The following is a 54,531-nucleotide window of genomic DNA, read 5'->3' on the forward strand; positions in this document are numbered from 1 at the left end:
TGAAATGAAGGAAGAAGCGACCCAGATGATTCTGCAAGGGACTCAGCTGGAGATCGAGTACGCACGTGACACCATGCCTCGCGGCGTGTTGGGCATGAATGCGGCGATGATGGAGGACTATCTGAAGTTCATCGCGAATCGTCGTTTGTCGCAGATTGGGTTGAAGGAAGAGTATCCGGGGACCACGAATCCGTTCCCTTGGATGAGCGAGATCATGGACTTGAAGAAAGAGAAGAATTTCTTTGAGACTCGTGTGATTGAGTATCAGACTGGTGGGGCGTTGAGCTGGGATTGAACCTCCATAAAAGCAAAAAAGCTCACAGCAACAAAGTAAAAGCCGCTCTCAGAAGCGGCTTTTACTTTCTGATATAACTAAACACTACCCCCTATCCCAGTCAAAGGTCTCCGCAAACGCGACCAACTCCTCCTCATCCATAAACTCGCTAAACAACCGAGAGCCGGACTTCATAACCCATTTGTAATCAACATTTCGCACAAACTTCCTCCAATCCGTTATGAGCATCCACTCTCTCACTAATCCATATATCGTTGTGGAGTGCTTTCTGCGTCTGGAAACGTCCGCATATTTCTCGGGAATTATTTCATTCAAATCAGCAAGCCGCAAAACACCAAACTGACTCAACTCCTCAATCAAGTCGACATATCCATTATCAGACTTAGACATTTCTTTCAGAGCAAATCCATTTTTATCACACCAATCCTGAATAAATTCTGTAAAGCTAATTGTACTAATTTCTACATCCAGCGCCCCCGCCTCTACCTCTCTACCTACCTCTGAAACATAACTATCTATTTGCCCTGAAAGTTCATTAAATCCCTTATCAGCAACCTCAAGCAATCCCGCGTATAAATTTAACTTGCGCTCCAACTCAAGCGGCAACTTACCCGAGAGTTTATAATTTCGATCATGCGCCAATTCCGCCCATGCGTGCTGCAATACGGTTCTCACTTGAAACTCAAAAGGGAGTCCTTGCAAGCCTTGAAATTCTGGCAACGAAGACCTCGCCTCACCTAAATCACAAACAAAATGAACGGATCGATATCCTATTTTATTAGTAGAGAGCAGGTGATCCTTATTCAGAGACTTAGATAAATCAACGTTAAATGATCTAGTAATCAAATCAGAAACCCGGCTGACATCTGACTCAAAATAGACGACAATCCTGACACCTGATATATCGGTCAGTTCAAATTCAGGATTCGCGTATCCTTTGCGCTGAATTTTATCGATTGCACCCTGTTTTTCCTTGACTCGACCAGTCACCGCTAAGTAATCAATACGATTAGTTCTAATCAGATTCTCAATAATTGACACAACCGCCGGCATCAATCTTTTGTGACTATCTAGAGCTCTATCAAGCCAGATACTTTGCTCAGCCATTTCAATTATCCCAACCCTACGCCTGTGCGTTATGGCAAAATAATGACACATATCCATTGGCAAGTATAGATATCACCAAAAACTTCAGATCCGAGACGTAAATCTCGAAAAATACAGCTCACACTAGAACTCTCCAATCAATAAAGACATAGAACACACCCAACAAAAAATATACCGCCACTCCTCTTAAAATAACCTTCAAAGATAATTTCTCACATCAAAAAATCTACACATCAAAAAGCGAAAAGGCTTTTGCCCCACCTAAAACTTAACATTCAAAAACATCTTATTGATGCCCCCTCCTAAAACCATAAAAAGGAAAAATCCGATATCGGTGTAGGACATTTCGTAGACAGCACGATATCCGTTCAGTATCGTCAGAAAATTTCTAACCTCGGCAATTGTATGGATACCAAAAAAGCACAAGAAACGGGTGACTGGACCGATGGTGAGTTGCGGGTAGCAGTGAAGGCATATCTGAAAATGCTAACGGCAGAACAGAACGGTACGAAACTCAACAAAGCTTTGCAAAATCGTCTGCTACGTCAAGGCCCGCTGGCTGAAAGGAGTAAAGGTTCAATTGAGTTCCGAATGCAGAACATTTCTACTACCCTTATAAACATGGGGCTAACCCCGATTAAAGGGTACAAACCGGCCAAAAATGTAGGGGCGAGAGTGGAGCAGCGCATACGAAAAGCTCTTGCCTCCAATCGTATCATTGAGTCTGACGATTTTGCCTTAACAGCAGATGAGACAACTCTCATACGTCGCGCTAGTAAAATTCAGCGGCATAATTATGACGAAGCCCCGCCTACTGGGACGCTAAAACCTCAAAAAACCAAGACCACCAACACTGCATTCCTTCGAGATCCAATGGTTAGAGCATGGGTACTCAATGAGGCAAAAGGCATTTGCGAAGGCTGCGGTTCAAACGCGCCTTTCGAGGTCGATGGTTTGCCATTTCTTGAAGTACATCACGTCAAGCACCTCGCCCAGAAGGGTTCGGATCGCACGACCAATGCTGTAGCCTTGTGCCCCAATTGCCATCAGCGTTGTCACCGGTCGAGTGACCGGGATGCTTTCACCGAGTCGCTTTACGCCAAGATCGGAAGATTGGCACGGGAGTAAACTCATGCTGTCACACCTGATGAACGCTCAAAAAATACCAGATAGGACCGAGGCCAACCCGTGAACCCAGACATGCTCGAAGCCGGCCCTGTAGACGCCAAAGTACTCTCCGTCTTTGACTTCGACGGCACCCTGACCCATCACGACAGTTTCGTGCCCTTCCTCAAATTCGCCTTCGGCCCCGGCGAGTTTTATGGCCGGATAGTCAAACTCGCCGTGCCTGGGCTGCGCTTTTTGCTGCGGCAGATCAGCCGGGATGAGTTGAAGGCGCAATTGATCCGCACCTTTATGACGGGGGTGGAGAAGGCGTGGGTGCAGCAGAAGGCCGAGGAGTATTGCCAGCGCAATTGGGCGCGGTTGATGCGCCCGGCAGGTGTGCTTTCGGTGGAGCAGGAGTTGGGCTCGGGGGCGGTGGTGACGCTGTGTTCGGCGTCACCGGCGTTGGTGTTGCAGCCGTTTGCCAATCGGCTGGGGATCAAGTTGATTGGCACTGAGCTTGAGGTGGTCGACGGGGTGTTGACGGGCAAACTCACGGGGAATAATTGCCGCTGTGAGAATAAGGTGCTGCGGCTTGAGGCGGTGTATGGGGATTTGGGCGAGTATCGGCTGCGGGCCTGGGGCGATACGCGTGGGGATCGGGAGTTGTTGGCGGCGGCGCAGGATGCGCATTTTCGGCATTTTCATTCGAAGAAGAAGCAGGGCAAGTTGCAGCGGTGATGCGGGTGGGTGGGGTTGGCGGGTGGACCGAGGTGATCCCATCGCTGCCTCGCTGGGGCTCGAGAGCTCCCACATTTTGATCGGTTAGCATGGGTGGCAAGAGATCAGCTCATACCCAATCTTCTACCCGCAAGCCTGGCACGCGATCGAACTCGCGTCGATTATTCGTGACCAAAATCAGACCCTGCGAACGGGCATGCCCGGCGATCATCTGGTCATAGGGACCTATCGGAGTACCCGCTCTAGCCAGCTCTGCGCGAAGCTGACCTGTATGTATCGCGGCGTCCTGGTCGTACTTTAGTACCTCCAGGCGCGCAGCAAACCCTTCTACGTCGGCTAGGTTTCGCTCCGGGTTAGCCGACTTTTCGGCACCGTAAATCAGCTCCATCAGGGTCACTGTACTAATACCCAATTGGCCATGGTGCCTTTTGAAGGTCTCGCGCACCTGTTGGGGTTTGTTTTTAATGGTGAAGATGCAAATGTTGGTATCCAGCATGAACTTGAGCATTAAAAAGATTCCCGCTCTTGCTCAGCTGGTTGCTCGCGGTCGGTCATGAAGTCAGGCGTGACGCCCTCGCCATCAAACCAGCTGTCCCATGACTCACCCGCGGGAGTAATAATTCTGGCTCTTCCGATAGAGATGACATCTACGCGCTTTACATCGTCCGGCATGGCAGCAGCTTTTGGCAAACGTACCGCTTGGCTGCGGTTGCTTTGGAATACAGAACCTTGGTCCATGATGGCCTACCTCCAGTGATCGTTGAATAACGCAACGCTACACCACAGCATGGATATGTCAATGGGATATACATTTCGTTACTAATCTAACTGCTGGCCATTCCCTGCAGCGAAAACACCAATGAGCATTTGAATTTGATAAAAAATCCTCTCTTCGCGCCAAAAACGTTAATGCCTTACTGAAAGGTGATGCAACTAGATGGGTTCGGCGGGTAGACCGAGTCGATCCCATCGCAGCCTCGCTGGGGCTCGACAGCTCCCACATTTGGGCTGCGTAAGCTTGTTGAGCGGTGTTCGGCGGGGTTTATGTCGCGGCTTTGAGGTCTACGCCCAGGGCTGTTGCGAAGGCTTTTACCATTGGGCTTCTTGGCGCGTTGTGGCGCAGGATCAGGTTGAACGCGGTGCTCAGGTGAACCTGTTCCGGGCACAGTGCGCGCAGGCGCCCTTCCCTTACCAGGGGCGCGGCGTAGTGTTCCGGCAGGAAGCCCAGGAAACGGCCGGTGAGGATCAGGATGGCGACGGCTTCAACCTGTGAGGCCGAGGCGGACTGGCTGTCGTAGCTGACGAAGTTGGCCTTGTCGCGGTGGATCGCATAGCGGTGGTTGACCACTTCGTATTGGCGCAGTACGTCTGGCGTGATGTCGCTCGCGTTGAACAGTGGGTGTCCTGCGGCGCAGTAGGCGTGGGCTTTTTCTTCGTACAACGGGAAGTAGTCGAATTCTTCGCGGCGTTGGTACACCGGGACGATGCCGACGATCAAGCGCCCTTCCACTACGCCGCGTTCAACTTCGTCCAGTTGCGAGGCATGCAGGCGCAATCTAATTTTCGGTGATTCGCTGTGTAACTTACCCAAGGCGGTAATTAGCGGCGAATTAACGTCGGAGACGGTGTTATCAATAACGCCCACACTTAGGTCGCCGATCAGTTCATTTTGCGCCGAACTAAGCTTGTCTCTGAAACTGTCCACCGAGGTAAATAACTCGATGGACGCCTGATACACCAACTTGCCTTCTTCGGTCAGGCCGAACCCTTCCCGGCCCCGTGTACACAGGCGCATGCCGATGCGGATTTCGAGGTCGGAGATCTGTTTGCTGATGGCCGCCAGGCCCACGTTCAGCTCGTTTTGCGCGGCGCTGAAGCCGCCGGCTTCGACCACGGCCATGAACACGCGCAGCAATTTGAAGTCCAGCCCGCTCAGTTGCAGCGGCGGCCGAGTGCCGGGTTTTGGCGGCATGTTTCCAGAAGTGGAAAGTGGGGTTTCCATAATACGCGTTGACCTCAAATGCCATATTCAACAGGCTTCAACCCAATCCTTGAACATAGCCAGGCGGCGATAATGGCCGTAAACATCCGCCCTTGGCAACCTTGAATATAGCGGGTTGAACAGCACACAGAGGCTGATTTAACACCCGTAAAAACCTGATACTACGATCAGGTCTTTTTAGTTTTTTACTGCCTCCGACTCTTCTAAAAACAAGCGTGAGGAATACCGATGTCCCAGCCCACCGACCGCCTTTGGGGCGCTCGTTTCAAGACCGGCCCGTCTGCTGCTTTGGCCGCGTTGTCGCGTTGCCCCGAGCGCTATTTTCGCCTGACGCCCTACGACCTGGCCGGCTCCCGTGCCCATGCCCGTGAATTGCAGCGCGCCGGTTTGCTGGATGAGTCGGAGACCTTGCGCACCCTCGAGGCCCTGGACCGTATCGGTGAGGACTTCGCCGCCGGCCACCTGCATCCAACCCTGGATGACGAGGACGTACACACCTTCATCGAACGCGTATTGACCGAGCGCCTGGGCGCCCTGGGCGGCAAGCTGCGCGCCGGACGTTCGCGTAACGATCAAACCGCCAATGACCTGCGCCTTTTCCTGCGTGACCATGCGCGCGCAATCACCACTGAGGTGTTGGGTTTGCAGCAAGCGTTGGTGGAGCAGGCCGAGCAGCATGTGGAGAGCATTTGCCCAGGCTTCACGCACTTGCAGCAGGCGCAACCGATTGTGTTTGCCCACCATTTGCTGGCCCACGCGCAGTCGATGCTGCGCGATGTGCAACGCCTGGTGGATTGGGATGCGCGCACGGCGTTGTCACCGTTGGGTGCTGCGGCCATGGCAGGCTCGGCGATTGCGCGTCAGCCAGAGCATTCGGCCAAGGAAATGGGCTACACCGGGCCGTGCGAAAACTCGATCGACGCTGTCGCCAGCCGTGACCATGTGGCGGAGTTTCTGTTTGTGGCGGGCATGCTCGGGGTGAATATTTCGCGGCTGTCGGAGGAATTTTGCCTGTGGTCGTCGCGCCAGTTTCGCTGGGTGGTGCTGGACGATGCCTACGCCACCGGCAGCTCGATCATGCCGCAGAAAAAGAACCCGGACATTGCCGAACTGGCGCGGGGCAAGGCTGGGCGTTTGATTGGCAACCTGACCGGGTTGATGTCGACGCTCAAGTCGTTGCCGCTGTCGTACAACCGCGATTTGAGTGAAGACAAGCACAGCGTGTTGGACAGCGTGGACACCTTGCTGTTGGTGTTGCCGGCGATGGCCGGGATGGTCGCGACCATGAAAGTGCAGGTGGAGGAACTGCGCAGGCAAGCGCCGATGGGCTTCACCTTGGCGACTGAGGTGGCGGATTGGCTGGCCACGCGCGGTGTGCCGTTTAAAGAGGCGCATGAGATTACCGGCGCCTTGGTGCAAGCCTGTGAGAAGCATGAGATTGAGTTGTGGGAAGCCTCGCCGGCGATGCTGGCCGAGGTGGATGCTCGTTTGTTGCCTGAGGTGCGGGACTGCCTGACATTGGAAGCGGCGATTGCGGCGCGCAGTGGTTGGGGCGGGACGGCGCCGGAGCGGGTTCGGGAGCAGATTGGGCGGTTGAAGGTGGCGTTGGCTGAGCAGCAGAAGTGGGCTGAGAGCTACACCGGGTTTCGTATCTGACGATCGTTCCTACGCTCTGCGTGGGAATGCATCCTGTGACGCTCCGCGTCGCCAAGTCACGCACGAACAGCGGGACGCGGAGCGTCCGAGGCGGCATTCCCACGCGGAGCGTGGGAACGATCAGGTAACACGTATTTTTTTGGAGAGTCACCATGAACCAAACCCCGGCGGAGCGCTTGGAAGCTGAGCGCAAGTTGTCCGAGAACCAGTTCGATATCACGCAGTACGAGCACGTGCCGCGTCGTTATTACGGGCGGATGTTTTTTGCCACGTTGATCGTGATCGCCCTGGCCGCGTTGCTGCGTGCCTTTGCCAATGGCCAGATCGAATGGTCCTACATCGGGCAGTTCCTCACATCTGAGGCCATTTTGTGGGGCCTGGTGAACACCATCGTCATGTCGATTCTGGCGATGGCACTGGGCGTGGTCATCGGCGTGATCACGGCGATCATGCGCATGTCCGCCAACCCGATCCTGCGCTACGTGGCCATCACTTACACCTGGCTGTTCCGTGGCACGCCGCTGATTTTGCAGCTGTTGCTGTGGTTCAACCTGGCGCTGATTTTCCCGGTGATCGCGATTCCCGGCCTGTTCAGCATCGACACCGTCGACTTGATGACGCCGTTCGTGGCCGCCCTGCTCGGCTTGAGCATCAACCAGGGCGCCTACACCGCCGAGGTGGTGCGCGCCGGCCTGCTGTCGGTGGACACCGGCCAGTACGAAGCCGCCAAGTCCATCGGCATGCCGAGCCTTCAGGCGTTGCGTAGGGTGATTCTGCCGCAGGCCATGCGAGTGATCATTCCGCCGGTAGGCAACGAGTTCATCAGCATGGTGAAAATGACCAGCCTGGCCAGCGTGATCCAGTACTCGGAGCTGTTGCACAACGCGCAAAACATCTACTACGCCAACGCCCGGGTCATGGAGCTGCTGATTGTGGCCGGCATCTGGTACCTGGCGGTGGTGACTGTTCTTTCATTTGGTCAAAGCCGCCTGGAGCGTCGTTTTGCCCGCGGCGCCGGCAAGCGTTCGTAAGTCTGGGTTGAGGAGATTTGCCCCATGAGAAGCATCGTCAAGGCCGTCAACCTGAACAAGTATTACGACGAGTATCACGCGCTGCGCGACATCAATATCGAGGTCGAGCAAGGCGAAGTGATGTGCATCATCGGCCCGTCCGGCTCGGGTAAAAGCACGCTGTTGCGGTGTGTGAATCAGCTGGAAAAAATCGACAAGGGCGGCCTGTGGGTCGACGGCGAACTGGTGGGTTACCGCGTCGTCGGCAACAAGCTGCACGAGATGAATGAATCGCAGATCGCGCGCCAGCGCCTGGCCACCGGCATGGTGTTTCAGCGCTTCAATTTGTTCCCGCACATGACCGTGTTGCAAAACATCATCGAAGGCCCGGTGCAGGTGCTCAAGCGCTCGCCCAAGGAGGCCATCGAAGACGCGTTGGAGTTGCTGGCCCGCGTCGGCCTGGCGGACAAGCGCAATGCTTACCCGGTGGAATTGTCTGGCGGCCAGCAACAGCGTGTGGCGATTGCCCGCGCGCTGGCGATGCGCCCCAAGTTGATGTTGTTTGACGAGCCCACGTCAGCCCTCGACCCGGAGCTTGTAGGCGAAGTGCTGTCGGTGATGCGTGATTTGGCCACCACCGGCATGACCATGATCGTGGTCACCCATGAGTTGGGCTTCGCCCGCGAAGTGTCCAACCGCATGGTGTTTATGGATGCCGGCCAGATTGTGGAAGCCGGCAGCCCGGAAGAAATTCTAATAAGCCCACAAAACCCGCGTACCCAAAGCTTTATTTCTGCCGTTCGCACTTAACTAAAAAACTAACGAGAACGCCCCCATGAAAAAATTGTTTATCCCAACGTTGCTCGCAGGCCTGATGGCCTCCTCGTGTGTATTCGCGGCATTGCCGGCGGCAATCAAGGACAAGGGTGAGATCAGCGCGGCCATAGTGCCGAACTACCCGCCGATGGATTTCAAGGACACCGCCACCAACAAACTCACCGGCCTGGACTTCGACCTCGGCAACGCCCTGGCCGAGCGCCTGGGCGTGAAGATCAAGTGGCAGGAAACCGGCTTCGAACAGATGCTCAGCGGCCTGACCACCAAGCGCGTCGACATCGTGTTGTCGGGCATGAGCGACACCGCCGAGCGCCAGAAGGCCGTGACCTTCATCGACTACTTCACCAGCGGCCCGCAGTTTTACACCCTGGCCAAGCGTGAAGACCTCAAGGAATTGACTGACCTGTGCGGTAAAAAAGTCGGCACCAGCCGCCGGACTACCTGGCCGTCGGAAATTGCCGCATGGAGCAAGGAAAACTGCGAAGCGGCGGGTAAGCCGGCGATCGTGGTAATCGGCACTGAAGGCTCGGCAGATGCCCGCGCGCAGTTGCAGCAGAACCGTCTGGATGCGGCGATGCAGGGCAGCGAGACGATTCCTTATTTGATGTCGTTGGATAAGGGCAAGTACAAGCCGGTGGGCCTGGCGATTTCCAAGCAGTTCACGGGTCTGGGGATTGAGAAGAGCAACACCGAATTGGTCACGGCGATCAGTGAAGCGCTGCAGGGCATGATTGATGATGGGACGTACGGCAAGATCCTGAAGAAGTGGGATCTGGAGCAAGGTGCGGTGGAAAAGATCAGCATCAACGCCGGCCAATAAACACAACAAAAAACTGTGGGAGCTGGCTTGCCTGCGATAGCGGTAGGTCGGCTTGCACCGACATTGCCTGCTACACCGCCATCGCGGGCAAGCCCGGCTCCCACAGTTGATCTGTGTTCACAGTTGGATTGTGTTGTTTTGAAGCAATAACAAGGACGCTCGCCCTCACCGTGGCCACCTACTCCCTGGTAATCCGCCGCCTGATGATCTGCTCGGTGACCATCGTGGTCAGCCGCGCCATGACCAGCCCGCTGCTCGCCTTGCTCTTGAGTACCCGCCTGGGCCTCAATCAACAAGACATCGGCCTGCTGATGGGCATCGCCGTGTTTATCGCCACACTGCTCGGCCTTTATGGCGGCTACATCATCGACCGCCTGGAAAAGCGCAAGCTGCTGATCCTGGCCATGCTGTCCAGCTCCATCGGTTTTTTGTTGCTGACTTTTGCCAGCAACCTCTGGCTCACCACCCTGACGCTGGTGATCACTGAAGCCGCCTCGGCACTGTTCCTGATCGGTTCCAAAGCCATCATCAGCGAAAACCTGCCGGTGGGTGATCGCGCCAAAGTATTTTCCCTGCGCTACACCCTGACCAACGTCGGCTACGCGACTGGCCCGATGGTCGGCGTGGTGATCGCCGGCCATATGCAACTGGCGCCCTTCCTGATCGCCAGCGCCATTGCGTTTGGCAGCCTGTTCCTGATGATCGGCATCCCGCCGACGCAACGCGATGACAGCAATAAACCCCTGAGCTTCCTCAGCACCCTGCGCACGTTGCGCAGCGACCGCACACTGATCCTCTTCACCAGCGGCAGCCTGTTGAGCACCATTGTCCACGGGCGCTACACCCTTTATCTGTCGCAGTTTTTGCTGGTGGCCTACAAGCCCGCCGAGGCGTTGAAGATTCTGTCGGCGGTGCTGGCCTGTAACGCCATCACCGTGATTTTGATGCAGTATCAGATCGGTCGCTTTCTCAAGCGCGAACAGCTGCGCTACTGGATCGTGCTGGGCACCTTACTGTTTATGGCCGGGCTGATCGGTTTCAGCCTGGCCCACAACCTGATCACCTGGTGCCTGGCGATGTTCGTCTTCACCTTGGGCGAGATGATTATCTACCCGTCGGAGTTCCTGTTTATCGACACCATCGCCCCCGACGCGCTGCGCGGCAGTTACTACGGCGCGCAAAACCTGGCGGCATTTGGCGGGGCGATGAGCCCGGTGATTTGCGGGTACTTGTTGATCAATGCGGCCCCAGTCAGCATGTTCTATGCCCTCGGCGCATTGACCGCGGTAGGCGGTACCTTGTGTTTCCTAAGCGGACGGCGTGTGACCAGTACAACTCACATCTAAATGTGGAAGTGGGCCCGCTCCCACATTTTTTGATCTCCGCAATGGCGAAGTTTTGCGTAATATCCAGCCATACATCTCACGGACCCGAGCCCCATGAAATTCGACACGGCCTACAGCCTGAGTCTCGATGACAAGCTGTCGATCTACGACGTACGAGACCTGAATTTCGACGAAACCAGCCCTTTCGACTCCGACAAGGACAGTTTCCTGTGCCCCAACGACGAATGCCGCGCGGCGTTCGATGCGGGCAATGCGCTGAGTACCTTCAACGCCAAAAACGTCAACTATCAGCGCACGCCGCACTTCAAGAACAAGGCCGGCACCCGGCATATCGACGGCTGCCGCTATGCCAGCACGCACAAGACTTCGACCGGTGAAGGTGACGACGAGCGCGAGGAAAATTTCCCATCGGAATTCGTACTGACGCGACGTCAGTACGAACGCAAGGCACCGGTGCCCGGCACCGAAGGTTCTGCCCCGCAGGAGCCTGCGAAAGCACCGTCACATCGCGTCGCCGTGTCCCACAGCGCCAGTGATACCACGCCAGACAAAACCAGCGTGTTCGCTCATCCGGTGGAATGCTACGTGTCCAACATCGATGACAAGGACAAGCTCAAGCGCATGCCCTTGAAGATCGGCGATCACACGGCGACTTACTGGACGTTTTTCAAGAAGATCGAATACCTGCAGGACAACAAGGGCCTGATCTACTGGGGCAAAATCAAGGCGATCAAGGACTACACCGCCAGCGTTCGCATCGACTTCGAGAAGAAGGTATGGCTCGACAAAAAGCCCTACTCGGTCAACGTCTACCTGAGCAAAAAACTCATCGAGAACTACCGCAAGCGCACGGCTTTCCTGGAGCAGATCAGGGCGGCGGCAAGCAGCGAAAAGGCGCTGTATTGCTTCTTCTATGGGGTAACGCCGGAGTTGAAACAGGTGCCGAGCAAGAAGAACCCCGACCAGACCTTCGGGGTTTTCAGCGCGAATATCGAGAACCTGGATCACCTGATTATTCGGGAAGCGCCGGGAGTGGAATAGTCGATGGCTGAATTGCCATCAAAAAAATCCAGTTGATGAGCGGTAGAAACAACTGTACAAAAACACAGTATAGTTTGCCCTCCCCCGTCGAATCCTGGAGAAACCCCATGTCCTCTCTGGCAATGAGCTCTTTCGTAGAACAGCAGATCGTCCTGCATCAATTCACCACCAAGCACAGTGTGCAGGCCCGCGCGATGCTCGGCTGGAGCCGCGAAGAACTGGCCCGACAAGCCGGGTTGGCGGTGGAAGCGGTACAGCGCTTTGAAAGCCAGGCCGATGTGGATGATGAAACCCGCTTGGCGTTGGCTTTTCGGCTGGAAGCTGAAGGGCTGGTGTTTTTCCCGGGGTTCGCGCCGGGTTGGGGGATGAGTGTGCGCAGGTTTGACAGCGCCCCATCCGAGCCCGCCTCACAAGGCATCATTTCGCGGCTGATGGGCTCAACAGCGGCATCAATTGATTCACCAACGCCTCAACCGAATGGTGCGTAGCGTCCAACCGAATCACCGGGCAGGTCAGCGGTTTCAACCAGCTTTCATGCCGACGCAGACTGCGAAGGCTATGGTTGCCGCCATCGTAACGAGCCGCCCAGGCGAGAAACGCGATGCTGTTTTCATGGCGGCTGCCGCCCTCCAGAACCCGGTCGCCATAGCGTTGCACTTCCCGAAGCTGCAGGCGGTGAAGACGAACGTGAGGGTCCACACGCAGGAACACCACGTGGGTGAACTGCGGGATCATGGCGTCACCCCATCCGCACAGAGAACCGGAGAGTACCCAGCCTTCGAGGCCGGCACTCTGCTCCTGTAATAAACGGGTACGTTCGTCTCGCAGCCGGGCGACGGTAAAGGGCTCAGGGGTTTGCTGCCAGTAGAAGTCGTCGGAGTCGAAATAAGCCACGTTGAGCCGTTCGGCCAGGGCTTTGCCCAAGGTGGTGGTGCCTGCACCCGCCGCACCGAGGATGTGAATTTTGTAGCTCATGGCGTCCCCCGTGCATTGAGTGTCATCTGTTCACGCATCAGGCTTGCAATTGCAGCGCGCGGCGCATCATTTGTGGCGGTTGGCCGAAGGCACGCAGGAAGGCGCGGCGCATACGCTCGGGGTCACCAAAGCCGGTTTCTCGGGCGATGATGTCGATGGCGTGGTCGCCGGATTCAAGCATCAGCCGCGCCGCTTCAATGCGCAGGCGTTCGATGGCCTTGGCTGGGGTTTGCCCGGTCTCGCTGCGAAACAGTCGGCTGAACTGGCGCGGGCTGAGGTGGGCGACCTCGGCCAACTGCTCGACCGACAGTTCCTCCTGCAAGTGCTGGCGAGCGTAGGCCAGGGCGGTTTGCACACGGTCGGACTTGGGGTCGATCTCCAGCAACGCAGAAAACTGCGACTGGCCGCCTGCACGCCGATGGTAGATCACCAATTTGCGCGCCACCTCGCGGGCCACCTCCACACCCAGGTCGTTTTCGACCAGGGCCAGTGCCAGGTCGAGGCACGCGGTCATGCCGGCGGAGGTCCAGAGTGGGCCGTCGACCGTGAAGATGCGGTCTTCTTCCAACCTTACATTCGGGTAGGCCTGGCGAAAGGCGCGGGCGTGATACCAGTGCGTGGTTGCCTTACGCCCTTCCAGCAACCCGGCCGCTGCCAGGTGGAAAGAACCCGTGCAAGCGGATGTAACACGGCGCGATTTCAGCATGGCTTGCTGCAAGTAAGCGAGCATGCCCGGACTGGCTTCCAGCACATCGTTGTCTCCCGCCACTAACAGCGTGTCGTAGGGGCGCAGGCCAAAGGGCACGGTATCAATGGCAAACCCCATGGAGCTGTTGACGAGGCCACCCTTCTCGGACACCAGGTCTACCCGATAGAAGGGCTGCGGCATTTCCAGGTTGGCAAATTCGAACACCGTGCTCGTGCTCAAATTGAGCATCTGAAACTCTGGAAACAGCAAAATACCGACAGACACCATGGCCAAACCTCATGTCTCTAAAGGAGGGATATACGACATTGCAGACATCACGGTACACCCATAATCTGGGTTCCAACAAGGCCGAACTTTCCTCGGCCATCCTGGAGCAACTGCAATGACTCAAACCAAAGGCTATGCCCTGATCACCGGCGCCTCTTCGGGTATTGGCGCCCTTTATGCCGACCGTCTGGCTCGCCAGGGTTTCGACCTGATTCTGGTGGCGCGTAACCAGCAGCGTCTGGACCAACTGGCGACGCACCTCAAAGCCGACACCCAACGGGATGTCCAAGTGGTCGCCGCCGACCTCAACCTGCCGGCCGACCTGGCACGTATCGAACAGATCCTGCACGAAGACAAGCGCATCAGCCTGCTGGTGAACAATGCCGGCGTCGGCGCCACCGCGTCCTTACTGGACTCCGACGCAGACAAGATGGAGGCGATGATCCTGCTCAACGTGCTGGCCCTGACCCGCCTGGCCAAAGCCGCCGCGACCAGTTTTGTCGCCCAGGGTCGCGGCACCCTGATCAATATCGGCTCCATCGTAGCGGTCGCGCCAAAATTGCTGAACGGTGTGTACGGTGGCACCAAGGCATTTGTGCAGGCGTTCAGCGAGTCGCTCGAACATGAACTGAGCGACAAGGGTGTGCGCGTTCAAGTGGTACTGCCTGGGGCTACCGCCACTGAGTTCTGGGATGTCGCAGGGCTGCCGGTGAATAATCTGCCCGAGACGATGGTGATGAGCGCCGCGAATCTGGTAGATGCCGCCCTGGCTGGGCTCGCTCAAGGTGAGAAGGTCACCATCCCATCGCTGCCCGACAGCCTGGATTGGGAGGCCTACGAAGCAGCGCGCCTGGCCCTGGGCCCTAACCTGTCACATCGCAGCCCGGCGGCACGTTACGGCGTGTAGTCAGCCAAACGGTTTCGTTGCCGCCTGGGCCGCCTGCTCATACCCATAGGCGATGGCCAACAACGTGGGCTCTGACCAACGGGTGCCAAAAAAGTAGGCACCGGTTGGCAGTCCGTCGTCATCGGTTCCGGAAGGCAAGGTGATCCCTGGGTAACCGGCGACAGCGGTACCAAAGTAACTGTTGGTCGCGAAATCCGAGACCATGGCATCCAGGTTATGCGTGCTGATCGGGGTATCCACCGTGTTGCGAAAATCTTCGATAAGCGCGTCCCAGAGCGTCTTGCGCTGCTCAGGGGTCAGGGTTGAGGCGCTGACTTGCTTGAGCACGGGCTGGTGCTCGACCTCAGTGCCATCGCGGCCTTCGTTGAACGAGATCAATTCGGTCAATGACTTGACCGGCAGTCCGGGGCGATTGGCCAAATAGGCATTCAGCTCCTCCTTCACATCCGATAGCAGCAGTTCGTCGTAGCGTGACGCGTCAGCCAGGCGCAAATTGACCCGCACCATAATGGCGCCCTGCTCGCGAAGCACTTCCAGCGTCTTACGAAACTGCGGGCTGTTTTCCACCGGCAGATTTTCACCGTTCAAGGTAAACATCGTGGGGTAACCGATGGGCTTGCCCTTCAAAGCCTGTGGAACCAACAGACTGGTGCTCGCGGGACAGGTTTCCCATCGGCTACTGGTTGGCTTGCGGCCAGTGACTGCGCACTCTGTCGGATGATCGAATACATGCCATAAGCGATGGCAACCCTATGGACTCTCCTGAGTTCCGAGAACATGAAGGATCAACGTTGATCCGTTCGCCATTCCAGGAACCCAGCCCACTGCACACGTTAAGACCGTAACCACTTAAAGAGCAGGAGTATTCAGCGCGCCTCGTAATCGCCCTTGGCCGCCCGACACGCCAGCGCTGATCTGTCGATAGGCCAGGAGCAACGTGGGCAACGCGTCGCGAGAACACCGTGCGCCATAAAACCAGAGCTTCGCCCCGTCCGCCAACGGTTCGCAATGTGAGGGGTACCCACTGACACATGCGTTATGAAAGGCTGCACTCCGGCCGTCAGACACTAAGGCATCAAGACGATGCTCGATCACAAGTTCATCGATTTCATTGCGCTGCAGAGTGAATTGAAGGGAGGGATCCGCACGTCGCGCGTCCACTGGCACCAATTGCGCACCGGCCTGGCGCAGGATGTGGAAAGCTCGAAGCAGGGCTGCGCTGTATTCGACGAGTTCGTAATGCCCCCCGCGCACATACCGCTCAGCGAACCCGATGCGCCAGCCGTACAACACCTTGGTCGCCGTGAAGGTGGTGTTATTCATCACCAGGGGGACTTCCACCATCACAGGCTCTGCGGGATCGATACCGCTCAAGGCGACGAGGGATAATGCAGGATCTCGCAGGGGCATGATCGGCGGGGCGATGGCGTTATAGCCGGGAATGAGCGTGCGCCCCGAAGGCTGTTCGGCGCCGAAGACGATAGCGCCTGGGCTCGCTTTATCGGTTTGCAGCTGCGCCGGAGCCGGCCGCATGCCGGCCGCTTCGCCAGCGCCCGGCATGGAGAGCACGGGGCCACAGGGCAGACCCAATCGCCAATGTTCCCAACAATTTTTCTCCATCAGAAACTGCCCCCGACAATTACGTTGCCGGGATCATCGCACTCTCATCTGCTGTTTGTCGCAGGGCTGAAACACCCTGAAAACTCATTTCTCCACGGCCTCTCGTGTCAGCCCGCAGCGTGCTCTTTGGCACCTTGAGTTTCCACCTCCAGCCACCACGCATGCCCACGCTCAGGCTGGTTCAAGCTGAACGCCTGGCCCATCGCCGGCGTGGTAATCGACACGTTGCGCTCCCAGGCCAACGCCATGATGCGGTCGAACGGTTCATGCCAGGCGTGGAAGGCCAAGTCGAAAGTGCCGTTGTGAATCGGCAGCAACCAACGGCCCTTGAGGTCGATGTGTGCTTGCAGGGTTTGCTCCGGTTGCATGTGCACATGGGGCCAATCGACGTTGTAAGCACCTGTTTCCATCAGCGTCAGATCAAACGGGCCGTAGTGTTCGCCGATACGTTTGAAGCCGTCGAAATAACCGGTGTCGCCGCTGAAAAAAATCCGCCGTGCGCCGTCGATCATCACCCAGGAACACCATAGCGTCTGGTTGCCATCAAACAGGCCACGCCCGGAAAAGTGCTGGGCCGGCGTGGCGACAAAACGAATGCCGTCCACCTCGGTGCCTTCCCACCAATCCATTTGCCGAACCTTGCTGGCATCAACGCCCCATTTGATCAGGGTGTCGCCCACGCCCAGCGGCGCGAGAAAGTAACGGGTTTTGTCGGCCAGTTGGACCACGGCCTTATGGTCAAGATGGTCGTAATGATTGTGCGAAAGTATCACCGCCTCCAGCGGCGGCAGGTCTTCCAGGCTGATCGGCGGCTGGTGGAAGCGCTTGGGCCCAGCCCAGCTGAACGGTGAGGCGCGCTCGGCAAATACAGGGTCGGTGACCCAGAATTTGCCGCGCATTTTCAGCAGTACGGTGGAATGCCCCAAGCGAAAAACGCTGTGATCGGGAGCCGCCAACAGTTGCTCGCGCGTCAGCGGTTGCACCGGGATCTTGCCCACGGGGCGCGTGCTGCGAGGCTTGTTAAAAAGCATGTTCCAGAAAATACGCAACGTCTTGCCGAAGCCACCGTGTTGCACCGGTGCATCGTTGCTGAAATGCCCTTGCTCCTGCTCGGCAGTCTTGGGCGCCGCTGGCGCTGGGTCGAGTCGGCTTGAAATCGTGGCCATTGCTGAGTGACTCCTACATTCCGCTCTATAATTACACTGCACAGTGTAGTTTCTAGATTGCAACAAAACCTGGAGCAAGTAAACTACCGAGTGTAATTTCCCTTTAGAGCCGAACGCACTCCATGACTGCTCCCCAACGCCTCACCGACCGCAAACGCGAAGCCATCGTGGCAGCCGCCATCGCCGAGTTTCGCGCGAACGGGTTCGAGGTCACCAGCATGGATAAAATCGCCGCCACGGCGGGCGTTTCCAAACGCACGGTGTACAACCACTTCCCCAGCAAGGAAGAGTTGTTTGCCGAGATTCTCCACCAACTGTGGGCCAGTAGCGTCGCCCAGTTGGACGTAAGCTACGCCAGTGACCGCCCGTTGCGCGAGCAGTTGCGTGGCTTGCTGCAGGCGAAAATGCAGATGATGTCGGACGCCAACTTCCTCGACCTGGCCCGCGTCGCGATTGCCGCCACCATTCACTCGCCGGAACGCGCACAAGACATGGTCAACCGCCTGAGCAAGCGCGAAGAGGGGTTCACCCAATGGGTGCGCGCCGCCCAGGAAGATGGACGCCTGAGCTGCACTGACCCGGCATTTGCTGCCCACCAGATTCAGAGCCTGCTCAAGGCGTTTGCCTTCTGGCCGCAGATCACCCTGGGCCAACCGACGCTTGATGACGCCAGCCAGGCCAGCGTTATCGAGTCGGCCATCGACCTGTTCCTGGCCGGCTACGAAGTCAGCGCTCCCCACCTTCAGTAAAAATCAGTTGTGTGAACGACATTCCGGGTCGTTTTTAGCTTATTCGCACGCTGTGCCGTGCAAATGGCTTGGAAGGACACTGATTATTCCCACGCGAATAACTGACAATATTCACAACTATTATCCGATCAACGGTTCTAGCCGCTGACGCACGCTGTCGTATCTGCAAAAAAGAGCTGACCCGGAACATTATGGAAAACAGACGAGGCAAAGGGCTTTCATTTGCCAGGCGTATTTACAAGCCAAGGATCATCGGCCTGGGTATCGGTTGTATCAGTGTCGTCGGCGCCCTTTACCCTCTGGCGATGCCAGGTTGGGTCTGGGCGTTGCTGTTATTCAATGGCTATGCCTGGGCGCATGTGGCGTACCAGCTTTCCACGCGCTCACAGTTTCCCTACCAGGCTGAACAGCGCAACCTGCTCTATGACTCGTTGCTCGGCGGGTTCTGGGCCGCCGCAACGCAGTTCACGCCTCTCACGGCCGTGACCATCCTGTCGATGATGACCATGAATAACGTCGCGGCCGGTGGCAAGCGCCTGTTCCTGCGTGGGCTGCTGGCACAGGCCGCGGGTATCGGGATCGCATGGGTATTGTTCGGGATCAAATTCAACCCCAACGTCAGCCTGGCCCAGGTTTATACCTGCCTGCCGATGCTGACGCTCTATCCGATGGCCATCGGCATGGTCTGCTACCAGCTGGCAATCAAACTCTCGGAACACAAACGTGCCCTCAGCGCCCTGAGCCGCACCGACAGCTTGACCGGCCTGCTCAACCACGGTTCCTGGAAAGACTTGCTGCACCTGAAATTCCACAAATGCCAACAGCAGCAAAGCCACGCGACCATCGCACTGATAGATATCGACCACTTCAAGCAAATCAACGACACCCACGGCCATATTGTCGGGGATGCGGTGTTGCGGCAACTGAGCCTTGAATTGCGGCGGATTTTGCGCGAAAACGACTTGGCCGGCCGTTACGGCGGCGATGAGTTCTGTGTGATTCTTCCGCAAATGCCCCTGGAAGACGCCGCACAGGTCATGGAACAGATGCGCGAAACCTTCAGCAACTATCGCAACCCACAGATCCCTGAGCTGCGCGTAAGCCTGAGCATCGGCCTGGCCGACTTCCAGGCGTCCTTCAGCGATGCCGCGATGTGGCTCAACGCTGCGGATCGCGCGCTGTACGCGGCCAAGGACACCGGTCGCAACCGTGTCAATGTCAGCGACTACGTAGTCGCCCACTCCGCCTGAGTCGTCCGACGACATCCCGTCTGAATCTTCTACCGCAGCCCTGCAGCGATAGCATAATGCCGCCATTGGTCGAATACTCATCAAGAACGCTGCCGTGGTAGAGAACTTCTTGGCAGGCCGATCACTCTGAATCCGTTGTTCAACCCCCCTCTGTCGGCACAAGGAAGCTGACAATGAGCAAGTCAACCGTAAGGCCCGGAGCCCTACGGGGGCAGGCGCATATTCATGGATACCTCAGACGCGTGCTTCCCCGAGCCTTCGAACATGCTATTCAACGCCCATAAAAAAACCATCAGTACCCTGCAACACACCAACGCCCAGCAAGCCAGCATGCTCGATGCCATCGAGCGCTCCATGGCGGTGATCGAATTCGACCTGCAAGGCACCGTGCTGCGGGCCAATGAGAACTTCCTCAAGACCATGAGTTATCGCGCCGAACAGGTCGTGGGCCAGCCCCACCGAATGTTCTGCACACCCGCGTTCGCCCGCAGCGCCGAGTACAACCAGTTGTGGACGCAATTGCGCAACGGCCAATTCCAATCGGGCACCTTTGAACGCGTTGCGGGTGACGGCCAGTCAGTGTGGCTGGAGGCCAGCTACAACCCGGTGCGCGACGACACCGGCCAGGTCATCAAAGTGGTGAAGTATGCGATGGACGTCACCCCACGCCTGCAGGCCGAAAGCGAAGCCAACGCCAAACTGGGCGCCATCGACCGCGCCATGGCAGTGATTGAGTTCAACCTCGACGGCACCATCATCACCGCCAACTCGAATTTCCTGCAGCGCATGGGCTACAGCCTGGCGCAGATCCAGGGCAAGCATCACCGCTTGTTCTGCAAACCGGAGCTGGCCAACAGTGCGACCTACAGCGAGTTCTGGAAACGCTTGAACCAGGGCGAGCTGTTCAATGGCCAGTTCGAGCGTATCGATAAAAACGGCCAGACCGTCTGGCTCGAAGCCAACTACAACCCGGTGTACGACGCCAGCGGGCGCCTGTGCAAAGTGGTGAAGTTCGCCTCCGACGTCACCGCCAGAGTGCAACAACATGCGGCCGACGCCGCCAGTGCCGCCCAGGCCTACCACATCTCCCTGAACACACGGGACATCGCCGAAAAAGGCGCCGATGTGATCCAGCAAACCGCCACCGGCATGCGCGAAATTGCCGCCGACATTGACGGCTCGTCGCAGTTGATCGCCAAGCTCGGCGAGCGTTCGCAGCAGATCACCGCCATCGTCAACACCATTCGCGGCATCGCCGACCAGACCAACCTGTTGGCCCTCAACGCCGCCATCGAAGCCGCGCGTGCTGGCGAGCAAGGCCGTGGCTTTGCGGTGGTTGCCGATGAGGTGCGGCAACTGGCGGCCCGTACCAGCGGCTCGACGGCGGAAATTTCCAGCATGATCGCGATGATCCAGGAGGAAACCCGCCAAGCCATCGACAGCATGGAAGGCACGCGCGACCGCGCCGCCCTGGGTGTGGAGTTGGCCAACCAGGCCGGCACGGTGATCCTGCAGATTCGCGAAGGCACCGGCGAGGCCGTGCAGGCCGTGAGCGCGTTTGCCAATGAGCGGGGCAACAACTGACCTGATCTTCATGTGTCTGGCCGAGGGCTCGGTCTATAGTGCTGACTAGTCTTTACGCTAAGGATTCGAGCCCGCCATGACCCCAGACAAGCCAGCCGCCGCCCCCGTCGATCACCTGCGTTTTCACCGAGGCCACGCGCACCTGGCGCCGACTTTCGGGAATGACACCTTTGCCCTCAAGGCCGAAGCGTTCGCGCGCTTTTTTGGCACGCCGACGTTTCTCGGTGCACAAACCGCAATCGTGGTGTTGTGGGTGGTGTTGAACATCACCGGCGTCACCCACTTCGACGTGTACCCGTTCATCCTGCTCAACCTGGCTTTCAGCCTGCAATCGGCGTATGCCGCGCCGTTGATCCTGCTGGCCCAGACCCGCCAGGCTGCCCGCGATAAAGCCCAGTCCGACGCCGATGCCCAGCACCGCGAAGCCCTGGCCATCGCCAACACCGAGCGCCAGGCCCAGGCCGAACAGACCACCAAACAGCTGCTGGAACTGCTGGAGCAGAACACCCGCCTGACGGAAATGACCAAGCAGCTGACCGAGCGTATCGAGACCCTGACCTGCGAAATGCATGAGCAGTTCATGCGTAAACCTTGAAGGCGCAGCGGTTGCCTTGAGAAAGCCTGTCGTGGCAAGCGGGGCCTGTCGTGGCGAGCGGGCTTGCCCCGCGTTGGGCTGCGAAGCAGCCCCATTACAGTCACTGCATTTTTCCAGTCAAACCGCAGTGCCTGGAGCAGGGGCCGCTTCGCGCCCCAACGCGGGGCAAGCCCGCTCGCCACAGCAAGCCCGCCGGTCACAAAAGGCGCCGTTCATGGCAATCGCACATGCCGCCCCAGCTCATCAAATAGCGTCACCACCGAACGCAGCGCCCGGCAATCCGGGCGCGTCAGCAGCCACAATGCCGTGTCACGCCCAGCCAATGCCGGCCCCAGCGGTTGCAAGCCATCGCCCAAGAGAAAATCCGGCAGCGCCGCCACGCCCATCCCCGCGCGCACCAGCTCGGTGACCGACAACATGCTGTTGCAGCGATAACTGGGACGCACGCCCGGCAAGTGCTCGCGGCGCCAGGCCACGGTGGGGTGATCGGGCAGGAAGTCATCCGGCGCAATCCAGGGCAGGTCGGCCAGCGCGCGGCCTGCATGCTGACGGGCGAAACCGGCACTGGCACACACCTGATAGGCCACAGTGCCCAGGCAACGGCCGACCAGATGCTCCGGCGGCGTCTTGGTCAGGCGCAGGGCGATATCCGCATCGCGGCGACTGAGGTTGGCGAAATCATTCGAGGTGCTCAGTTCAAGGGTCAGCGCCGGGTATTCGGGCATGAACTGCGCCAGCGCCGGCAGCAGCAAGCCTTGCAGCACCGAGTCGGTACAGGTCAGGCGCACGGTACCGCTGATCACTTCACCACCCTGCTCCACGCCGATACGCGCCGCTTCCAGGGCCTGCTCCGCGCGCTCGGCCTGTTGCGCCAGGTTGCTGGCCAAGCTGGTGGGCAGGTAACCGGCGCGGCTTTTTTCAAACAGCGTCTGGCCCAGTGCCGCCTCCAGCCTGCGTACCGCGCGGAACACCGTGGACACATCCACCCGCAATAGCGCCGCCGCCCGCGCCAGGGTGCCGCCGCGCACTAGGGCGAGGATCAGCGACAGGTCCGGGTAGTCGATTTGATAGTGCGTGGCTGCATTGAGCATGTGGGCAAACGCCAATTTTGATTGCATGGGCGCCAATCTATAGTGTGGCTCAGGACACAACAAGCCATGGGACGTACACGATGAAAGCCACCGCCCTGCACCTCGCCCTGATCGGCGACTACAATCCCGACGTGACTGCGCACCAGGCCATCCCCGTCGCCCTGCAACAGGCGTCCGACGCCTTGGGCCTGACACTCCACGTGCAATGGCTGGACACCGACACGATCACAGCCAACACCGAACTGCACGCCTTCGACGGCTTCTGGTGCGTACCCGCCAGCCCCTACCGCGACATCGACGGCGCACTGCGGGCGATCCGTTTTGCCCGCGAACGCAAACGCCCGTTCCTCGGCACCTGCGGTGGTTTTCAACACGCCGTGCTGGAATATGCCCGCAACGTGCTGGGCTGGGCCGATGCAGAACACGGTGAACTGGCCCCACAGGCCAAACGCGCGGTCATCACGCCGCTGAGCTGCGCGCTGGTGGAGGCAACAGACACCGTGCGCCTGGTGCCCTACACGCGCATCGCCGAGGCCTACGGCCATCTGGAGCTGCACGAAGGTTATCGCTGCAGCTACGGCCTCAACCCCGAATTCGCCGAGGCACTGCTGGAAGGCGATTTGATTCCCAGCGGCCACGATTCGGCGGGCGACCTGCGCGCCATCGAGCTGCTGGACCACCCGTTTTTCGTCGCCACGCTGTTCCAGCCCGAACGCGCCGCACTCAAGGGCATCACGCCACCGTTGGCGCTGGCCCTGCTCAAGGCCTGCCGGCAGGTGTCGCAATGATCGCCAACACGCCCGCCCCGCCCTACTACGCGGTGATTTTCAGCTCATTGCGTACTGAAGGTGACCAAGGCTACGGCGCGGCCGCCACGCGCATGCTGGAACTGGCGCGTGAGCAACCGGGGTTTCTGGGCGTGGAGTCGGCACGCGAAGACGGCCTGGGGATCACCGTGTCGTATTGGCAGGACGAGGCGGCGATCCTGGCCTGGAAGAGGCAAGCCGAGCATCGCGAAGTGCGCGAGCAGGGGCGCGCCACGTGGTATTCGGCGTTTCAAACACGCGTATGCAAGGTGGAGCGGGCTTATAGTTTTGCGCAGTGAAATGCTTACCCCTGTGGGGGCTGGCTTGCCTGCGATGGCATCAACTCGGTTTTACTCAGAGACCGCGTCGCCTGAATCGCAGGCAAGCCAGCTCCCACATTTGGATCTCCACCTTGCAGAAACGTGTGTGAACTAGCTCACCAAACTGCGCAACGCACTGATCTGCGGGATCTCCACCCGGCGCATATACACGCGCAGCGGCTCGGTGATGTTGATGCGGTCGTCGATGTTCTGGTCCAGCAGCAGTTGAATGCGCTCTCGCGACAAGGTCATGGCGTGGTCGGCAGCCGGCAGCCAGACAAACTCGGCGGTGGGAATGATGCCGTCATCGGCGACGTCCATGCCGAAGGAATCTTCGCTGAAACGTACGATGTACTGGCCGGTCTTGCGGTTCAGGCCGACAAAACCGTGGAGTTGGTCGGCGGCCTGGCAGATAAGTTCGGACGTGATGCGCATGGTAAACCTCACTGAAAAGTCCCACTGGGACTGGAAAGATGGTTTACACGCGTGGCAGAAATTACGGCCCTCTAACGGGGCAGCTAGGCCAAGAATACTGCAACAGCGCACAAAAAAACCCGGAAAAATGCCGCGTGAGCACCTTAATGTCGGTTTGGTGATAGCGCCTTTCGCAATCAATTGTTAAAAAGGACACCTTCTCAAGTTACCTCCACGAAAGGACTTCGCATATGCCTGTCACGTTTACCAAGAGCGCCCTGCTGCTCGCGCTGATGCTCGGCCTTGGCCAGGCACAGGCTGCCGACCCGATCAGCCCGGCTGAATTGGCGACAAACGAAGGCATTCCGTACCCGGCCGTCATCGCCCACCGTGGCGCTTCCTACGACGCCCCCGAATCCACCGCCGCGTCCTACAAGCTGGCCCGCGACCTGGGTGCCGACTACCTGGAAATGGACCTGCAGCGCAGCAAGGACGGCGTGCTGTTCGCCCTGCACGACAACAACCTGCAGCGCACCACCGACGTGGCCACCAAGTTCCCTGAGCGTAAAGACGCCCCGGCCAACGAGTTCACCTGGGCCGAATTGCGCACCCTGGACGCCGGCAGCTGGTTCAACGCCGCCTACCCGGACCGCGCGCGCCCTGCGTTCGTCGGCCTGAAAATCCAGAGCCTGGATGAAATCATCAAGATCGCCGAAGGCAACCCGCAGCACAAACCCGGCCTGTACATCGAGACCAAAGAACCCAAGCAGTTCCCGGGCATCGAAGCCGACCTGAAAAACAAGCTGCTGGACAAGGGCTGGTTGAGCTCCGCCGGCTCCAAGCTGGGCAAGAGCAACACCGGCGTTGGCCAGGGCAAGGGCCGCGTGGTGCTGCAGACGTTTGAAAAAGACAGCTTGAAAGAGCTGCAAAAAGAAATGCCCAACACCCCGAAAATCCTGCTGCTGTGGGTTGGCCCAGGCAGCATCGAGCCGAAGTCTGCGCAAACTTTCGCCGAGTCGGGCGAACCGACCAAAGCCGCTTACTACGCCAAGCAAGAGCCGAAGGATGCTGCCGAGTTCGAAAAATGGGTCGACGAAGCCAAGAGCCTCGGCGCCATCGGCACTGGCCCATCGGCTGAGCTGACCAACCATGGCGACCAGAGCTACACCGACCTGGTGAAGCCTGAAATGAACAAGCTGACCCACGACAAAGGCCTGCTGGTGCACGTCTACACCGTCGATGAGCCAGTGGACTTCGAGAAAGTGATGAAGGCCGGCGTCGATGGCATCTTCACCAACCGCGCTGCGGAACTGCTGAAGTTCTACAAACGCTGGCCGTCGTCGAGTGTGCAGGATCTGCTGAAGGACAATGGCTACTAAGCGTCAGGCCGCTTAGGTGTCAGTGCGCCATTAAGGATGAGTTAAGTTGCGCCGGTTAATCTGGCGCCACTTAAACAGCTCACCCAGAAGGACACACACCATGAAAACCCTGACTGCTTTGTTCGCCGCCTCCGCCCTGACCCTGACTGCCGGTCTGGCCCAGGCGGATGTTCGTCCGGATCATATTGAAGGCCTGCTCAAATCCGGCGCGGTGATGCCTTTCGAGAAACTCAACGCCGCTGCCGTCGCCACTCACCCTGGCGCCAGCATCCGCGACACCGAGCTGGATCACAAAAACGGTGTACTGGTTTACGAAGTTGACGTGACCGACACCGCCGGCAAACGCTTTGAAGTCAAGCTCGACGCCAAAACCGGCGCCGTACTGGAAAACAAACAAGACACCTGATTCAACCGCCAAAAAAACCGCGCCACTTTTTAAAGTGGCGCGTTTTTTTTTGCTCGCTTGCCAGTCAAGCGTAGGAAAAGTATCCACGTAGTTAATGAAATTACACCCACAGCACCTAAGCTCGCTAGAATCCCCTCATTGGCTCGGGCACAACGCCCAGCACCTTCCGTATTGAGATCGCTGCATGGAGCAGAAAGCCGTCGACATCGCCACTATTGGCCGTATCAGTGCCGTACCCGCGATGCTCAAAGTCATCAGCGACATGACCGGCCTGCGCTTCGCCGCCGTGGCGCGGGTGACCGACGACACCTGGACCGCCTGCGCCGTGCTCGACCAGTTGGAGTTTGGCCTTGGCGTCGGTGGCGAGCTGGACCTGACCACCACGATCTGCCACGAAATTCGCGGTTCCCACGTGTCCGTGGTGATCGACAAAGCCAGCGAAGACCCGCTCTACCGCGACCACCACACCCCGCGCATGTACCACTTTGAGAGCTACATCTCGGTGCCGGTGTTCCGTACCGACGGGCGCTTCTTCGGCACCATCTGCGCACTCGACCCCAACCCCGCGCCGCTGCGCAGCAGCACGATCCAGTCGACCATGGAATCGTTCGCACGGGTGCTGTCGTTGCAGATTGAAGCCGAAGAGGCGCTGCAAAATACACAGGCCCAATTGCAGGAAGAACGCGGCACCGCCGAACTGCGCGAGCAATTCATCGCCGTGCTCGGCCATGACCTGCGCAACCCGCTGTTCGCCATCAACTTCGGCGCCGAGCGGTTGCTGCGCAAACACCCGAACCCTGCAACCGACACCCTTGTGCGCCACATCCTCACCAGCGGTCGGCGCGCCTCGCAACTGGTCGAAGATGTGCTGGATTTCGCCCGCGGCCGCATGGGCAGTGGCATCCCGCTGCACCTTAATGACTGCCAGGATTTGCAGGACGCTTTGCAGCATGTGGTGCTGGAAGTGCAAAGTGTGAACCCGCAACGCCTGATCCAGGCCGATATCGGCGATCTGCGCGGCGTCTACGGCGACCGCGATCGACTGGCGCAATTGCTCTCCAACCTGGTAGCCAATGCCATCCACCATGGCAGCCACGACGGCCCGGTGGAAGTCGCCGCGCGGGTTGAGGATGACCAGTTCACACTGACGGTGAAAAACCCCGGCCAGATCGATGAGCTCGCTCTGCCGCGACTATTTCAGCCCTACTCGCGACCGGTCAAAGACACGCCGCAAGCCGGTCTCGGCCTGGGTTTGTATATCGTCAAGCAGATTGCCGATGCCCACGGCGGCCAGCTTGAAGTGTCATCCTGCGCGCAAACAGGCACGCTGTTCACCTTCACCCTGAAAACCCGCTAGGTAAGTTTTCAAACCGTCACAAAATCGTCATCCCGCCTTGCAATGATTCGCCCACGCGAACCTGTGAAACGTCCTACAGGCGCTTTCTCTGCGAGCCTCCATGAACCACAGCATCGACCACGGCCACCAGGATCCCGATCTGTTTGGCCTGCTTTACGGTTTTCGTTTTCGACCCGGTGAAAAAGGCGAGCAGATTGACTCGGCCACCGCGCTGGCCGCCTTGCAGGCGCCGCAAGACCCGGAAGAATTTCTTTGGTTGCACCTGAACCTGGCCCACGCCGCGTGCGAGCGCTGGATGCAAACGCACTTGTCGCTGCCGGATGAGTTTTTCGAAGCCTTGCACGAAGGCTCGCGCTCCACCCGTATCGAACACGTCGACTCGGCCTTGCTGGCGGTGGTCAACGACGTGGTGTTCAACTTCAGCAGCATGGTCTCGTCGGACATTTCCACGTTGTGGGTGTGCGCCCGCAGCCGACTGCTGGTGAGTGCGCGCCTGCAACCGCTGCATTCGGTGGATAAATTGCGCTCATCGGTGAAAGCCGGTGAACGCTTTCGCTCGCCACTGGAATTGCTGGTGCATTTGCTGCGCGACCAGGGCGAAGTGCTGACGCAGATCGTGCGCAAGACCAGCATCAGTGTCGACCATATCGAAGACCAGTTGCTGTCCTCGCGCCTGTCCACCAACCGCGCCGAGCTGGGTGCCGCGCGCCGCGTGCTGGTGCGCCTGCAACGCTTGCTGGCGTTGGAGCCCGGCTCGTTGCTGCGCCTGCTCAATCGCCCGCCGCAGTGGCTGCAAAAGGAAGACGTGAAGGAGTTGCGCAAATCCACCGAGGAATTTGCGCTGATCATCAACGACCTGATGGCGCTGGGTGAGCGCATCAAGTTGTTGCAGGAAGAAATCGCCGCCAACCTCAACGAGCAAAGCAACCGCACGCTGTTCACCCTGACTGTGGTGACGGTGCTGGCGTTGCCGATCAATATCATTGCCGGTTTTTTCGGCATGAACGTGGGTGGCGTGCCGCTTTCCACCGACCCGGAGGGGTTCTGGATTCTGGTGGCGCTGGTGGCGACGTTTACCTTGATTGCCGGGCGCTGGGCGTTCCGTAAACGCAAAGATTACTGACGTGGAATGCAATCAAACTGTGGGAGCCAGCTCCCACATTGATCGCACTCTGACATCGGTTTTGCGGTGGTTTGTAGACCAGCGGCACAGCCAATTCCTTAAACACTGACTTACCGCAGCATCTCTGTAACATTCTGCAATGATCATCAACGACATCCTCCCCACACTGGATGCTCCGGCATGGCCACCCCTTCCCTGACTGCCTCCTCCACCGCGTCACACGCTGACCCCAAACCCCGCCTGGATAAAAAACCCGGCCTGGTGACGGTGATCATTTTCTTCGCCGTGCTCGCCATGGGTTTGCTGTTTACCGCCTACAGCCTGATGCACGACATGCACGAACTGGGCACGGTGGTGACCACCTGGACGCCGTTCCTGCTGCTCGGCGTGGCGCTGTTGATCGCCCTGGGTTTTGAGTTCGTCAACGGTTTCCACGACACCGCCAACGCGGTGGCGACGGTGATCTACACCAACTCGCTGCCGCCGCACTTTGCGGTGGTGTGGTCGGGCTTTTTCAACTTCCTCGGTGTGCTGCTGTCCAGCGGCGCAGTGGCGTTCGGCATCATTGCCCTGCTGCCGGTCGAGCTGATTTTGCAGGTAGGCTCATCGGCTGGTTTCGCGATGATCTTCGCCTTGCTGATCGCCGCGATCCTGTGGAACCTCGGCACTTGGTGGCTGGGCTTGCCGGCCTCGTCATCGCACACCCTGATCGGCTCGATCATCGGCGTCGGCGTGGCGAATGCCTTGATGCACGGGCGTGACGGCACCAGCGGTGTGGACTGGAGCCAGGCGATCAAGATCGGTTATGCCTTGCTGCTCTCGCCGCTGATCGGCTTCGCCTTCGCCGCCCTGCTGTTGCTGGCCCTGCGCGCCTTCGTAAAAAACCGCTCGCTGTACAAAGCGCCAAAGGGCGACACCCCGCCACCTTGGTGGATTCGCGGCATGCTGATCGCGACCTGCACCGGTGTGTCGTTTGCCCACGGTTCCAACGATGGCCAGAAAGGCATGGGCCTGATCATGTTGATCCTGGTCGGCACCTTGCCGATGGCCTATGCGCTGAACCGCACCATGCCCGCCGAGCAGTCCTTGCAGTTTGCGGCGGTGGCCGAGGTGACCCAAGTGGCGCTGGTAAAAAGCGCACCGCAAGTACTGCCGGGCGACCCACGGCCGATCCTTTCGACCTACGTGCGCACCAAGGAAGCCACCCCGGAGCTGGTGCCGGCCCTCGCCGCCCTCGCCGGCCAGATCGGTGACGAAGTAAAAGGCTACGGCTCCCTGGCCAAAGTCCCCGCTGAAGCGGTAGGCAACGTGCGTAACGACATGTACCTGAGCAGCGAAACCATTCGCCTGATGGACAAGGACAAGGTCGGCAACTTCGATGCCGACACCCAAGGCAAGCTGAAGCTGTTCAAAGAACAGATCGACAATTCCACGCGCTTTATTCCGCTGTGGGTGAAGATCGCCGTGGCCATCGCCCTCGGGCTGGGCACCATGGTCGGCTGGAAGCGCATCGTGGTGACGGTCGGCGAGAAGATCGGCAAGACCCACCTGACCTACGCCCAAGGTGCATCGGCTGAGATGGTCGCGATGCTGACCATCGGCGCAGCGGACATGTATGGGTTGCCGGTGTCGACGACCCATGTGCTCTCGTCCGGTGTGGCCGGGACCATGGTGGCCAATGGCGGTGGGTTGCAGATGAAGACCATCCGCAATTTGTTGATGGCGTGGGTGCTGACATTGCCGGCGGCGATTTTGCTTTCAGGCAGTTTGTACTGGCTGTTCACCAAACTGTTCTGACACAACACTGTTTGATCGTTCCCACAGGGGTTTTAGGGTGTGTCAGGAAGTAAAGAGGCCAGCCATGGCCTTCAGCCGCTTCTTGTACACCCGCCGCGCCTCCAACGCTTCCTCCAGCGTCACCGCCACAAACCCCGCCCTTTGATTCGGCTGCATCTGCCCAATCAAATCCAGGTCGGCACTGATCACCGTGCCGATCATCGCGTAGCCACCGCCCGATACCGCATCCCGGTGCAGCACAATCGGCTCCAACCCCGCCGGCACCTGAATCGAGCCAATCGGGTAGCAACTGTCGACGATATTCGACGGGTCCGACCCCGCGCCAAACGGCTGCTCGCGCGGCTGAAAGCTCAGGGCACTGCCGCCCTTGAAGCGATAGCCGATGCGATCCGCCTCGGAACCCACCGTCCACGGCTCGGCGAAAAAGCTGCTTTTTGCGCCCTCCGTCAGCCGGTCGTAATACAGCCCCGGCACCACGCGCAAGGTCACATCACCGCCGACCGAACGGCGCAGCGCCATCGGCAAACTGTTGCCCGCACGGCCCTGCCCACTGGCCTCGCCGATCGGCAGTTCATCGCCTTCCTGCAAACGCCGCCCTTGAAACCCACCCAGCGCGCCGAGGGTATAAGTCGAGCGGCTACCAAGCACCAGCGGCACATCAATGCCGCCCGCCACCGCCAGGTACGTACGCGCGCCCGCCTTGGGAAATTCAAAGCGCAGCACTTGCCCGGCGCGCACCTGGAAGGCGGTGTCCTGGTGCACCACTTCACCGTCCAGGCGCGGCGACATCAGCGCACCGCTGAGTGCCACCAGAGCGTCCTGTTGAAACAACAATTCGGGGCCGATCAGCGTGCACTCCAACCCCGCTGCGCCAAGCGGGTTGGCCACCAAATGGTTGGCCGCGCTCAATGCGTACTGGTCCAGCGCGCCCGAGGGCGGAATGCCCAAGTGGTAATAACCTTCACGGCCAAGGTCCTGCACGGAGGTGGCGAGGCCGGGTTTGAGCACCTTGATCATGCCAGCGCCTCCTGCAGGGTTTTCGGATAGCCGATGGGGTCGGCGAGAAAGGCGTCGAGGGAGAATTCCACCGGGCGGATACGCAGGTCAAAACGCCCGGCGTCCACCTCGGCCACCGCCAGGTCATAGGCGTCGCGGTCGATAGGCTTGAACTGCACAATGTCGCCAGGGCGAAAGAACACCATGTGCTCCTTGAGGTACGCCAACTGCTGCGCCGGGTCGTAGATCGGCGCCGGGGTCACGCCGAACATCTGGTAGCCACCGGCGCCGCGTACCGAGTAGATACAGCCAAAGCAGCCGCCATGGCCGAGGGTCAATTTCGGCGTGTCGGTGCGCGGGCGCAGGTACTTGGGCACCTGCAATTGCCGTTCGCGCTCGACCATCTGGAACATGAACGGCAGGCCCGCAACAAAGCCGACCATCGACACAAACCACGGCGCGCCACTGTGGGCGGCGATAAACGCGTCCACATCGGCCAGGCCGTTGATGCGCGCGGCGTATTCCAGGTCAGTGCCGCTGGGGTCTTGATGGCGGTCGCGAAAACGCATCAGGGTTTCATGGGTCCACGGGTCGTTGTAGAGCACCGGGATTTCGATGATGCGCGTGTGCAACGTGCGTTCGGCCACGGCCTGGGCTTCGGCGCTTTGCACCGCGTCGAGCAGCACATGCGGCGCAATGCGGTCGGGGTCGAAGCGAATCTGGAACGACGCATTGGCCAGGCACACATCCAGCACGCCTTCCAGCGCCAGGCGCTCCACGGCGCGGGTCACCGCCATGCCTTTGAAAAAAGCCTGCAGGGACATGCTGTCACTGACCTCGGCAAACAGGTGTTCATCACCGCCGAAGCTGTAGCGGATGGGGGACGTTTCAGCCATGTCTGTTCCTCTTGGAATCATTGTAGAAAGGCAGGCAAAAAGCAGTGGTTCGATCTTATTGGGGGGTTCTGACTTCAATGCCCGCCTGGTCCAGGGCTTCGCGGGTTGCCTCGACCAATTCCAGGGCGCCAGGCGTGTCGCTGTGCAGGCAAATGGAGTCGAATTCGATCAGCAGGTCTTCGCCCTCGACGGTGCGTACACGACCGGTCTGACAAGCACGCAAAACCCGCGCCGCAACTGTTGCAGGGTCCAACGCGCGCACATTGCGGGTAAACACGATGGAGCCGCTCAGATCGTACTCACGGTCGGCGTAAAACTCGCGCACTACCGGCTGCCCGAGCTCGCTGGCGACGCGCCAGATCACCGAGTTGGGCATGCAGTACAGCAACAGCGTCGGCTCAATGATTTGCAGGTTTTGCACCAGCAGCCGCGCGGCTTCTTCGTCGCGGGCCAAATGCATGTAGAGCGCGCCGTGGGGCTTGATATGTTGCAGGGTCACGCCTTGGGCGCGAGCGATTTCGCGCAGGGCGCCGAGCTGATAGAGCATGTCGTCCACCAGCTCCTGGGCCGGTGCGTTGATATGCCGACGACCAAACCCCACCAGGTCGCGAAAGCCCGGATGCGCGCCGATGGCCACGCCGAGTTGCTTGGCACGCGCGACGGTGCGGCGCATGGTGCTGGGGTCGCCGGCGTGGAAGCCAGTGGCGATGTTAGCCGAGCTGATGTACGCCATCAGTTCCGCGTCGACACCATCGCCGATGGTCCAGGGGCCAAAGCCTTCGCCCATGTCTGAGTTGAAATCCACTGCCTGCATCGGGGCTGCTCCGCCAAAAGGTGATGGCTGAAAGTAGGCTGGCGCTTGACCCCTTGGGAAGATCTATTATCAGATAGGGTATCTTCTGAAAAACAGATATCTTCTGAAAAACAGATACACACAGCTCGTACCCACGCTCTGCGTGGTTACGCCTCCTGTGACGCTCCGCGTCACGATTTTAAACGCGGACGCGGAGCGTCCCTGCCTGCATGCCCACGCGGAGCGTGGGAACGATCGGATGAGCCATGTCCCTGACCCTTCGCCAAATCCGCTACTTCGTCGCCACCGCCGAAATCGGCCAAATTTCCCAGGCGGCGATTCACCTGAACATTTCCCAGTCGGCGGTGACCACCGCGATCAAGGAACTGGAAGCCATGCTCGGCGTGCAGTTGTTCGTGCGTTCGGCCCAAGGCATGAACCTCACCGACGCCGGGCGGCATTTTCTCAACCGCGCCTATGTAATCGCGCGCAGCGTGGACGACGCGCTGAACAGCCCGCTGCCGGATTACCGCGCCAGCGGCGTGCTGCGGGTGGCGGCCAGTTACACGGTACTCGGTTACTTCCTGCCGCATCACCTGCAACGCATGGAACACTGGCACCCGGACGTGACCATCGAGGTCTTCGAACAGGAGCGCCAGGCCATCGAACACGGCCTGCTCGACGGTCAATTCGACATGGCCGTGGTGCTCACCGCCAACCTCACTCACGCGGATATCGTCTCCGAAATCCTGTTCAATTCGGAACGCCGGCTGTGGCTGCCCAGCCACCACCCGCTGTGCGAACGCGGTGCGGTAAGCCTGGCCGATGTGGCACAAGAGCCTTACATCCTGCTCACCGTCGACGAGGCCGAACACAGCGCCATGCGCTACTGGGAACAGGCCGGGCAAACGCCCAAGGTGCGGCTGCGCACCAGTTCGGTGGAAGCGGTGCGCAGCATGGTTGCCAATGGCAGCGGCGTGGCGATTCTGTCGGATTTGGTGCACCGGCCGTGGTCGCTGGAAGGCAAACGCATCGAGACGCTGACCGTGACCGACCCGGTCACGCCCATGAGTGTCGGCCTGGCCTGGCACCGCGAGCGTGCGTTCACTCCGGCGATGCAGGCGTTTCGGGATTACTTCCACGACGCCTTCCTGGCGCCGCAGCAGTTGTCGGCGCGGCGTTAGAGCTGGGCTTGCAGCGTGGCGGCCAGCCAATCCATAAACACCCGCACCCGTTGTGGCAGATGCCGTTGCCCGGCGTAGAGCAGCGACACGTCCAGCGCCGGTGCGGGGTAATCGGGCAGCACGGCCACCAGTTCACCGCTGTCGAGTAAATCGCGAATGCCCAAGGCCGGCACTTGCGTGATGCCGAAGCCGCCCAGGCACGCGGATTTATACGCGTCGGTGCTGTTGACCGTGACGCGCCCGGCCATCGGCACGCGGTGCACCTTGTTGCCCTGCTGGTATTCGAACCCCGCTGAGCGTGAGCCCAAGGGCCGCACGTAATGCACCAATTGGTGATGCGCAAGGTCGGCCAAGGTTTCGGGCACACCATAACGCTGAACATAACCGGCGCTGACACAGTTGAGCATCGGCAGGCTGCACAGCAGGCGCGCCACCACGGTCTGGTCGGGCTGCGCGCCCACGCGCAACACGCAGTCGAAACCTTCGGCGAGCAGGTCGACCTGACGGTCGGTGGTGCTGATTTCCAACTCGATCAACGGGTGCGCATGCAGGAAGTCGGGCAGGCGCGGCAGGATCAAATCCCGCGCCATGACGTTGGGCATATCCACGCGAATACGCCCGCTGAGCTGCGCTTCATCCTGGCGAAACAGGCCTTCAAGTTCCTCCATGTGCGCGAGCAAATCCTTGCTGCGCTCATACAGCACGCGCCCGTCCTGGGTGGCCTGCACCTTGCGCGTGGTGCGCTGCAACAAGCGCGCACCGAGCAGCTCTTCGAGCGCCTGCACATGCTCGGACACCGTCGAGCGCGGCAAGCCCAGGCTCTCGCCCGCCTGGGTAAAACTCGACAGTTCGGTGACCCGCACAAAAGTGCGCAACAGCTCAAGCTTATTCATGGGATTGTTCGCCTTATCCGGCCAGTGATTCCGATATCACCCTGTTTATCACGTTATCCACGGACAAATACACTCAGTCCCACGATCACCTCAGAGGACTGCACCATGACCCGTAAAATCGCACTCATCACCGGCGCCAGCCGCGGCCTGGGCAAAAGCGCCGCACTGCACCTGGCAGCACAAGGCGTCGACATCATTGGTACTTATCACAGCGCAGCGGCCGAGGCCCAGGCGGTGGTGGAACAGATTGAAGCCCTGGGTGGCCGCGCCGCCATGTTGCAACTGGATGTCAGCCAGAGCGGCACGTTCAATGATTTCGTCGGCGAAATCGCCACCGTACTCAAGGATGTTTTCGCACAGGATCACTTCAACTTTCTGATCAATAACGCCGGTATCGGAGCGCATGCCAGCTTCGCTGAAACCACTGAAGAGCAGTTCGACCGCTTGGTGGCGATCCACTTCAAGGCGCCGTTTTTCCTCACGCAAAAATTGCTGCCGCTGATCAGCGATGGCGGACGCATCATCAATATTTCCAGCGGCTTGGCGCGGTTCAGTCTGCCAGGGTATGCGGCGTATGCGTCGATGAAGGGTGCGGTGGAAGTGCTGTCGCGCTATCAGGCCAAGGAGCTTGGCCCACGCGGGATCACCGTGAACACCCTGGCACCGGGCGCAATTGCTACCGATTTCAGCGGCGGTGCGGTACGCGATAACCCGGCACTCAATGCGATGGTCGCCAACAACACCGCGCTGGGCCGCGCCGGTTTGCCGGACGATATTGGCGGGGCGATTTCGACCTTGCTGGCCGATGGCAGCAACTGGATCACCGGGCAGCGCATCGAAGCCTCGGGCGGCATGTTTCTGTAGGCATTCTGCGCTAGCATTAATGCCTTAAGATCACTGACAGGCAAGCACCGATGAGTTTTGATCCAGGTTTGGCCGGCGGCATGGGCGTATTGGCGGCCGTGGTCGACAGCGGCAGTTTTGCCCGCGCCGCCGACAGCCTGGACATGACGCCTTCCGGGGTCAGCCGGGCGATTTCACGGTTGGAAAAACGCCTGGGCATTCGCCTGTTCGACCGCACCACGCGCTCGGTGCAATTGACCGACGAAGGCCGCCGGTTCTACCAGCAAATCGCCCCGCTGCTGGCCGGTCTCGAAGAGGCCGCCAGCTCCGCCGCCGACAGCGCATTGACCGTGCGTGGGCGTTTGCGGGTGAATATCGACCCGTACTTCTCGCGCCTGGTATTGGGCCCGGTGCTCGGCGATTTCATGCGCCGCTACCCACAATTGCAGTTGGACCTGCACACCCGTGACCAACTCGGCGACTTGGTGGCCGACGGTTTTGACCTGGCGATTCGCTTCGGCATCCCGCAGTCCTCCTCGCTGATCGCGCGCAAGCTGATGGAAGTGCGCGTGCTCACCCTGGCCTCCCCCGCTTACCTGGAACAATACGGCCGCCCGGCGCTTCCGCAAGACCTGGAGACCGGGCATATGTGCCTGGACTTTCGCGACTCGCAGACCGGTCGCCCGTTTGCCTGGGAGTTCCACCGCAACGGCGAACAGGTGATCGTGCGCACCAATGGCCGCTTGGTGGTCAATGACGCCAGCACGTTATACAGCGTGTGTGAACACGGGCACGCCGTGGCGCAAATGCTCGATTTGGGCCTGGCGCCGGCACTCAAGGCCGGCAGCCTGGTGGACCTGTTTCCTGACTGGCCGGACGAGCGTTTTCCGTTGTACGCCTATTACCCTTCGCGGCATTTGCCCGCCGCCAAGGTGCGGGCGTTTCTGGATTTTGTCGCGTCGCTCAAACTTGGCTAGCCACGCGCTGCTGGACGATTTTCTCGCGCAATACGTCGTAGCCCCAGTGATACACATAGGTGTACGGCAGGAAGAACAGCAACACGCCGATGTCGAGAATAAACGCCTGCATCAGGCTGATATTCAGCCAGGCGGCGATCAACGGCACGCACACCAAAATCAAGCCACCTTCGAACATCAACGCGTGCAGCACACGGGTCCAACCGTTATTGGCGAGCTGCCAGCGTGCTTTCAGGCGGTCGAACAGGCCGTTGAAAATCACGTTCCAGGTCAGCGCCATCAGGCTGATCGCCAGGGTGACCATGCCCATTTCCAGGGCGGGTTTATCCATGATCCACGCCAGCAACGGGGTGCAGATCAACAGCGCCAAACCCTCAAAACCAATGGCTTGGCAAACACGTTCAGTAATCGACTTGGTAGGGTTCATAACCCGGCTCCGTGAGTGACGATGGTTGCCATCATTACCCTTTGACTCGATACTTCATAACTAATAACCATCGATAAAGGCGATAGTCATGGCCTCTAATGAAGTGCTGCAGGCGTTTGTCCAGGCGGCCACCCAGGGCTCGTTTTCTGCGGCGGCGCGCAAGTTGGGCAAGAGCCAGTCCACCGTCAGCGCGGCGGTGGCGAGTTTGGAGATTGACCTGGATGTGGTGCTGTTTGATCGCAGCAGCCGCAAGCCGACGCTCACGCCCGCCGGCCATGTGTTGCTGCAACGGGCCGAGCAGGTGCTGGAGGCCAGCAGCCGCCTGGAGCTGGCGGCGAGCCAGTTGGCAATGGGTTTGGAGCCGAAGTTGAGTATCGCCATGTCCGATACGTATCAGTCGGAGCGTTTCGAGCTCGCGCTTAAAGCGTTTGAACAACGCTACCCGGACCTGGAGCTGGAATGGCTGATCGCCGAGTGCGAAGACCTGATCGCCCTGGTGCAAAGCGGCCGCGCGCAGATTGCCTTGATCGAAGCCCAGGAGGTTTACCCGCCCGACCTGACCCGCGCGCCCGTGGCAGAGCGTACGGAAATCGCCGTGTTCGTGGCCCCCACTCACCCTTTGGCCAACGTGCAAAACCTTGACCCGCAGGCCTTGCAGCAACACCGCGAATTGCGTCTGGCCAGCATCATCAACCCCAACGAAACCCGCCCGAGCGGCCGTGTGTGGTCGGCGCCGAGTTTTCTGATGCTGATGGAAATGGCCCAACTCGGTTTCGGCTGGGCAGCGTTGCCGCGCTGGTTGGTGGAGCGCTTCGGGAATGCCGGGCTGGTGGAACTCAATGTGCGCAGTTGGCCGCGTTCGGTAGCGGTGGACGCGCTGTGGTCGCGCCAGCACCCGCCGGGGCCGGCGGGGAGTTGGATGTTGGGGCAGATGTTGGAGTGATAAACCCGCCCCTCCCTACAAGTTGGCAATAGAGATCCAACCTGTGGGAGCTGGCTTGCCTGCGATGGCGGTGGTTCAGCTTGCATCTTTGCTAACAGACATACCGCCATCGCAGGCAAGCCAGCTCCCACAGGGGTTAGGTTGTGTTGGTTGGCGTTGTGTCACGCCGCAGAGAGCTGCGGTGGGCGATTGTTCTGGAAATATTCATGCAAGGCACGCAGTGCAGGCAGCTCCAACGCCTGCGCGGCGAAGCACAACCCCACCCGGCGCGTCGGTGCCGGCAGGTGCCATTCGCGAATCACCACACCGGCCCGCTCGGCGGCCATCGACTGCGGCAACATCGCCACGCCCACACCCGCCGCGACCATGTGCAACGCCTGGGTCAATGAACCGGCGTGCCCGGCCACCGCTTGCGGCGAGCGGCCATACAGCGCCATCAAGCGCTGGTGGGAATCGTGCTGTGGGCAGGTGATCCAGTCTTCAATCGGCGCCCACGCCTGCTCTTTGCCGGCCTGCGCCATCGGGTGCGCCGTGGGCAACGCCATTACGTAGGACTCTTCCCAAAGCGGCAGGAACAACTCGTCCTCACAGCACATTTCTTCCACTGCCAGGCGCGCGTCGCCTTCGCAGCCTTCCTGCAAGGTCAGCAGCAAACCCGGCAGACCTTGGTGCGCCATGCGCAGGAAGGTTTCGATCTGGCTGTCGGCAATATCGCCTTCCACGCCCAGTTCCAGGGCAATACGATTTTCGCGTCCGCGAAATAAACCGCTCAAGGCGTCCGCTTCAGCGACCATGCGCCGCGCCTGCGGGTACAGCACGCGCGCCTCGGCGCTGACGTCCACGCCGCGCGGCTGACGCACAAACAGCGCCACGCCGAGTTCGTCTTCCAGCTGCTTGATGGTGACCGACAAGGTCGGCTGGCTGATAAACAGACGCTGGGCGGCGGCGGTGATGTTGCGCTCTTCGAACACCGCGAGAAACGCCTTGAGGTGACGCAAATCCATAGCTTTATCCGATGACAGACAGAGAAATAAGGCATTTTTCAGCCTCAGCGCGGGTAAATATACTGCGCCCACGCTTTAAGTTATCGGTTTTTCTTATTCCAGGAGTGCATTTATGAGCAAGCCACTGATCATCATCACCGGCGCCAGTTCCGGCATTGGCGAAGCCACCGCGCGCCTGTTGTCAGCCGCAGGGCATCCACTGCTGTTGCTGGCGCGGCGTATTGATCGCCTGAACGATCTGGCCCTGCCCAACACCTTGAGCCGGGGCGTGGACATCACCGACCGCGCGGCATTGGTCGCCGCCGTAAAGGAAGCCGAAGCCCAATTCGGCCCCGCCGATGCGCTGATCAACAATGCCGGCGTGATGTTGCTGGGCGCCGTCAGCGAGCAAGCCCCCGAGCAATGGGAGCAGATGCTCGACGTTAACGTCAAAGGCCTGCTAAACGGCATTCACGCGGTGGCCGGCAGCATGGTCGCGCGCAAGGGCGGCACGATCATCAACGTGAGTTCGGTGGCTGGGCGCAAGACCTTCCCGAATCATGTGGCGTATGTCGGCACCAAGTTCGCGGTGCATGGAATTTCGGAGAATCTGCGTGAGGAATTGTCGCCGAGCAATGTGCGGGTGATCACCATTGCGCCGGGCGCGGTGGAAACCGAGTTGCTCAGCCACACCACGGATGAGGCGATCAAGAGCGGTTACCAGGCCTGGAAACAGGACATGGGCGGTACGGTGTTGAGTGCCGATGATGTGGCTTCGGCGATTGCCTATGCGTATCAGCAGCCGCAGCATGTGTGCATTCGCGAGATTGTGTTGGCGGCGACGCGTCAGCAGCCATAAACAGAAAACTTACAAACAACACTGTTGAATGTGGGAGCTGGCTTGCCTGCGATGGCATCGACCGGGTCCCACTGATACACCGAGGTGTCTGCATCGCAGGCAAGCCAGCTCCCACAGTTTGATCTCACTGTTTGCAGGACTTGAGTTCGGCCAGGCGCCGCTCTAGGAAGTGTTTTTCTGGGGCTTGCTGGGTGAGCGACAGGGCTTTTTCGTAAGCTGCCTTGGCCTCATCCGTACGCCCCAACTGCCGACAAAACTCCCCGCGCGCCGAATGCGCCAAGTGGTAATCCAGCAATTCTCCTCGCGACACAATCCCCTCAACCAACTGCAAACCTGCCAACGGTCCATCGCGCATCGCCACGGCCACCGCGCGGTTCAGCTCGATCACCGGCGATGGCACCTGCCTGAGCAATACGTCATAGAGCCCGACAATCTGCAGCCAATCCGTCTCGCCTGCGCTGGGCGCTTCGGCGTGCACCGCCGCAATCGCGGCTTGCAGGCAATACGGCCCAAACCGCCGGGTTCTCAGTGCCTGCTCCACCAGCGCACAGCCTTCAGCGATCAAGGCGGCGTCCCACAACCTGCGGTCCTGTTCATCCAGCAGCACCAACTCGCCTTTGTCCGTACTCCGCGCCGCTCGGCGCGACTCGTGCAGCAGCATCAACGCCAGCAAGCCCGCGACTTCAGGTTCCGGCAGCAACTCCAGCAGCAGGCGGCCCAGGCGAATGGCTTCGCGGGTCAACTCCTCGCGGGTGAGGCCTGCGCCCATGGACGCCGAGTAGCCCTCGTTGAACACCAGGTAAACCACACGCAACACGCTGTCGAGCCGCTCGGGCAGTTCGTCCAGAGACGGCACCTGATAGGGAATTTTCGCTTCACGGATCTTGCCTTTGGCGCGCACGATGCGTTGAGCGATGGTGGTGGGCGTGGCCAGAAACGCGCGGGCGATTTCTTCGGTGGTGAGGTCGCAGATCTCACGCAAGGTCAGCGCCGCCTGGGCATCGGGCGCCAGCGCCGGGTGGCAGCAGGTGAAGATCAGGCGCAGGCGGTCGTCTTCCACGTCGTTCTCACTCCAGTCAGCCGCTTCCAGCGCGTCCGCCTGTTCCTGCAACAACGGGGTAAACCGGGCCTGGCGGCGCAGGCGGTCGATGGCTTTGAAACGGCCGGTCGACACCAACCAGGCACGTGGATTACTCGGCACGCCGTCCTGCTGCCAGCGCTCGACCGCGACGAAGAACGCCTCGTGCAAGGCTTCTTCGGCGAGGTCGAAATCGCCGAGCAGGCGGATCAGCGTGGCAAGTACGCGGCGTGATTCGCTGCGGTAAATGGCCTCGATCTGAGGCGTCAATCGGGCATGCCTTGGGTCACCAGCGTCACCAGGCGGTCCAGGCTTTGGCCCCAGCCATCATGAAAGCCCATGGCTTCGTGGGCCTGCTTGTCGGCTTCGCTCCAGTGCATGGCGCGGGCGGTGTAGAGGGTTTTGCCGTCGACGTCTTCGAAGGTCACTTCGGCGGTCATGAACGGCTTGCCCGACGGGATCCAGCCTGGCGCGTAGGCGTCGGTAAACACCAGCCGGCTCGGCGCCTGGATTTCCAGGAACACCCCTTGGGTCGGGTATTCAGCGCCGTCCGGCGCGCGCATCAAGGTGCGAAACAGGCCACCGACCCACAGGTTCATTTCGCACTCGGGCGTAGTCATGCCGTGTGGGCCCCACCATTGCTGCAGCAAGGCGGGCTCGGTCCAGGCGCGAAACACGCGGTTGCGCGGGGCGTCGATCAAGCGGCTGATGGACAGTTCAAATTCAGCGGGTTGGGCGGTCATGGGGTAAACCTCCTGAGTCTTTTGATTGTTGTTTTCAGAGATTCAATTCACGCACAGGGCGTACTTCCACACTGCCGACCCTGGCTGCCGGAATGCCACCGGCCACCTGGATCGCTTCGTTCAAGTCCTTGGCCTCGATCAGGTAAAACCCGGCGAGCTGCTCCTTGGTTTCGGCGAATGGCCCGTCGGTGATCGACAACTTGCCATTGCGCATGCGCACGGTGGTAGCGCTACTCACCGACTCCAGCGGCTCGGCGGCGAGCATGCGCCCGCTGGCCTGGATCGCCTCGGCGTAGGCGAAACATTCCGGGTCTGCCGGGCTGTCGGGCGAGGTGTGCAGCACCTGTTCGTTGCTGTAGATCAGGCAGAGGTATTTCATGTGCGTCTCCGTTTTCGGACTACTGACTATAGTTCGTGGCGGTCAGGGTTTCAGGTCGAACAGCGCCGTGCCGCTTTCCATATCGAAAGGCGCCGACCAGTGCTCATGCACCACGCGCCATTGGCCGTCGATCCGTTGATAACCGGCGGTCACCCGCATCCAGCACGCCTTCACTTCGCCATCCGGCCCGGCACCGCCGCAATGGGCCAGCCAATGGGCGAACGCGCTGTCTTGGGCCTCTACAATGTGCAGTTCATGAAACTCGAAGATGCCGGGGCCGGGGCAGTGCTTCATGCACGCGTCCCAATGGGCGCGGTAGGCGGCCTTGCCCTTGAATTGCAGCGCGGTAACGGCGTCGAACGAGACGATATCGTCGGCATAAAAGCTGACAATACCGTCGATATCACGGGCCATCACGGCCTGCTTCCATTGCTCGATCAAGGTGGTGATTGCAGTGCTCATGGCGATACTCCTGGGGGTTGGAAAATCACGAAGGACACCCTTAGTCGAATGACGCCTGGCTCAATCGACACCCCGCTGAAAAATAATTTCGCCACGCGCAAACCCGCTAGAATCCACGCCTCTTTGTAGGATTTCGGATGCGCCCCCGATGGAAACCCGCCTCGTCCCCTATGAGACGCTGAGCCTTGTGCAAAAACAGCAGCTCGACACCCTGCAAGTGCATCCCGAGCAACTGGCGTACTCCGGCGACATCTACTGCGCGCTGAACAGCCTGCTGGTCAACCCCAACCCCGGCGCGATCAAAGGCTTTGCCCTGCTCGCCGATGAGGTTCCCGTCGCTTTCCTCCTGCTTAAACGCCCGCCGTGCCTGCCTCACTGGGCCGATGAACACAGCGCCACGCTGCATGCGCTGCAAGTGGACCGCACCCAGCAAGGGCGTGGTTTCGGCAAAGCCTGCTTACACGCACTGCCGGCGGCCGCCTTGCTGGCCTGGCCGCAGATCCAGGGGCTGGAGTTGTCGGTGGACGCCGACAACGTGGCGGCGATGGGGCTGTATCTGGCGGCCGGGTGGGTCGACAGTGGGGAGGCATATCGGGGACGGGTTGGGTATGAGCGGAGGTTGAGTTGGGTGTTTGCCGAGTGAGTCTTGACACCAAGACAATGTCACGCAAGCATGACATCCCGAGATAATGTAACGGTTACGTGACATGGATGCTTCACTCATCACGCACAGACTTGCAAAACAGATTCGGGCGAAACGCCTCAGCAAAGGCTATAAACAATCAGATTTGGCGAGACTGGCGGGCGTTACTCGCCAAAAGCTTATTGAAATTGAGCAGGGAAGTATGTCTGTTTCAATGGGCGCCTATACACGTGTTATGGGGGCCCTGAGAACTGAAATGGATTTAATAGACGCACGCCTTCCAACACTCGATGAGCTCGCAGACATTTTCAAAGATTAGGCTCTGTTCTTTTCACAAAGGTGACGCCGATGCTGACAACCCTCGAACAACTCGAAACCCTCTACGGCCTCCCCCACGAGCGGGCGGTGCGCAAGGAAATTGCGTTTCTCAACGAGGATTACCAGGCCATGGTGCGCGCATCGCCGTTGGTGGTGGTGAGTTCATCCGGGGCGAATGGCATTGACGGTTCGCCGCGTGGCGATGTGCCGGGGTTTGTGCGGATTGTGGATGAGCGCACGTTGGCGATTCCCGATCGGCCGGGCAATAACCGTCTGGATACCTTGCGTAATCTGCTGCACGACCCGCGGATTGCGTTGCTGTTCATCATCCCGGGCATTGGCGAAACGTTGCGCGTGAATGGCCGGGCGCAGATTTCCATTGAGCCCGAGCTGTTGGAGAGTTTTGCGGTGAATGGCAAACCTGCGAAGTCAGTGATTCTGGTGCAGGTGGAGGCGGCGTATTTCCACTGTTCCAAGGCGTTTGTGCGCTCGGACTGCTGGAACCCCGAGAAACACCTGGACCGCTCGGCATTGCCGTCGGCCGGGGCGTTTCACAAGCGGCTCAATGACGGGCAATTTGACGCCGAAACGTATGACCGGGAGATGCCGGAGCGGGTCAGAAGTACGTTGTATTGATCCTCTGCCGGGGCCGGCGTACCGGCTCCGGCAGGGTCGCAGTCAGCCTCTTTCGCCAACCGGCAACCAGATTTCAACGGTGCCCGTGCCCTTGCGTACATCAAAATCGGCACTGTAACGCTCGAAGTCCGCCCCCATCACTTTATAGCCCGAGTGCGGCAGCCATTCGAACATGATGCGCTCGTACGTTTGCTCAAGTGCCTGCACCGGCCCGTCATGCCGGAACACGGCGTAGTTGAGCGGTGGAATTTCGACAAACTCGAAGTTGCTCGGCACGTCGCCTTTGCTTGGCACTTCAGCACCGGCCAGATAATCGAATTCGCCGTGCTTGGGGTTATGGCAAACCCCATACGTCACGCCACCGACACGCTTCTTGAGGTCCTTGATGCATGTATCGAACAACTCCCACAGTTTGGGAATATCCCCCACAGTGGCCTTCGAATAACGCCCTTGGACGCCTGCGATCACCAGGGCTTTACCGGCTTCCATGCGCGGTTCCAACGGTTGTTTTATCTGCTGATCCATCTGAACAGTCTCCTTCTTATGAGGGAACAAACCCGCATCGAGTATAGGGGCATATCCACGCCGCACTCCACGCAGAAATTTTTCCGGCGCCATCTGGACAACGGGCCATCATCGACCGTATTGTCTGCCCCGCAGGCCACCGCAGTGGCCGACGTCGCTCGGACGGTTCCGGGCGCTTACGTACTCTTGAGGCAACAATGGCAGACCAAGGTTCGCCGCGCCGCTTTGCGCGCATAGATCGACTCCCCCCTTACGTTTTTAATATCACTGCCGAGCTGAAGATGGCTGCGCGTCGGCGCGGCGAAGACATCATCGACTTGAGCATGGGTAACCCTGACGGCGCCACACCTCCACACATCGTGGAAAAAATGGTCACCGTCGCCCAGCGTGAAGACACCCACGGCTACTCCACGTCAAAAGGCATTCCGCGTCTGCGCCGGGCGATTTCGCGCTGGTACAAAGACCGTTATGAGGTGGATATCGACCCCGAGTCGGAAGCCATCGTCACCATCGGTTCCAAGGAAGGCCTGGCGCACTTGATGCTGGCCACCCTGGACCAGGGCGACACCGTGCTGGTGCCCAACCCCAGCTACCCGATTCACATCTACGGTGCCGTGATTGCCGGCGCCCAGGTGCGCTCGGTACCGCTGGTTCCCGGCGTGGACTTCTTCGCCGAGCTGGAACGGGCGATTCGCGGCTCGATCCCCAAGCCGAAGATGATGATCCTGGGCTTCCCGTCCAACCCGACCGCGCAGTGCGTGGAGCTGGATTTCTTCGAGCGCGTTATAGCCCTGGCCAAACAGTACGACGTGCTGGTGGTGCACGACCTGGCCTACGCCGACATCGTCTACGACGGCTGGAAAGCCCCGTCGATCATGCAAGTGCCGGGCGCCAAGGACATTGCGGTGGAGTTTTTCACCCTGTCCAAGAGCTACAACATGGCCGGCTGGCGCATCGGTTTCATGGTCGGCAACCCGGAACTGGTCAACGCCCTGGCGCGGATCAAGAGTTACCACGACTACGGCACCTTCACCCCGCTGCAAGTGGCGGCGATTGCCGCGCTGGAAGGCGATCAGCAATGTGTGAAGGACATCGCCGAGCAGTATCGCCAGCGCCGTAACGTGCTGGTCAAGGGCCTGCATGAGCTGGGCTGGATGGTCGAGAACCCGAAGGCGTCGATGTACGTCTGGGCGAAAATTCCCGAGCAGTATGCGGCCATGGGCTCGCTGGAATTTGCCAAGAAACTGCTGCTGGAAGCGAAGGTGTGTGTGTCGCCGGGGATTGGCTTTGGTGAGTATGGGGATGATCATGTGCGCTTTGCGCTGATCGAAAACCAGGACCGGATTCGCCAGGCGGTGCGCGGGATTCGTGGGATGTTCCGCGCGGATGGTTTAATTCGCAAAACCGAGGTTTGAATCGCCAGGGGCTAGCTGGCTAGCCCCTGTTTCTTCGATCACGCCTGGTGGCCTATAAAACGTAAAAACTCCATTTATATTCGTCTTCGCCTGTAGGGCTTTTGTACTCCGCCTTAAGGTGCACCAAACCCGTCGCTGAGTAGGGATTTGGACTGGGTGCCGGCTGAATCATTGACTTGTCGATAACAATATCCCCTCTCCACTGGTCAGCGTCGTTTACATAAAAGGGGCCAGCGATTTGCACACCTGCACTGTTGAAAATAGAAACCGAAGCGCCCCGTTCACCTTCGCCCCCAACGTTGTACCGACCGGGGGGTGGGTTTTCATAAGCAGATGCATAACCGTTTGATGCCGGTACAAAAACTCTGAAATCAGCCATTTCCCTATACCTCCAGAACGCTGCCACGACAGTGGCAACCTGGAAATAACCTAGCAGCGTGAAACCACCACGCCTACCTGTGAAAGTTGACAGTTCCGACAAGTAACAAGATAGGGTAGAGCCCCCAAAGACGTCGATGGATGCCTGGGTGAAGATTCCCGCAGCGCATGATCGTTCCCACGCTCCGCGTGGGAACGCAGCACGGGGCGCTCTGCGTCCCAAAGCGTGACGCGGAGCGTCACAAGAGGCATTCCCACGCGGAGCGTGGGAACGATCAACGGTCAGACCACCAACGACAGCAACATGATAAAGATCAGCGCCACCACCGACAGGATGGTTTCCATCGCCGTCCAGGTCTTGAACGTCTCGACCACGGTCATGTTGAAGTACTGCTTCACCAGCCAGAACCCCGCATCGTTGACGTGAGACAACACCAGCGAGCCCGCCCCCGTCGCCAACACCAGCAGCTCACGGTTAACCCCCGGAATCATCCCCACCACCGGCACTACAATGCCTGCGCCGGTAATGGTCGCCACGGTCGCGGAACCGGTGGCCACACGAATCACCGCCGCCACCAGCCACGCCAGCAGAATCGGGTTGATCTGTGCGTTCACCGCCATATGGCCGATTACGTCACCGACGCCACTGGTCACCAGCATCTGCTTGAAACCACCGCCGGCGCCGATGATCAGGATGATCGCCGCCGTTGGCGCCAGGCTGGCGTCGAGCAGCTTGAGGATTTGCTTGGAGTGAATGCCCTGGCGATGGCCAAAGGTGTACAGCGACAGCAGCAACGCCAGCAGCAGCGCGGTGATCGGGTGACCGATCATGTCCATCCAGTTGCGGATGACATGGCCGTCGGCCAAAGCGACATCAGCGAAGGTTTTGAGCAGCATCAGGAACACCGGCAGCAGCACGGTGATCAGGGTAATGCTGAAGCTCGGCAGGTCTTTGGATTCCGGCTCGCGGGCCAGTTGGTCGACCAGTTCCTGGGACGGGTTGCCCGGGATGTACTTGGCGATAAACGTACCGAAAATCGGCCCGGCGATGATGGCGGTCGGCAGCGCGACGATCAGCCCGTACAGGATGGTCTTGCCGATGTCCGCGCCAAATACGCCAATGGCCAGCAGCGGGCCAGGGTGCGGTGGCACCAGGCCATGCACCGCCGACAGGCCGGCGAGCAGCGGGATGCCGATTTTGATCAGCGACACACCAGTGCGGCGCGCGACGATGAATACCAGCGGAATCAGCAGTACAAAACCGATCTCGAAGAACAGCGGGATGCCCACCAGGAACGCGGCGAACATCATGGCCCACTGGACTTTTTCTTTGCCGAAGGCGCGGATCAAGGTCTGCGCGATCTGATCGGCGCCGCCGGACTCGGCCATCATCTTGCCGAGCATCGTGCCCAGCGCGAGGATGATGCCGACAAAGCCGAGCACCCCGCCGAAGCCGTCCTGGAACGCCTTGATGATCTTGTCCACGGGCATGCCCGAGGTCAGGCCGAGGAAGCCGGCCGCGATGATCAGTGCAATGAACGGGTGCACCTTGAACTTGGTGATCAAAAAGATCAGCCCGATGATAGTGACCACTGCATCTAGCAGCAGGTAGGACTCGTGGGACATGCCAAACATGGGGGGTCTCTCCTGTTTGTTGTTGTTATTAAAGCGGGTGTTGAATTTTTCGCCGGGGATAGCGCTATCTTTTCCGGCAAAAAATTAATGGGTTGGTTCAAAGCCGTGTTGCAGCCACCAGGCATTGGTTTGCTCGGCCAGGTCCTCGACGCTGTCTTCGCTGGCGTTCAGCGCCAGGGTCAGCGGCTCGCCCACGGGCGATTCAAGGGTGGCGAACTGGCTGTCGATCAGGCTTGCCGGCATGAAATGACCGGGGCGATGGGACACGCGGTCGGCGGCCACGGCGCGGGTCAGCTCCAGGAACACAAAGCCCAGGCCCGGCGCGGCTTCGCGCAGGTGGTCGCGGTATTTTTTCTTCAGGGCTGAACAGGTGAGCACCGGATGCTCACCGGCTTTGAGCGAGCGGCGCAGTTCATCGCACAGGATGTCGAGCCAGCCGGCGCGGTCGTCGTCGTTGAGAGGGTGGCCGGCGCTCATCTTCTCGATGTTCGCGGCGGGGTGAAAGCTGTCGCCTTCAATGGCGGTGGCGCCGTTCAGGCGGCACAGGGCTTCGCTGACGCTGGACTTGCCACAGCCGGAAACACCCATGATGACCAGGGCGGTAACAGGTTGACTCATGAAACACCTCAGGACGCAGATAGCGCTACCTTCGCACGCTGTAAGGCTAGTGCAAAAACAGGCTTTTCCCGCGCCGACTTGTCATTTTTATGGAGTGACGCGTGCATCCTCTCCAAAACCGTTGAACCGGATCAGGCAACCCAGGATTCAAGAATTTGCAGCCTTTTGGAGACAGCGCTACCTTAGTGCCTCGATTTTTGTTTGGCAACCGCCTGATGACCTCCAAGAACGATAAAAATACCCGCACCACCGGTCGCCCGACCCTCAATGAAGTAGCCCGCCTGGCCGGCGTCAGCCCGATTACCGCCTCCCGCGCCCTGCGCGGCATCAGCACCGTGGCCACCGAACTGGTGGAAAAAGTGCAGCAGGCCGCCGCCGAACTCAACTACGTGGTCAACCCCGCCGCCCGCGCCTTGGCGTCGGCGCAAAGTCACTCGGTGGTGGTGATCGTGCCGTCGCTGTCCAACCTGCTGTTTATCGAAACCCTGGAAGCCATCCACCAAGTGCTGCGGCCCAAGGGCTTTGAAGTGCTGATCGGCAACTCCCACTATTCGCGCGATGAAGAAGAAAACCTGCTGCGCAACTACATGGCCTACCAGCCACGGGGTTTGCTGCTGACCGGGTTTGACCGCACCGAAAGTGCGCGACGGATGGTCGAGGCCAGCAATGTGCCGTGCGTGTACATGATGGACCTGGACCCGAATGCCGGCGTGAACTGCGTGGGCTTCTCGCAACTGAGCGCGGGCGAAACGGCGGCGGCGCATTTGATTTCACGGGGGCGCAAGCGCCTGGCGTATATCGGTGCGCAGCTGGATCAACGCACGTTGCTGCGCGGTGAAGGTTTCCGCCGTGCGCTGCAACTGGCGGGCCTGTACGACCCGGCGCTGGAGCTGCTGACGCCGCGTCCCTCCTCCGTGGGCTTGGGTGGCGAGCTGTTTTTGCAGATGCTGGCGGCGCATCCGGATGTGGATGCGATCTTCTTTGGTAACGATGACTTGGCCCAAGGCGCGCTGCTGGAGGCCATGCGCCATGGCATCAAGGTGCCGGAGCGCGTGGCCGTATTGGGCTTTAACGACTTACCTGCCTCGTCTTTCATGGTGCCGCGCTTGAGCAGCATCAGCACACCGCGTGAAGCGATTGGCCGGCGCTCGGCGGAGCATTTGCTGACCATCATGGCGGGCAACAAGATCGCCAAGCCGGTGGTGGACATGGGGTTTGAGTTGCAGGTGCGCGAAAGCACCTGAGCGCGGCCTGCTCGTTCCAGCAAACACAATCAAACTGTGGGAGCTGGCTTGCCTGCGATGGCGGAGTGTCAGGCAATGATGTGCCGACTGATTCACCGCCATCGCAGGCAAGCCAGCTCCCACATTTTTTACCGTGCCCGCTTGAGATGTAGGACGCCTGTAGGACGCGACTGACATTGCGGTAAGCGCCTTGCCCGGTTGCCTACGCTTACGTCAGAATCCGCCGGCTTGTGCGCTTGGGTGGTGGTCTTTAAGGTTTGCCGGTCGCTGAATTTCTCGGTGACCGGGTTTAGTAGCCCTACTTTTGGACACTTTTTTTGCATGAGCCTCATCTGAGTTTGATGGCGGCTGTGCGTAGGGCATCTTCGGGTGCGCCGGCTTTAAGTGTCCACCGGTCTACTAACCTGCGTACAGCTGCCACCCTTCGTTTAGTAGCGATCCGGCGGCGGCCTATTTCCAGGACGCTTAAATGATCAATGAAACCGAAAAACCGCCAACAGTTCTTTTCACCATCACACCCGATACCCCCACCGAATCCCTGCTGACAAACAGCTACGAAACCCTGTGTTCCGTCAGCACCTTGTTGCTCGACCTGTCCGATGACCTCACCGGCAAACACCGCGATGTCGCATTGGCGATTCATCAACTGAGCGAGCTATCAGTGCTGATGGTAGGCAAAGCCATGGACCAGCAAACACCGCGAACCTAAAGCCCTGCTCGATCAAAAATGTGGGAGCTGGCTTACCTGCTCGTTCCCACGCTCTGCGTGGGAACGCCTCTTGTGACGCTCTGCGTCACGCTTTGGACGCAGAGCGTCCAGGGCTACATTCCCACGCGGGAGCGTGGGAACGAGCAGAACGAGCAGACACAACTGCATAGCGTCGACAGGGCACCACTGATAGATTCCCATGGGTCATCACCATCGACAGGGAAGCACCATGGGACACTCACTGAAAATCCTCGGCCGCACGTCCTCCATCAACGTGCGAAAAGTGCTCTGGACCTGCCAGGAACTGGGCATCGACTATGTGCGTGAAGACTGGGGCATCGGTTTCAAGCCCACCCAGTCCGCCGAGTTCCTGGCCCTGAACCCCAATGCCCAAGTCCCGGTGCTGATCGACGACCACGGGGTGCTGTGGGAGTCCAACACCATCTGCCGCTACCTCGTCGGCCTTTACCAACGCACTGACTTGCTGCCCGCCGAGCCCGCGCCCCGTGCACGGGTCGAGCAATGGGTGGACTGGCAAGCCATCGAGCTCAACCGCGCCTGGGGCGATGCCTTCACCGCGCTGGTGCGCAACAACCCGGACGGCCTCGACGCGGCGCAAATTGCCGCCGCCGTGCAGCGCTGGAACGACAAGATGGGCCTGCTCGAACAACAGTTGGCGAAAACCGGCGCCTATGTCGCCGGCGATGAATTCACCCTCGCCGATATCCTCATCGGCCTCTCGGTGCACCGCTGGCTGAATACGCCCATGCAGCGCCCGCCCTACCCCGCCATTGCGGCCTATTACCAACGCCTGAGCCAGCGCCAGGGCTTCAAGACCTTTGCCCTCGACGGCCATAACTAAAACAAGGAACCCCCCGTGAAAGGAATCAACGTACTGCTTACCGGCGCCTGCGGCAGAATCGGCAAGACGTTTTTCCAAGCCTCCCAAGACCGCTACCGCTTCACCCTCACCGACCGCGTCGCGCCGGAATTTCCAACCGGCGAGCACCGTTTCATCCACGCAGACCTCAGCGATAAAACCAGCCTGGCCGCCCTGCTTGAAGGCATCGACGTGATCGTGCACCTGTCGGGCATCCCCCACGCCAGCGCCTCGTTCGAGGAGTTGCTGCCAAACAACATCCTCGCCACCACCTACCTGTTCGAAGCCGCCGTGGCCGCCGGCGTGAAACGGTTGGTGTTCGCCAGCAGCGCGCAAACCATCGAAGGCTACCCGGTGGACCGCCAGATCACCCCCGGCATGCCGGTGCTGCCCGCCAACCTGTATGGCGTGAGCAAATGCTACGGCGAGGCGCTGTGCGGCTATTACGCAGCCAAGACGCCACTGTCGACCATTGCCCTGCGCATCGGCGCCTTCGAATTCCCCGAAACCCACGACCTCAACAACGCCCGCGACCTCAGCGCCTGGCTCAGCCCGCGTGACGCAGTGCACCTGCTGCAACGCTCGGTGGAGGCAGAAGGCGTGAAGCACCTGATCGCCCACGGCATTTCCAATAACCGTTTCAAGCGCCTGGACCTGAGCGAAACCACGCGCATGTTGGGCTACCAACCGGTGGATGACGCGTTCCAGACCTTCGCGATTCCCATCACCTTTTGAGCCGTTGCGGCATAAAACCTCGAAACCTGAGGCCATGGCGCAATAAATCGGCGAATGTGTGGCCTGCCGCACGTAACTTCACACACACCAATTTCTGTTAGCCCGCTAAGATTCCAGGTCACTGCCCCTGGAATCTGCCCATGTCGACACTCACCGCCTCAGCCACGGACGGCATCGACCCGATCCGTGCCGCCCATATCAGCGCGCGCATTGACCGCTTGCCCGCCGTCGCCACCGTCTGGCGCCTGGTGGCGTTGCTGTCGATCGGCGGTTTTTTCGAGCTGTACGACCTGTTCCAGACCGCCTACATCAGCCCCGGTTTGATCAGCGACGGGATTTTCCACACCGGCAGCGCAGGCGTGTTCGGTTTCTCCGACCAGGCCGCGTTCGCCTCGGCGACCTTCCTCGGCCTGTTCCTCGGCGCCAGCCTGCTCAGCCCCATCGCCGACCGCTTCGGGCGGCGGGCGATCTTTACCTTTGCGTTGATCTGGTACACGGTGGCCACGGTGTTGATGGGCATTCAGACGTCTGCCATGGGCATTATCTGCATGCGTTTTCTGGTGGGCATTGGCCTGGGCATCGAACTGGTGACCATCGACGCCTACCTCTCGGAACTGGTGCCCAAGCGCATGCGCAGCTCGGCATTCGCCTTTGCGTTTTTCATCCAGTTTCTGTCGGTGCCGGCGGTGGCGTTGATGTCGTGGTGGCTGGTGCCGCAGGCGCCATTCGGGATCTCCGGCTGGCGCCTGGTGGTGTTGAGCAGCGCGGTGTTTGCGCTGTTTATCTGGCAACTGCGCAAACGCCTGCCGGAATCACCGCGCTGGCTGGCGCAGAAAGGCCGCTTTGACGAAGCCGGGCAGATCATGGACAGCCTGGAGGCACGTTGCCAGAAAGACCATGGCAAACCACTGGATGAACCCGAACCCGAAGCCGTCAGCGTGCAAGGCAACGGCCGCTTTGCCGATATCTGGCAGCCGCCGTACCGGCGCCGGGCGTTGATGCTGATTGTGTTCCATGTGTTCCAGGCCATTGGCTTTTTCGGCTTCGGCAATTGGCTGCCGGCGCTGCTGTCCGGTCAAGGCGTGAGCGTGACCCACAGTTTGCTCTACGCGTTCATCATCACCCTCGCCTACCCGCTGGGGCCGTTGCTGTTTGTGAAGGTGGCCAACCGTTTTGAAAACAAATGGCAGATCGTCGGCTCGGCCATGGGCGCGATGATTTTCGGCAGCCTGTTCGCCCTGCAAACCACGGCCGTCGGGTTGGTGATCTGCGGGGTGATGATCACCTTCTGCAACGCCTGGCTGAGCTTCAGTTATCACTCGTACCAAAGTGAATTGTTCCCCACCAATATCCGCGCGCGGGCGGTGGGGTTCTGCTATTCGTTCAGTCGCTTGTCCACGGTGTTCAGCAGCCTGTTGATCGGGTTCATCCTCGAACACCTGGGCACGCCGGGCGTGTTGGCGTTTATTGCCAGCAGCATGTTGATCGTGATGATCACCATCAGTTGGTTCGGGCCGCGTACGCGTAATCTGGCGTTGGAGAATATTGCGCACTGATGCGTAATCCACTGGTCGGATTTTCGCTGAGCCTGTGAGAATTGACAGTAGACGGTCTGTTTCACCCATCACTAAATAGCCTTCAGGATTCTGACTCATACAGGATCGAAAAGGAGGAAGTGATGACACAGCCCGGGAGAATTCTAACTGGTGATTTCACAGCATCCGCGGTGACAAGGGACGATTACTACAACATCACCTCAACGGGCATGGAGATTAAAGTTGAAGGCGCCAAGTACCACTTTTTTTTCAGACGCGATAAATATATATCGATAGAGGTTGTCACCTCCAACAACATTCAGCCGGGTA

Annotated in this window: 61 protein-coding genes and 1 pseudogene (1 of these 62 only partly in view); 37 read left to right on the forward strand and 25 right to left on the reverse strand. The window is 59.5% G+C overall.

What is annotated here, in order from left to right; genetic code table 11:
* Positions 1-295 (forward strand): ribonucleotide-diphosphate reductase subunit beta (locus L8I05_RS17785; protein ID WP_178083548.1); only part of this gene is annotated, 295 nt, incomplete at its 5' end.
* A gap of 84 nt (positions 296-379) precedes the next feature.
* On the opposite strand, the gene L8I05_RS17790 is transcribed toward L8I05_RS17785, so the two are convergent.
* Positions 380-1,402, reverse strand: coding sequence for a hypothetical protein (locus L8I05_RS17790; RefSeq protein ID WP_242170672.1), 1,023 nt, complete (start codon positions 1,400-1,402; stop codon positions 380-382).
* 405 nt (positions 1,403-1,807) lie between these two features.
* On the opposite strand from L8I05_RS17790, the gene L8I05_RS17795 reads away from it, so the two are divergent.
* Positions 1,808-2,530 carry an HNH endonuclease gene (locus tag L8I05_RS17795; protein ID WP_242170674.1) on the forward strand — a complete coding sequence of 241 codons (723 nt, stop codon included), beginning with the start codon at positions 1,808-1,810 and terminating at the stop codon, positions 2,528-2,530.
* A gap of 72 nt (positions 2,531-2,602) precedes the next feature.
* Positions 2,603-3,247 carry an HAD-IB family hydrolase gene (locus tag L8I05_RS17800; protein WP_242171172.1) on the forward strand — a complete coding sequence of 215 codons (645 nt, stop codon included), beginning with the start codon at positions 2,603-2,605 and terminating at the stop codon, positions 3,245-3,247.
* A 109-nt stretch (positions 3,248-3,356) separates the two neighbouring features.
* On the opposite strand, the gene vapC is transcribed toward L8I05_RS17800, so the two are convergent.
* From vapC to L8I05_RS17815, 3 genes are all read right to left on the reverse strand, one after another.
* Complete coding sequence (vapC, locus tag L8I05_RS17805; RefSeq protein ID WP_017134653.1) at positions 3,357-3,755, reverse strand: tRNA(fMet)-specific endonuclease VapC; 399 nt, start codon at positions 3,753-3,755, stop codon at positions 3,357-3,359.
* Positions 3,755-3,985, reverse strand: a complete 231-nt coding sequence (vapB, locus tag L8I05_RS17810; RefSeq protein WP_017134652.1) for a type II toxin-antitoxin system VapB family antitoxin — start codon at positions 3,983-3,985, stop codon at positions 3,755-3,757. The genes vapC and vapB overlap by 1 nt, the downstream gene beginning before the upstream one ends.
* A 304-nt stretch (positions 3,986-4,289) precedes the next feature.
* The gene (locus tag L8I05_RS17815) at positions 4,290-5,249 is read right to left on the reverse strand and encodes a LysR family transcriptional regulator (RefSeq protein WP_242170676.1); all 960 of its coding nucleotides are present in this window, start codon (positions 5,247-5,249) and stop codon (positions 4,290-4,292) included.
* A gap of 228 nt (positions 5,250-5,477) precedes the next feature.
* On the opposite strand from L8I05_RS17815, the gene argH reads away from it, so the two are divergent.
* The 7 genes from argH (at position 5,478) to L8I05_RS17850 (ending at position 12,447) form a co-directional block, all read left to right on the forward strand.
* Entirely contained in the window at positions 5,478-6,905 is a 1,428-nt protein-coding gene (gene argH, locus L8I05_RS17820; protein WP_242170678.1) for an argininosuccinate lyase, read from the forward strand.
* A gap of 152 nt (positions 6,906-7,057) precedes the next feature.
* Positions 7,058-7,936: an amino acid ABC transporter permease gene (locus tag L8I05_RS17825; protein ID WP_017134649.1), complete on the forward strand. Its 879-nt coding sequence runs from the start codon at positions 7,058-7,060 to the stop codon at positions 7,934-7,936.
* Positions 7,937-7,960: 24 nt separating this feature from the next.
* A complete protein-coding gene (locus tag L8I05_RS17830) occupies positions 7,961-8,725 on the forward strand; it encodes an amino acid ABC transporter ATP-binding protein (RefSeq protein WP_119741579.1) in 765 nt (254 codons plus the stop codon).
* 25 nt (positions 8,726-8,750) lie between these two features.
* Entirely contained in the window at positions 8,751-9,572 is an 822-nt protein-coding gene (locus tag L8I05_RS17835; protein ID WP_159959220.1) for an ABC transporter substrate-binding protein, read from the forward strand.
* Between the two features lie 170 nt (positions 9,573-9,742).
* Positions 9,743-10,918, forward strand: coding sequence for an MFS transporter (locus tag L8I05_RS17840; protein ID WP_242170680.1), 1,176 nt, complete (start codon positions 9,743-9,745; stop codon positions 10,916-10,918).
* Between the two features lie 93 nt (positions 10,919-11,011).
* Positions 11,012-11,959, forward strand: a complete 948-nt coding sequence (locus tag L8I05_RS17845; RefSeq protein ID WP_242170682.1) for a hypothetical protein — start codon at positions 11,012-11,014, stop codon at positions 11,957-11,959.
* 107 nt (positions 11,960-12,066) lie between these two features.
* A complete protein-coding gene (locus L8I05_RS17850) occupies positions 12,067-12,447 on the forward strand; it encodes a helix-turn-helix transcriptional regulator (protein ID WP_242170687.1) in 381 nt (126 codons plus the stop codon).
* On the opposite strand, the gene L8I05_RS17855 is transcribed toward L8I05_RS17850, so the two are convergent.
* Positions 12,377-12,934 carry an AAA family ATPase gene (locus tag L8I05_RS17855; RefSeq protein WP_242170689.1) on the reverse strand — a complete coding sequence of 186 codons (558 nt, stop codon included), beginning with the start codon at positions 12,932-12,934 and terminating at the stop codon, positions 12,377-12,379. The genes L8I05_RS17850 and L8I05_RS17855 overlap by 71 nt on opposite strands.
* Before the next feature lie 37 nt (positions 12,935-12,971).
* Positions 12,972-13,910, reverse strand: a complete 939-nt coding sequence (locus L8I05_RS17860) for a GlxA family transcriptional regulator (protein ID WP_159959230.1) — start codon at positions 13,908-13,910, stop codon at positions 12,972-12,974.
* Between the two features lie 115 nt (positions 13,911-14,025).
* Between L8I05_RS17860 and L8I05_RS17865 the strand changes: the two genes are divergently transcribed.
* Entirely contained in the window at positions 14,026-14,817 is a 792-nt protein-coding gene (locus L8I05_RS17865; RefSeq protein WP_242170692.1) for an SDR family oxidoreductase, read from the forward strand.
* On the opposite strand, the pseudogene L8I05_RS17870 reads toward L8I05_RS17865, so the two are convergent.
* The 3 genes and pseudogenes from L8I05_RS17870 to L8I05_RS17880 all read right to left on the reverse strand — a co-directional run.
* Positions 14,818-15,510 (reverse strand): annotated as a pseudogene (locus L8I05_RS17870) (amidase); the annotation flags it as partial. It abuts the gene before it with no gap.
* A gap of 156 nt (positions 15,511-15,666) precedes the next feature.
* Entirely contained in the window at positions 15,667-16,377 is a 711-nt protein-coding gene (locus L8I05_RS17875; RefSeq protein WP_242171174.1) for a hypothetical protein, read from the reverse strand.
* Between the two features lie 167 nt (positions 16,378-16,544).
* A complete protein-coding gene (locus L8I05_RS17880) occupies positions 16,545-17,603 on the reverse strand; it encodes an MBL fold metallo-hydrolase (protein ID WP_177016929.1) in 1,059 nt (352 codons plus the stop codon).
* 122 nt (positions 17,604-17,725) lie between these two features.
* On the opposite strand from L8I05_RS17880, the gene L8I05_RS17885 reads away from it, so the two are divergent.
* The 4 genes from L8I05_RS17885 (at position 17,726) to L8I05_RS17900 (ending at position 21,781) form a co-directional block, all read left to right on the forward strand.
* Positions 17,726-18,352, forward strand: coding sequence for a TetR/AcrR family transcriptional regulator (locus L8I05_RS17885; protein WP_242170695.1), 627 nt, complete (start codon positions 17,726-17,728; stop codon positions 18,350-18,352).
* Positions 18,353-18,543: 191 nt separating this feature from the next.
* A complete protein-coding gene (locus L8I05_RS17890; RefSeq protein ID WP_242170697.1) occupies positions 18,544-19,602 on the forward strand; it encodes a diguanylate cyclase in 1,059 nt (352 codons plus the stop codon).
* Positions 19,603-19,866: 264 nt separating this feature from the next.
* Entirely contained in the window at positions 19,867-21,186 is a 1,320-nt protein-coding gene (locus L8I05_RS17895) for a PAS domain-containing methyl-accepting chemotaxis protein (protein WP_159961619.1), read from the forward strand.
* A 76-nt stretch (positions 21,187-21,262) separates the two neighbouring features.
* On the forward strand, positions 21,263-21,781 hold the full coding sequence (locus L8I05_RS17900) for a DUF1003 domain-containing protein (RefSeq protein WP_159959240.1): 519 nt from the start codon (positions 21,263-21,265) through the stop codon (positions 21,779-21,781).
* A 212-nt stretch (positions 21,782-21,993) separates the two neighbouring features.
* Here the strand turns inward: L8I05_RS17900 and L8I05_RS17905 are convergent, their stop codons facing one another.
* Positions 21,994-22,872, reverse strand: coding sequence for a LysR family transcriptional regulator (locus L8I05_RS17905; protein ID WP_242171175.1), 879 nt, complete (start codon positions 22,870-22,872; stop codon positions 21,994-21,996).
* An 80-nt stretch (positions 22,873-22,952) separates the two neighbouring features.
* Between L8I05_RS17905 and L8I05_RS17910 the strand changes: the two genes are divergently transcribed.
* Together L8I05_RS17910 and L8I05_RS17915 are read left to right on the forward strand one after the other, a co-directional pair.
* Positions 22,953-23,660, forward strand: coding sequence for a CTP synthase (locus L8I05_RS17910; RefSeq protein WP_242170699.1), 708 nt, complete (start codon positions 22,953-22,955; stop codon positions 23,658-23,660).
* On the forward strand, positions 23,657-23,977 hold the full coding sequence (locus L8I05_RS17915) for an antibiotic biosynthesis monooxygenase (RefSeq protein WP_242170701.1): 321 nt from the start codon (positions 23,657-23,659) through the stop codon (positions 23,975-23,977). The genes L8I05_RS17910 and L8I05_RS17915 overlap by 4 nt, the downstream gene beginning before the upstream one ends.
* A 132-nt stretch (positions 23,978-24,109) precedes the next feature.
* Here L8I05_RS17915 and L8I05_RS17920 read toward each other — a convergent pair whose 3' ends face one another.
* A complete protein-coding gene (locus tag L8I05_RS17920) occupies positions 24,110-24,433 on the reverse strand; it encodes a DUF2025 family protein (protein ID WP_242170704.1) in 324 nt (107 codons plus the stop codon).
* Between the two features lie 230 nt (positions 24,434-24,663).
* Here L8I05_RS17920 and L8I05_RS17925 point away from each other — a divergent pair, with 230 nt between their 5' ends.
* From L8I05_RS17925 to L8I05_RS17945, 5 genes are all read left to right on the forward strand, one after another.
* Entirely contained in the window at positions 24,664-25,791 is a 1,128-nt protein-coding gene (locus tag L8I05_RS17925; RefSeq protein WP_177016935.1) for a glycerophosphodiester phosphodiesterase family protein, read from the forward strand.
* Between the two features lie 100 nt (positions 25,792-25,891).
* Positions 25,892-26,197: a PepSY domain-containing protein gene (locus tag L8I05_RS17930; RefSeq protein ID WP_242170706.1), complete on the forward strand. Its 306-nt coding sequence runs from the start codon at positions 25,892-25,894 to the stop codon at positions 26,195-26,197.
* Between the two features lie 184 nt (positions 26,198-26,381).
* Positions 26,382-27,554 carry a GAF domain-containing sensor histidine kinase gene (locus tag L8I05_RS17935; protein ID WP_242170709.1) on the forward strand — a complete coding sequence of 391 codons (1,173 nt, stop codon included), beginning with the start codon at positions 26,382-26,384 and terminating at the stop codon, positions 27,552-27,554.
* A 100-nt stretch (positions 27,555-27,654) separates the two neighbouring features.
* Positions 27,655-28,677 (forward strand): transporter, encoded by a 1,023-nt coding sequence (locus tag L8I05_RS17940; protein ID WP_177016938.1) that lies wholly within the window; start codon positions 27,655-27,657, stop codon positions 28,675-28,677.
* Positions 28,678-28,857: 180 nt separating this feature from the next.
* Positions 28,858-30,474: an inorganic phosphate transporter gene (locus L8I05_RS17945; protein ID WP_177016939.1), complete on the forward strand. Its 1,617-nt coding sequence runs from the start codon at positions 28,858-28,860 to the stop codon at positions 30,472-30,474.
* Between the two features lie 42 nt (positions 30,475-30,516).
* On the opposite strand, the gene L8I05_RS17950 is transcribed toward L8I05_RS17945, so the two are convergent.
* From L8I05_RS17950 to L8I05_RS17960, 3 genes are read right to left on the reverse strand one after another with little or no spacing between them, the layout of a single operon-like run.
* Positions 30,517-31,491 carry a biotin-dependent carboxyltransferase family protein gene (locus tag L8I05_RS17950; RefSeq protein ID WP_242170712.1) on the reverse strand — a complete coding sequence of 325 codons (975 nt, stop codon included), beginning with the start codon at positions 31,489-31,491 and terminating at the stop codon, positions 30,517-30,519.
* A complete protein-coding gene (locus L8I05_RS17955) occupies positions 31,488-32,366 on the reverse strand; it encodes an allophanate hydrolase subunit 1 (RefSeq protein WP_159959262.1) in 879 nt (292 codons plus the stop codon). Before L8I05_RS17955 ends, L8I05_RS17950 begins: the two co-directional genes overlap by 4 nt.
* A gap of 55 nt (positions 32,367-32,421) precedes the next feature.
* A complete protein-coding gene (locus tag L8I05_RS17960; protein ID WP_242170715.1) occupies positions 32,422-33,180 on the reverse strand; it encodes a 5-oxoprolinase subunit PxpA in 759 nt (252 codons plus the stop codon).
* Positions 33,181-33,425: 245 nt separating this feature from the next.
* Here L8I05_RS17960 and L8I05_RS17965 point away from each other — a divergent pair, with 245 nt between their 5' ends.
* Positions 33,426-34,343 (forward strand): LysR family transcriptional regulator, encoded by a 918-nt coding sequence (locus L8I05_RS17965; protein ID WP_159959266.1) that lies wholly within the window; start codon positions 33,426-33,428, stop codon positions 34,341-34,343.
* On the opposite strand, the gene L8I05_RS17970 is transcribed toward L8I05_RS17965, so the two are convergent.
* Positions 34,340-35,236, reverse strand: a complete 897-nt coding sequence (locus tag L8I05_RS17970) for a LysR family transcriptional regulator (RefSeq protein ID WP_159959268.1) — start codon at positions 35,234-35,236, stop codon at positions 34,340-34,342. The two genes, L8I05_RS17965 and L8I05_RS17970, sit on opposite strands and share 4 nt — an antisense overlap.
* 105 nt (positions 35,237-35,341) lie before the next feature.
* Here L8I05_RS17970 and L8I05_RS17975 point away from each other — a divergent pair, with 105 nt between their 5' ends.
* Positions 35,342-36,100, forward strand: coding sequence for an SDR family oxidoreductase (locus L8I05_RS17975; protein ID WP_242170717.1), 759 nt, complete (start codon positions 35,342-35,344; stop codon positions 36,098-36,100).
* Between the two features lie 50 nt (positions 36,101-36,150).
* A complete protein-coding gene (locus tag L8I05_RS17980; protein WP_242170719.1) occupies positions 36,151-37,056 on the forward strand; it encodes a LysR family transcriptional regulator in 906 nt (301 codons plus the stop codon).
* On the opposite strand, the gene L8I05_RS17985 is transcribed toward L8I05_RS17980, so the two are convergent.
* Positions 37,043-37,483, reverse strand: coding sequence for a multidrug/biocide efflux PACE transporter (locus L8I05_RS17985; protein WP_159959274.1), 441 nt, complete (start codon positions 37,481-37,483; stop codon positions 37,043-37,045). The genes L8I05_RS17980 and L8I05_RS17985 overlap by 14 nt on opposite strands.
* 88 nt (positions 37,484-37,571) lie before the next feature.
* Here L8I05_RS17985 and L8I05_RS17990 point away from each other — a divergent pair, with 88 nt between their 5' ends.
* Positions 37,572-38,426, forward strand: a complete 855-nt coding sequence (locus L8I05_RS17990) for a LysR family transcriptional regulator (protein WP_242170721.1) — start codon at positions 37,572-37,574, stop codon at positions 38,424-38,426.
* A 161-nt stretch (positions 38,427-38,587) separates the two neighbouring features.
* On the opposite strand, the gene L8I05_RS17995 is transcribed toward L8I05_RS17990, so the two are convergent.
* Positions 38,588-39,430: a LysR family transcriptional regulator gene (locus L8I05_RS17995; RefSeq protein WP_242170723.1), complete on the reverse strand. Its 843-nt coding sequence runs from the start codon at positions 39,428-39,430 to the stop codon at positions 38,588-38,590.
* A 112-nt stretch (positions 39,431-39,542) separates the two neighbouring features.
* Here L8I05_RS17995 and L8I05_RS18000 point away from each other — a divergent pair, with 112 nt between their 5' ends.
* On the forward strand, positions 39,543-40,268 hold the full coding sequence (locus L8I05_RS18000) for an SDR family oxidoreductase (protein ID WP_159959280.1): 726 nt from the start codon (positions 39,543-39,545) through the stop codon (positions 40,266-40,268).
* Positions 40,269-40,392: 124 nt separating this feature from the next.
* On the opposite strand, the gene L8I05_RS18005 is transcribed toward L8I05_RS18000, so the two are convergent.
* The 4 genes from L8I05_RS18005 to L8I05_RS18020 are packed head-to-tail and all read right to left on the reverse strand — an operon-like array spanning position 40,393 to position 42,930.
* Complete coding sequence (locus tag L8I05_RS18005; RefSeq protein WP_242170725.1) at positions 40,393-41,616, reverse strand: RNA polymerase sigma factor; 1,224 nt, start codon at positions 41,614-41,616, stop codon at positions 40,393-40,395.
* Positions 41,613-42,089, reverse strand: a complete 477-nt coding sequence (locus L8I05_RS18010; protein WP_242170727.1) for an SRPBCC family protein — start codon at positions 42,087-42,089, stop codon at positions 41,613-41,615. Before L8I05_RS18010 ends, L8I05_RS18005 begins: the two co-directional genes overlap by 4 nt.
* Before the next feature lie 34 nt (positions 42,090-42,123).
* On the reverse strand, positions 42,124-42,468 hold the full coding sequence (locus tag L8I05_RS18015) for a YciI family protein (RefSeq protein WP_159959286.1): 345 nt from the start codon (positions 42,466-42,468) through the stop codon (positions 42,124-42,126).
* Between the two features lie 42 nt (positions 42,469-42,510).
* Complete coding sequence (locus L8I05_RS18020; RefSeq protein WP_242170729.1) at positions 42,511-42,930, reverse strand: nuclear transport factor 2 family protein; 420 nt, start codon at positions 42,928-42,930, stop codon at positions 42,511-42,513.
* A gap of 148 nt (positions 42,931-43,078) precedes the next feature.
* On the opposite strand from L8I05_RS18020, the gene L8I05_RS18025 reads away from it, so the two are divergent.
* The 3 genes from L8I05_RS18025 to L8I05_RS18035 all read left to right on the forward strand — a co-directional run bounded on the left by L8I05_RS18025 (position 43,079) and on the right by L8I05_RS18035 (position 44,527).
* Entirely contained in the window at positions 43,079-43,573 is a 495-nt protein-coding gene (locus L8I05_RS18025) for a GNAT family N-acetyltransferase (RefSeq protein ID WP_242170730.1), read from the forward strand.
* Between the two features lie 64 nt (positions 43,574-43,637).
* Positions 43,638-43,892: a helix-turn-helix transcriptional regulator gene (locus L8I05_RS18030; protein WP_242170734.1), complete on the forward strand. Its 255-nt coding sequence runs from the start codon at positions 43,638-43,640 to the stop codon at positions 43,890-43,892.
* A 29-nt stretch (positions 43,893-43,921) separates the two neighbouring features.
* Complete coding sequence (locus tag L8I05_RS18035; protein WP_242170737.1) at positions 43,922-44,527, forward strand: pyridoxamine 5'-phosphate oxidase family protein; 606 nt, start codon at positions 43,922-43,924, stop codon at positions 44,525-44,527.
* 42 nt (positions 44,528-44,569) lie between these two features.
* Here the strand turns inward: L8I05_RS18035 and L8I05_RS18040 are convergent, their stop codons facing one another.
* Positions 44,570-45,052 (reverse strand): GyrI-like domain-containing protein, encoded by a 483-nt coding sequence (locus L8I05_RS18040; RefSeq protein WP_242170741.1) that lies wholly within the window; start codon positions 45,050-45,052, stop codon positions 44,570-44,572.
* 197 nt (positions 45,053-45,249) lie between these two features.
* On the opposite strand from L8I05_RS18040, the gene alaC reads away from it, so the two are divergent.
* Positions 45,250-46,467, forward strand: coding sequence for an alanine transaminase (gene alaC / locus L8I05_RS18045; RefSeq protein ID WP_242170744.1), 1,218 nt, complete (start codon positions 45,250-45,252; stop codon positions 46,465-46,467).
* A gap of 52 nt (positions 46,468-46,519) precedes the next feature.
* Here the strand turns inward: alaC and L8I05_RS18050 are convergent, their stop codons facing one another.
* The 3 genes from L8I05_RS18050 to L8I05_RS18060 form a co-directional block, all read right to left on the reverse strand.
* A complete protein-coding gene (locus L8I05_RS18050; RefSeq protein WP_242170746.1) occupies positions 46,520-46,846 on the reverse strand; it encodes a hypothetical protein in 327 nt (108 codons plus the stop codon).
* A 281-nt stretch (positions 46,847-47,127) separates the two neighbouring features.
* Positions 47,128-48,480, reverse strand: a complete 1,353-nt coding sequence (locus tag L8I05_RS18055; RefSeq protein ID WP_159959300.1) for a GntP family permease — start codon at positions 48,478-48,480, stop codon at positions 47,128-47,130.
* A gap of 84 nt (positions 48,481-48,564) precedes the next feature.
* A complete protein-coding gene (locus L8I05_RS18060; protein WP_017139216.1) occupies positions 48,565-49,098 on the reverse strand; it encodes a gluconokinase in 534 nt (177 codons plus the stop codon).
* 212 nt (positions 49,099-49,310) lie between these two features.
* On the opposite strand from L8I05_RS18060, the gene L8I05_RS18065 reads away from it, so the two are divergent.
* The 6 genes from L8I05_RS18065 to L8I05_RS18090 form a co-directional block, all read left to right on the forward strand.
* Positions 49,311-50,342, forward strand: coding sequence for a LacI family DNA-binding transcriptional regulator (locus L8I05_RS18065; protein WP_242171176.1), 1,032 nt, complete (start codon positions 49,311-49,313; stop codon positions 50,340-50,342).
* A gap of 469 nt (positions 50,343-50,811) precedes the next feature.
* Positions 50,812-51,051, forward strand: a complete 240-nt coding sequence (locus tag L8I05_RS18070; RefSeq protein WP_242170748.1) for a DUF6124 family protein — start codon at positions 50,812-50,814, stop codon at positions 51,049-51,051.
* A 229-nt stretch (positions 51,052-51,280) separates the two neighbouring features.
* Positions 51,281-51,913, forward strand: a complete 633-nt coding sequence (locus L8I05_RS18075) for a glutathione S-transferase (RefSeq protein WP_242170750.1) — start codon at positions 51,281-51,283, stop codon at positions 51,911-51,913.
* Positions 51,914-51,928: 15 nt separating this feature from the next.
* Positions 51,929-52,666, forward strand: coding sequence for an NAD(P)-dependent oxidoreductase (locus tag L8I05_RS18080; protein WP_242170751.1), 738 nt, complete (start codon positions 51,929-51,931; stop codon positions 52,664-52,666).
* A 140-nt stretch (positions 52,667-52,806) separates the two neighbouring features.
* The gene (locus L8I05_RS18085; protein WP_242170753.1) at positions 52,807-54,222 is read left to right on the forward strand and encodes an MFS transporter; all 1,416 of its coding nucleotides are present in this window, start codon (positions 52,807-52,809) and stop codon (positions 54,220-54,222) included.
* A 122-nt stretch (positions 54,223-54,344) separates the two neighbouring features.
* Positions 54,345-54,531, forward strand: partial view of a hypothetical protein gene (locus tag L8I05_RS18090; RefSeq protein WP_242170755.1) — the beginning only. 239 nt of this gene lie beyond the right edge of the window; the window shows 187 of its 426 coding nt (coding positions 1-187); the start codon lies at positions 54,345-54,347; its stop codon lies off the right edge, out of view.

The sequence above is a fragment of the Pseudomonas sp. MONT-RG-20F-20-E-7-02 genome, assembly GCF_022662395.1.
Taxonomy (GTDB): domain Bacteria; phylum Pseudomonadota; class Gammaproteobacteria; order Pseudomonadales; family Pseudomonadaceae; genus Aquipseudomonas.

Excerpts from the sequence above, each read along its gene's own strand:
- L8I05_RS17790 (WP_242170672.1), bottom strand. The coding sequence starts at position 1,402 with ATGGCTGAGCAAAGTATCTGGCTTGATAGAGCTCTAGATAGTCACAAA.
- L8I05_RS17795 (WP_242170674.1), top strand. The coding sequence starts at position 1,808 with ATGGATACCAAAAAAGCACAAGAAACGGGTGACTGGACCGATGGTGAG.
- L8I05_RS17800 (WP_242171172.1), top strand. The coding sequence starts at position 2,603 with ATGCTCGAAGCCGGCCCTGTAGACGCCAAAGTACTCTCCGTCTTTGAC.
- vapC (WP_017134653.1), bottom strand. The coding sequence starts at position 3,755 with ATGCTCAAGTTCATGCTGGATACCAACATTTGCATCTTCACCATTAAA.
- vapB (WP_017134652.1), bottom strand. The coding sequence starts at position 3,985 with ATGGACCAAGGTTCTGTATTCCAAAGCAACCGCAGCCAAGCGGTACGT.
- L8I05_RS17815 (WP_242170676.1), bottom strand. The coding sequence starts at position 5,249 with ATGGAAACCCCACTTTCCACTTCTGGAAACATGCCGCCAAAACCCGGC.
- argH (WP_242170678.1), top strand. The coding sequence starts at position 5,478 with ATGTCCCAGCCCACCGACCGCCTTTGGGGCGCTCGTTTCAAGACCGGC.
- L8I05_RS17825 (WP_017134649.1), top strand. The coding sequence starts at position 7,058 with ATGAACCAAACCCCGGCGGAGCGCTTGGAAGCTGAGCGCAAGTTGTCC.
- L8I05_RS17830 (WP_119741579.1), top strand. The coding sequence starts at position 7,961 with ATGAGAAGCATCGTCAAGGCCGTCAACCTGAACAAGTATTACGACGAG.
- L8I05_RS17835 (WP_159959220.1), top strand. The coding sequence starts at position 8,751 with ATGAAAAAATTGTTTATCCCAACGTTGCTCGCAGGCCTGATGGCCTCC.
- L8I05_RS17845 (WP_242170682.1), top strand. The coding sequence starts at position 11,012 with ATGAAATTCGACACGGCCTACAGCCTGAGTCTCGATGACAAGCTGTCG.
- L8I05_RS17850 (WP_242170687.1), top strand. The coding sequence starts at position 12,067 with ATGTCCTCTCTGGCAATGAGCTCTTTCGTAGAACAGCAGATCGTCCTG.
- L8I05_RS17855 (WP_242170689.1), bottom strand. The coding sequence starts at position 12,934 with ATGAGCTACAAAATTCACATCCTCGGTGCGGCGGGTGCAGGCACCACC.
- L8I05_RS17860 (WP_159959230.1), bottom strand. The coding sequence starts at position 13,910 with ATGGTGTCTGTCGGTATTTTGCTGTTTCCAGAGTTTCAGATGCTCAAT.
- L8I05_RS17865 (WP_242170692.1), top strand. The coding sequence starts at position 14,026 with ATGACTCAAACCAAAGGCTATGCCCTGATCACCGGCGCCTCTTCGGGT.
- L8I05_RS17875 (WP_242171174.1), bottom strand. The coding sequence starts at position 16,377 with ATGCCGGGCGCTGGCGAAGCGGCCGGCATGCGGCCGGCTCCGGCGCAG.
- L8I05_RS17880 (WP_177016929.1), bottom strand. The coding sequence starts at position 17,603 with ATGGCCACGATTTCAAGCCGACTCGACCCAGCGCCAGCGGCGCCCAAG.
- L8I05_RS17885 (WP_242170695.1), top strand. The coding sequence starts at position 17,726 with ATGACTGCTCCCCAACGCCTCACCGACCGCAAACGCGAAGCCATCGTG.
- L8I05_RS17890 (WP_242170697.1), top strand. The coding sequence starts at position 18,544 with ATGGAAAACAGACGAGGCAAAGGGCTTTCATTTGCCAGGCGTATTTAC.
- L8I05_RS17895 (WP_159961619.1), top strand. The coding sequence starts at position 19,867 with ATGCTATTCAACGCCCATAAAAAAACCATCAGTACCCTGCAACACACC.
- L8I05_RS17900 (WP_159959240.1), top strand. The coding sequence starts at position 21,263 with ATGACCCCAGACAAGCCAGCCGCCGCCCCCGTCGATCACCTGCGTTTT.
- L8I05_RS17905 (WP_242171175.1), bottom strand. The coding sequence starts at position 22,872 with ATGCTCAATGCAGCCACGCACTATCAAATCGACTACCCGGACCTGTCG.
- L8I05_RS17910 (WP_242170699.1), top strand. The coding sequence starts at position 22,953 with ATGAAAGCCACCGCCCTGCACCTCGCCCTGATCGGCGACTACAATCCC.
- L8I05_RS17915 (WP_242170701.1), top strand. The coding sequence starts at position 23,657 with ATGATCGCCAACACGCCCGCCCCGCCCTACTACGCGGTGATTTTCAGC.
- L8I05_RS17920 (WP_242170704.1), bottom strand. The coding sequence starts at position 24,433 with ATGCGCATCACGTCCGAACTTATCTGCCAGGCCGCCGACCAACTCCAC.
- L8I05_RS17925 (WP_177016935.1), top strand. The coding sequence starts at position 24,664 with ATGCCTGTCACGTTTACCAAGAGCGCCCTGCTGCTCGCGCTGATGCTC.
- L8I05_RS17930 (WP_242170706.1), top strand. The coding sequence starts at position 25,892 with ATGAAAACCCTGACTGCTTTGTTCGCCGCCTCCGCCCTGACCCTGACT.
- L8I05_RS17935 (WP_242170709.1), top strand. The coding sequence starts at position 26,382 with ATGGAGCAGAAAGCCGTCGACATCGCCACTATTGGCCGTATCAGTGCC.
- L8I05_RS17940 (WP_177016938.1), top strand. The coding sequence starts at position 27,655 with ATGAACCACAGCATCGACCACGGCCACCAGGATCCCGATCTGTTTGGC.
- L8I05_RS17945 (WP_177016939.1), top strand. The coding sequence starts at position 28,858 with ATGGCCACCCCTTCCCTGACTGCCTCCTCCACCGCGTCACACGCTGAC.
- L8I05_RS17950 (WP_242170712.1), bottom strand. The coding sequence starts at position 31,491 with ATGATCAAGGTGCTCAAACCCGGCCTCGCCACCTCCGTGCAGGACCTT.
- L8I05_RS17955 (WP_159959262.1), bottom strand. The coding sequence starts at position 32,366 with ATGGCTGAAACGTCCCCCATCCGCTACAGCTTCGGCGGTGATGAACAC.
- L8I05_RS17960 (WP_242170715.1), bottom strand. The coding sequence starts at position 33,180 with ATGCAGGCAGTGGATTTCAACTCAGACATGGGCGAAGGCTTTGGCCCC.
- L8I05_RS17965 (WP_159959266.1), top strand. The coding sequence starts at position 33,426 with ATGTCCCTGACCCTTCGCCAAATCCGCTACTTCGTCGCCACCGCCGAA.
- L8I05_RS17970 (WP_159959268.1), bottom strand. The coding sequence starts at position 35,236 with ATGAATAAGCTTGAGCTGTTGCGCACTTTTGTGCGGGTCACCGAACTG.
- L8I05_RS17975 (WP_242170717.1), top strand. The coding sequence starts at position 35,342 with ATGACCCGTAAAATCGCACTCATCACCGGCGCCAGCCGCGGCCTGGGC.
- L8I05_RS17980 (WP_242170719.1), top strand. The coding sequence starts at position 36,151 with ATGAGTTTTGATCCAGGTTTGGCCGGCGGCATGGGCGTATTGGCGGCC.
- L8I05_RS17985 (WP_159959274.1), bottom strand. The coding sequence starts at position 37,483 with ATGAACCCTACCAAGTCGATTACTGAACGTGTTTGCCAAGCCATTGGT.
- L8I05_RS17990 (WP_242170721.1), top strand. The coding sequence starts at position 37,572 with ATGGCCTCTAATGAAGTGCTGCAGGCGTTTGTCCAGGCGGCCACCCAG.
- L8I05_RS17995 (WP_242170723.1), bottom strand. The coding sequence starts at position 39,430 with ATGGATTTGCGTCACCTCAAGGCGTTTCTCGCGGTGTTCGAAGAGCGC.
- L8I05_RS18000 (WP_159959280.1), top strand. The coding sequence starts at position 39,543 with ATGAGCAAGCCACTGATCATCATCACCGGCGCCAGTTCCGGCATTGGC.
- L8I05_RS18010 (WP_242170727.1), bottom strand. The coding sequence starts at position 42,089 with ATGACCGCCCAACCCGCTGAATTTGAACTGTCCATCAGCCGCTTGATC.
- L8I05_RS18015 (WP_159959286.1), bottom strand. The coding sequence starts at position 42,468 with ATGAAATACCTCTGCCTGATCTACAGCAACGAACAGGTGCTGCACACC.
- L8I05_RS18020 (WP_242170729.1), bottom strand. The coding sequence starts at position 42,930 with ATGAGCACTGCAATCACCACCTTGATCGAGCAATGGAAGCAGGCCGTG.
- L8I05_RS18025 (WP_242170730.1), top strand. The coding sequence starts at position 43,079 with ATGGAAACCCGCCTCGTCCCCTATGAGACGCTGAGCCTTGTGCAAAAA.
- L8I05_RS18030 (WP_242170734.1), top strand. The coding sequence starts at position 43,638 with ATGGATGCTTCACTCATCACGCACAGACTTGCAAAACAGATTCGGGCG.
- L8I05_RS18035 (WP_242170737.1), top strand. The coding sequence starts at position 43,922 with ATGCTGACAACCCTCGAACAACTCGAAACCCTCTACGGCCTCCCCCAC.
- L8I05_RS18040 (WP_242170741.1), bottom strand. The coding sequence starts at position 45,052 with ATGGATCAGCAGATAAAACAACCGTTGGAACCGCGCATGGAAGCCGGT.
- alaC (WP_242170744.1), top strand. The coding sequence starts at position 45,250 with ATGGCAGACCAAGGTTCGCCGCGCCGCTTTGCGCGCATAGATCGACTC.
- L8I05_RS18050 (WP_242170746.1), bottom strand. The coding sequence starts at position 46,846 with ATGGCTGATTTCAGAGTTTTTGTACCGGCATCAAACGGTTATGCATCT.
- L8I05_RS18055 (WP_159959300.1), bottom strand. The coding sequence starts at position 48,480 with ATGTTTGGCATGTCCCACGAGTCCTACCTGCTGCTAGATGCAGTGGTC.
- L8I05_RS18060 (WP_017139216.1), bottom strand. The coding sequence starts at position 49,098 with ATGAGTCAACCTGTTACCGCCCTGGTCATCATGGGTGTTTCCGGCTGT.
- L8I05_RS18070 (WP_242170748.1), top strand. The coding sequence starts at position 50,812 with ATGATCAATGAAACCGAAAAACCGCCAACAGTTCTTTTCACCATCACA.
- L8I05_RS18075 (WP_242170750.1), top strand. The coding sequence starts at position 51,281 with ATGGGACACTCACTGAAAATCCTCGGCCGCACGTCCTCCATCAACGTG.
- L8I05_RS18085 (WP_242170753.1), top strand. The coding sequence starts at position 52,807 with ATGTCGACACTCACCGCCTCAGCCACGGACGGCATCGACCCGATCCGT.